Annotated in this window: 34 protein-coding genes and 1 pseudogene; 27 read left to right on the top strand and 8 right to left on the bottom strand. The window is 67.0% G+C overall.

The window, feature by feature from the left end; translation table 11 throughout:
- The 15 genes from DIE02_RS03765 to DIE02_RS03700 all read left to right on the top strand — a co-directional run.
- A partial coding sequence (locus DIE02_RS03765) for a 4Fe-4S dicluster domain-containing protein (RefSeq protein ID WP_141667388.1) occupies positions 1-107 on the top strand: 107 nt, incomplete at its 5' end.
- Between the two features lie 47 nt (positions 108-154).
- On the top strand, positions 155-1,348 hold the full coding sequence (bktB, locus tag DIE02_RS03760; protein ID WP_044848466.1) for a beta-ketothiolase BktB: 1,194 nt from the start codon (positions 155-157) through the stop codon (positions 1,346-1,348).
- A gap of 38 nt (positions 1,349-1,386) precedes the next feature.
- Positions 1,387-2,241, top strand: a complete 855-nt coding sequence (locus DIE02_RS03755; protein ID WP_124485735.1) for a 3-hydroxybutyryl-CoA dehydrogenase — start codon at positions 1,387-1,389, stop codon at positions 2,239-2,241.
- Between the two features lie 549 nt (positions 2,242-2,790).
- Positions 2,791-4,080, top strand: a complete 1,290-nt coding sequence (locus DIE02_RS03750) for a glycine betaine/L-proline ABC transporter ATP-binding protein (protein WP_044848468.1) — start codon at positions 2,791-2,793, stop codon at positions 4,078-4,080.
- Positions 4,077-4,964, top strand: a complete 888-nt coding sequence (locus DIE02_RS03745; protein WP_124521614.1) for a proline/glycine betaine ABC transporter permease — start codon at positions 4,077-4,079, stop codon at positions 4,962-4,964. The genes DIE02_RS03750 and DIE02_RS03745 overlap by 4 nt, the downstream gene beginning before the upstream one ends.
- 153 nt (positions 4,965-5,117) lie before the next feature.
- Entirely contained in the window at positions 5,118-5,999 is an 882-nt protein-coding gene (locus DIE02_RS03740; RefSeq protein ID WP_124521615.1) for a glycine betaine ABC transporter substrate-binding protein, read from the top strand.
- A 137-nt stretch (positions 6,000-6,136) separates the two neighbouring features.
- Positions 6,137-7,462 (top strand): serine hydroxymethyltransferase, encoded by a 1,326-nt coding sequence (glyA, locus tag DIE02_RS03735; RefSeq protein ID WP_185702560.1) that lies wholly within the window; start codon positions 6,137-6,139, stop codon positions 7,460-7,462.
- Positions 7,463-7,624: 162 nt separating this feature from the next.
- A complete protein-coding gene (locus DIE02_RS03730; protein ID WP_124521617.1) occupies positions 7,625-8,512 on the top strand; it encodes a dihydrodipicolinate synthase family protein in 888 nt (295 codons plus the stop codon).
- Between the two features lie 6 nt (positions 8,513-8,518).
- Positions 8,519-9,850 (top strand): FAD-binding oxidoreductase, encoded by a 1,332-nt coding sequence (locus DIE02_RS03725; protein WP_124521618.1) that lies wholly within the window; start codon positions 8,519-8,521, stop codon positions 9,848-9,850.
- Between the two features lie 16 nt (positions 9,851-9,866).
- Positions 9,867-11,360, top strand: a complete 1,494-nt coding sequence (locus DIE02_RS03720) for an aldehyde dehydrogenase (RefSeq protein WP_124521620.1) — start codon at positions 9,867-9,869, stop codon at positions 11,358-11,360.
- Positions 11,361-11,853: 493 nt separating this feature from the next.
- Entirely contained in the window at positions 11,854-12,855 is a 1,002-nt protein-coding gene (locus DIE02_RS03715) for a LysR substrate-binding domain-containing protein (protein ID WP_044848475.1), read from the top strand.
- Between the two features lie 30 nt (positions 12,856-12,885).
- Complete coding sequence (locus DIE02_RS03710) at positions 12,886-13,815, top strand: LysR substrate-binding domain-containing protein (RefSeq protein WP_124521622.1); 930 nt, start codon at positions 12,886-12,888, stop codon at positions 13,813-13,815.
- A 179-nt stretch (positions 13,816-13,994) separates the two neighbouring features.
- Positions 13,995-15,251: an SRPBCC family protein gene (locus DIE02_RS03705; RefSeq protein ID WP_124521624.1), complete on the top strand. Its 1,257-nt coding sequence runs from the start codon at positions 13,995-13,997 to the stop codon at positions 15,249-15,251.
- A 414-nt stretch (positions 15,252-15,665) separates the two neighbouring features.
- Positions 15,666-15,800, top strand: coding sequence for a hypothetical protein (locus DIE02_RS35910; protein WP_260426335.1), 135 nt, complete (start codon positions 15,666-15,668; stop codon positions 15,798-15,800).
- A 277-nt stretch (positions 15,801-16,077) separates the two neighbouring features.
- Positions 16,078-19,599, top strand: a complete 3,522-nt coding sequence (locus DIE02_RS03700; RefSeq protein WP_124528807.1) for a pyruvate carboxylase — start codon at positions 16,078-16,080, stop codon at positions 19,597-19,599.
- A gap of 384 nt (positions 19,600-19,983) precedes the next feature.
- Here DIE02_RS03700 and DIE02_RS36315 read toward each other — a convergent pair.
- Positions 19,984-20,133 (bottom strand): annotated as a pseudogene (locus DIE02_RS36315) (phenazine biosynthesis protein PhzC/PhzF); the annotation flags it as partial.
- Here DIE02_RS36315 and DIE02_RS35905 point away from each other — a divergent pair.
- On the top strand, positions 20,128-21,165 hold the full coding sequence (locus DIE02_RS35905) for a CoA pyrophosphatase (RefSeq protein WP_311766765.1): 1,038 nt from the start codon (positions 20,128-20,130) through the stop codon (positions 21,163-21,165). The pseudogene DIE02_RS36315 and the gene DIE02_RS35905 sit on opposite strands and share 6 nt — an antisense overlap.
- 57 nt (positions 21,166-21,222) lie before the next feature.
- On the opposite strand, the gene DIE02_RS03685 is transcribed toward DIE02_RS35905, so the two are convergent.
- Positions 21,223-22,194 (bottom strand): AraC family transcriptional regulator, encoded by a 972-nt coding sequence (locus DIE02_RS03685; protein WP_124528806.1) that lies wholly within the window; start codon positions 22,192-22,194, stop codon positions 21,223-21,225.
- 94 nt (positions 22,195-22,288) lie between these two features.
- Here DIE02_RS03685 and DIE02_RS03680 point away from each other — a divergent pair, with 94 nt between their 5' ends.
- Both DIE02_RS03680 and DIE02_RS03675 read left to right on the top strand, forming a co-directional pair.
- Positions 22,289-23,122, top strand: a complete 834-nt coding sequence (locus DIE02_RS03680) for an oxidoreductase (protein WP_124528805.1) — start codon at positions 22,289-22,291, stop codon at positions 23,120-23,122.
- A gap of 330 nt (positions 23,123-23,452) precedes the next feature.
- Complete coding sequence (locus DIE02_RS03675; RefSeq protein WP_044848485.1) at positions 23,453-24,289, top strand: alpha/beta fold hydrolase; 837 nt, start codon at positions 23,453-23,455, stop codon at positions 24,287-24,289.
- A gap of 335 nt (positions 24,290-24,624) precedes the next feature.
- Here DIE02_RS03675 and DIE02_RS03670 read toward each other — a convergent pair whose 3' ends face one another.
- Together DIE02_RS03670 and DIE02_RS03665 are read right to left on the bottom strand one after the other, a co-directional pair.
- Entirely contained in the window at positions 24,625-26,031 is a 1,407-nt protein-coding gene (locus tag DIE02_RS03670) for a 3-deoxy-D-arabino-heptulosonate 7-phosphate synthase (protein WP_124528804.1), read from the bottom strand.
- 134 nt (positions 26,032-26,165) lie between these two features.
- A complete protein-coding gene (locus DIE02_RS03665; protein ID WP_124521634.1) occupies positions 26,166-26,927 on the bottom strand; it encodes a 2-keto-4-pentenoate hydratase in 762 nt (253 codons plus the stop codon).
- A gap of 265 nt (positions 26,928-27,192) precedes the next feature.
- On the opposite strand from DIE02_RS03665, the gene DIE02_RS03660 reads away from it, so the two are divergent.
- From DIE02_RS03660 to DIE02_RS03640, 5 genes are all read left to right on the top strand, one after another.
- Positions 27,193-27,672 carry a universal stress protein gene (locus DIE02_RS03660; protein ID WP_124528803.1) on the top strand — a complete coding sequence of 160 codons (480 nt, stop codon included), beginning with the start codon at positions 27,193-27,195 and terminating at the stop codon, positions 27,670-27,672.
- A 12-nt stretch (positions 27,673-27,684) separates the two neighbouring features.
- The gene (locus DIE02_RS03655) at positions 27,685-27,876 is read left to right on the top strand and encodes a DUF2964 family protein (protein WP_044848124.1); all 192 of its coding nucleotides are present in this window, start codon (positions 27,685-27,687) and stop codon (positions 27,874-27,876) included.
- A gap of 149 nt (positions 27,877-28,025) precedes the next feature.
- Positions 28,026-29,762, top strand: coding sequence for a site-specific integrase (locus DIE02_RS03650; protein WP_124528802.1), 1,737 nt, complete (start codon positions 28,026-28,028; stop codon positions 29,760-29,762).
- 107 nt (positions 29,763-29,869) lie between these two features.
- The gene (locus DIE02_RS03645; RefSeq protein ID WP_044848126.1) at positions 29,870-30,193 is read left to right on the top strand and encodes a TfoX/Sxy family protein; all 324 of its coding nucleotides are present in this window, start codon (positions 29,870-29,872) and stop codon (positions 30,191-30,193) included.
- Between the two features lie 59 nt (positions 30,194-30,252).
- Positions 30,253-31,173 (top strand): hypothetical protein, encoded by a 921-nt coding sequence (locus DIE02_RS03640; RefSeq protein WP_124521638.1) that lies wholly within the window; start codon positions 30,253-30,255, stop codon positions 31,171-31,173.
- A 30-nt stretch (positions 31,174-31,203) separates the two neighbouring features.
- Here DIE02_RS03640 and DIE02_RS03635 read toward each other — a convergent pair whose 3' ends face one another.
- Together DIE02_RS03635 and DIE02_RS03630 are read right to left on the bottom strand one after the other, a co-directional pair.
- Complete coding sequence (locus tag DIE02_RS03635; RefSeq protein WP_124521804.1) at positions 31,204-32,355, bottom strand: branched-chain amino acid ABC transporter substrate-binding protein; 1,152 nt, start codon at positions 32,353-32,355, stop codon at positions 31,204-31,206.
- Between the two features lie 36 nt (positions 32,356-32,391).
- Entirely contained in the window at positions 32,392-33,621 is a 1,230-nt protein-coding gene (locus DIE02_RS03630) for an FAD-binding oxidoreductase (RefSeq protein ID WP_124528800.1), read from the bottom strand.
- A gap of 231 nt (positions 33,622-33,852) precedes the next feature.
- Between DIE02_RS03630 and DIE02_RS03625 the strand changes: the two genes are divergently transcribed.
- Both DIE02_RS03625 and DIE02_RS03620 read left to right on the top strand, forming a co-directional pair.
- A complete protein-coding gene (locus tag DIE02_RS03625) occupies positions 33,853-35,265 on the top strand; it encodes a PLP-dependent aminotransferase family protein (RefSeq protein ID WP_044848130.1) in 1,413 nt (470 codons plus the stop codon).
- 748 nt (positions 35,266-36,013) lie between these two features.
- The gene (locus DIE02_RS03620; RefSeq protein WP_044848131.1) at positions 36,014-37,438 is read left to right on the top strand and encodes a PLP-dependent aminotransferase family protein; all 1,425 of its coding nucleotides are present in this window, start codon (positions 36,014-36,016) and stop codon (positions 37,436-37,438) included.
- 88 nt (positions 37,439-37,526) lie between these two features.
- On the opposite strand, the gene DIE02_RS03615 is transcribed toward DIE02_RS03620, so the two are convergent.
- On the bottom strand, positions 37,527-38,144 hold the full coding sequence (locus tag DIE02_RS03615; protein WP_124485750.1) for a LysE family translocator: 618 nt from the start codon (positions 38,142-38,144) through the stop codon (positions 37,527-37,529).
- Positions 38,145-38,211: 67 nt separating this feature from the next.
- Between DIE02_RS03615 and DIE02_RS03610 the strand changes: the two genes are divergently transcribed.
- The gene (locus tag DIE02_RS03610) at positions 38,212-39,135 is read left to right on the top strand and encodes a LysR family transcriptional regulator (protein WP_124528798.1); all 924 of its coding nucleotides are present in this window, start codon (positions 38,212-38,214) and stop codon (positions 39,133-39,135) included.
- Positions 39,136-39,269: 134 nt separating this feature from the next.
- On the opposite strand, the gene acnB is transcribed toward DIE02_RS03610, so the two are convergent.
- Entirely contained in the window at positions 39,270-41,855 is a 2,586-nt protein-coding gene (acnB, locus tag DIE02_RS03605; RefSeq protein WP_124521645.1) for a bifunctional aconitate hydratase 2/2-methylisocitrate dehydratase, read from the bottom strand.
- Positions 41,856-42,338: 483 nt separating this feature from the next.
- Between acnB and DIE02_RS03600 the strand changes: the two genes are divergently transcribed.
- The gene (locus DIE02_RS03600) at positions 42,339-42,719 is read left to right on the top strand and encodes a nucleotide pyrophosphohydrolase (RefSeq protein WP_044848135.1); all 381 of its coding nucleotides are present in this window, start codon (positions 42,339-42,341) and stop codon (positions 42,717-42,719) included.
- Positions 42,720-42,912 lie beyond the last annotated feature (193 nt).

Here is a 42,912-nt window from a genome sequence, read left to right as displayed (position 1 = left end):
CGCAGAACTGCGTGCACTGCAAGACCTGCGACATCAAGGACCCGACGCAGAACATCGTGTGGGTCACGCCGGAAGGCGGCGGCGGGCCGAATTACCCGAACATGTAACGCAACGCATCCCCGCGCCGCGGGCGCGAACGAACCGGAGTGAGACGATGAGCAATGCAGCGAAGGAAGTCGTGGTGGTGAGCGGTGTCCGTACCGCGATCGGCGATTTCGGCGGAAGCCTGAAGGATTTCTCGCCGACCGATCTCGGCGCGAAGGTCGTGAGCGAAGTGCTGTCGCGCGCGAACGTGCCGGGCGATGCGGTCGGGCATGTCGTGTTCGGCCACGTCGTGAATACCGAACCGAAGGACATGTATCTCGCGCGCGTCGCGGCGATCAACGGCGGCGTCGCGCAGCACACGCCGGCGCTCACCGTGAACCGCCTGTGCGGCTCCGGCCTGCAGGCGATCGTGTCGGCCGCGCAGACGATCATGCTCGGCGACGCCGACGTCGCGATCGGCGGCGGCTCGGAGAACATGAGCCGCGCGCCGTACACGGTGCCGGCCGCGCGCTTCGGCCAGCGCATGGGCGACGCAAAGCTCGTCGACATGATGCTCGGCGCGCTGCACGACCCGTTCCAGACGATCCACATGGGCGTGACCGCAGAGAACGTCGCCAAAAAGTACGGCATTTCGCGTGATGCGCAGGATGCGCTCGCGCTCGAATCGCATCGTCGCGCGGCGCGCGCGATCGCCGAAGGCCGCTTCAAGGACCAGATCCTGCCGATCTCGATCCGCACGAAGAAGGGTGAGGTCGCGTTCGACACCGACGAGCACGTGCGTCACGACGCCGGCCCGGACGACTTCACGAAGCTGAAGCCGGTGTTCGTGAAGGAGGACGGCACGGTGACCGCCGGCAACGCGTCGGGGATCAACGATGCGGCCGCCGCGGTGCTGATGATGAGCGCGGATGCCGCGCGCGCGCAGGGCGTGAAGCCGCTCGCGCGTCTCGTCGCGTACGCGCATGCGGGCGTCGATCCGGCGTACATGGGCATCGGCCCGGTGCCGGCCACGCAGAAGGCGCTCGAGCGCGCGGGCCTGAAGATCACCGATCTCGACGTGATCGAGGCGAACGAGGCGTTCGCCGCGCAGGCGTGCGCGGTCACGCAGGAGCTTGGTCTCGATCCGGCCAAGGTCAACCCGAACGGCTCGGGCATTTCGCTCGGTCACCCGATCGGCGCGACCGGCGCATTGATCACGGTCAAGGCGCTGTACGAGCTGAAGCGCATCGGCGGGCGTTACGCGCTCGTGACGATGTGTATCGGCGGCGGCCAGGGGATTGCGGCGATCTTCGAGAACATCTGATAATCGACCGCTCAGCACCCGAATACACAGGAATCGTCATGGCAATCGAAACCGTCGGCGTCGTGGGCGCCGGAACCATGGGCAACGGCATTGCGCAAACCGCGGCCGTTGCAGGACTCAACGTCGTGATGATCGACGTCAGCGACGCGGCGCTCGACAAGGGCGTCGCCGCCCTGAAGGGCAGCCTCGAGCGGCTCGTGTCGAAGGACAAGCTCGACGCCGGCGCACGCGACGCCGCGCTCGCGCGCATCACGACGTCGACCGACTACGCGAAGCTCGCCGCGGTCGACATCGTGATCGAAGCCGCGACCGAGAACGTCGAGCTGAAGAGCCGCATCCTGAAGCAGATCGAGTCGGTCGCGCGGCCTGACGCGATCATCGCGACCAACACGTCGTCGATCTCGATCACGTCGCTCGCGGCGCTGCTCGCCGATCCGTCGCGCTTCGTCGGCATGCACTTCTTCAACCCGGTGCCGCTGATGCCGCTCGTCGAGATCATCCGCGGGCTGCAGACGAGCGACGCGACCGCGTCGGCGGTGCGCGCGCTGACCGAGCGTTTCGACAAGTCGCCGATCGGCGTGCGCAACGCGCCGGGCTTCGTCGTGAACCGGATCCTCGTGCCGATGATCAACGAAGCGTTCTTCGTGCTGGCCGAAGGCATCGCGTCGGCCGAGGAGATCGACGCGGGGATGAAGCTCGGCGCGAACCATCCGATCGGGCCGCTCGCGCTGGCCGACCTCGTCGGGCTCGACGTGTGTCTCGCGGTGATGGACGTGTTCCTGAAGGACTTCGGCGACACGAAGTACCGTGCGTGCCCGCTGCTGCGCGAGATGGTGTCGGCAGGGCGGCTGGGGCGCAAGACGGGGCGTGGGGTGTACGACTACAGCAAGTAAGCGGCGCATCAGTGCCTCTTCGCGCGGCCGCCTTCGGGCGGCCGCGTGCTTTGCGCGGTGCGCTTACGCGTCGAGCGCCGCGAGGTCCCGCGGCAAGGGACGCTTGAACATCGCGAGCATCTGCCGGGCCGCCCTGCCGAGAGCCGGCCCGACGGCCATGTGCGCCGTCGAATGCGCGTCTTCCTGGTAGTTTCCCTTAAGTCCCCTCGTCGGGATTTTCCCCTAGCGCACCCCTGCGCACGCCACGCACGCCGCCTCGGCGCAATTCTCGTCCAATCCCGCACAGCCGCACCGGCACTGGTTTTCACGTCATTCGCACGGTTTCGGGGCAGTCATGCCTTTTTGCCCGCATTCGATGCATTACCAAAGGTATGGAAAAGCGCACAGAAAATGTATCTGGAGCGACGAAATTGGATTGATACGCTGCAGTCACTGAATCAGCGCCGTCAACCACGCGAGCGCGGCATCGAGCCCTGGCAGCAAGCCGGCAATCGATGGCGACACGTGCGGAGTTCGCGGTTTCCGTTACCAGTTAGTCGGGATGACAGAATGGCCCCAAATCTGACGTTTGCACCGGGCGACGTACTTCCCCCCGGAGCAATCTCCACCGACGGTGCGCCGTCGATCGCCCGGTCGAGCATCGCGACCGGAACCGACATCCTGACCGTCAAGCACCTGTCGAAGATCTTCGGTCCGAAGCCCGAGCGTGCGATCGAGCTGATGAAGCGCGGCGTCGGGCGCAACGAGATCTTCGCCGAAACCGGCAACATGGTGGCGGTCGACGACGTGAGCCTGAGCGTGCGGGCCGGCGAGATCTTCGTGATCATGGGGCTGTCGGGCTCGGGTAAATCGACGCTGGTACGTCTGCTCAACCGGCTGATCGAGCCGACGTCCGGGCAGGTGGTGCTCGAAGGCCGCGACATCGCGCCGATGTCGACGCCGGAATTGCGCGACGTTCGACGCCGGAAGATGGCGATGGTGTTCCAGTCGTTCGCGCTGCTGCCGAACCGGACCGTGCTCGACAACATCGCGTACGGGCTCGAGGTCGCGGGAATCAAGAAGGCGCAGCGCTACGAGGTCGCGCGTGCCGCGCTGGAGCGCGTCGGGCTCGGGTCGTACGAGAAGCTGCTGCCGAGCGAGTTGTCCGGCGGCATGCAGCAGCGCGTGGGCCTTGCCCGCGCACTCGCGGTGAACCCGTCGGTCCTGCTGATGGACGAGGCATTCTCCGCGCTCGATCCGCTGATCCGCTTCGAAATGCAGAACGAGCTGCTGCGCCTGCAGAAGGAAGAGCAGCGCACGATCGTGTTCATCTCCCACGATATCGAGGAGGCGGTGAAGATCGGCGGCCGCATCGGCATCATGAAGGACGGCTGCCTGATCCAGGTCGGCACGCCGGCCGAACTGATCCAGACACCGGCGGACGCCTACGTGCAGGACTTCTTCCGCAACGTCGACGTGTCGCGCTTCCTGAAGGCGTCGAGCCTGCTGACGAAGATCGAGCGCGGGCTGATTCAGTGCGACGCGGGCACGTCGTCCGACCGCTACCTGAACCGGTTGATCGACAGCGGCGCGGAATGCGGCTACGTGTGCGACGAGGCCGGCCATTACCTCGGCTGCGTGACGGCCGCCACACTGCACCGGTCCGGTGTCCGGCCGATTCGCGAGGCATTCCTGCCCGACTTCCATGCGGTGTCGATCGATACGGATCTGCATCGGCTCGCGTCGATCGCGCTGACCCGGCAGCACGACGTGCCGGTGACGGACGCGGCGGGACAACTGGCGGGCGTCGTGTCCTGCCGGACGATACTCAAGCAGATGATGCAACGGAGGGCAGCATGAACGCGTCGGTGATCGGGAAGTTCGCGGAAGACTTCGTCAACTTTCTGTTTCTGCATTTCCGCGGCGGTTTCGACACGTTTTCGGCGGGGCTCGGCGCGGTCGTGAAGCTGCTCGAAGACGGTCTCGCCGCCGTGCCGTTCATCGCGATGGTCGTGATCATGGTGGGGCTCGCGCTGTGGCGCCGCGGCATCGTGTTCTCGATCTTCGTCGGCCTCGCGCTGCTCGTCATCCATTACATGGGCTTGTGGGCACAGACGGTATCGACGCTCGCGCTCGTTACCGCGGCGACCTTCTTCAGCCTCGTGATCGGCGTCCCGCTGGGGATCTGGGGCGCGCGCAACAACCGGATCGGCATGATCCTGCGCTCGCTGCTCGACTTCATGCAGACGATGCCCGCGTTCGTGTACCTGATCCCGGCCGTGATCCTGTTCGGGCTCGGACGCGTGCCGGCGGTGATCGCGACGATCGTGTTCGCGATGCCGCCCGTCGTGCGGCTGACGACGCTCGGCATCCGGCAGGTCCGCGAGGAACTGATCGAAGCCGGCCGCTCGTTCGGCAGCACCGACTGGCAGCTGCTGTGGAAGATCCAGTTGCCGAACGCGCTGCCGTCGATCATGGCCGGCGTGAACCAGACGATCATGATGGCGCTGTCGATGGTGGTGGTTGCGTCGATGATCGGCGCGGGCGGCCTCGGCGAATACGTGCTGAGCGGCATTCAGCGTCTCGACATCGGGATCGGTTTCGAAGGCGGGCTGGGCGTCGTGCTGCTCGCGATCGTGCTCGATCGCCTGACGGAGAGCTTCGGCGTGAAGGCGAAGAAGAAGGCGAAGAAGCCGATCGTGCGCGCCGGCAAGGCCGGCCCGCGTGGCGCGGCACGCACCTGACGAACAGGGCGGTCGAAGGCATTTGAAGGACGATGAAGCGTCGCGGCCACGGTGCCGCGGCGGAACCGGTGTAGCAGTGCGTGGAGACCGGAAACGCCGATCGAAGGCGTTCCTCACCCTTGAAAGACTCGCGTGATTAAAAAGGAGTACTAGATGAATACCCATACGTTCAAGTCGCTTCTGGCGAAACTTGCGGTATCGACGGTGGTGGCCTGCAGTGCAGGTGTGGGCGCGGCATCGGCGGCCGAGCCGGTCAAGATCGCGGTGACCAACTGGGCGGACGTGCTCGCGGTGGCGAACGTCGCGAAGTACGTGCTCGAGACGCAACTGAAGCAACCGGTGCAGTTCGTCCAGGCCGACATCGGCATCCAGTACCAGGGTGTCGCGCGTGGCGATCTCGACATCATGGTCGGGGGCTGGCTGCCGGTCACGCACGGGACCTACTACGCGAAGTACAAGAACGACCTGGACGACGTCGGCATCATCTACACCGGCGGCAAGAACGGCTGGGCGGTGCCAACCTACATTCCGGAATCGGAGCTGTCGTCGATCGCCGACCTGAGCAAGCCGGAAGTCAAGAGCAAGCTGAACGGCACGATCCAGGGCATCGAGCCGGGCGGCGGCCTGATGCAGGCATCCGAGAAGACCATCAAGGCGTACAACCTGGACGGCTACAACCTTCAGGCGTCGAGCGAGGCCGGCATGCTGGCGAGCGTGTCGCGTGCGTACCAGTCGAAGCAGTGGATCGTCGCAACGGTCTGGAGCCCGCACTGGCTGTTCCAGAAGTGGCAGATGCGTTACCTGAAGGATCCGAAGGGCACGCTGGGCGGCGAAGAGCAGATTCATGCGTTCGCGTCGAAGAAGTTCGCGGGCAAGTTCCCGCGCGCCGACGTGTTCTTCAAGCACCTGAAGCTGACGCTGGCCGATGTCGAGGCGATCGAGTTCGAGGGGAACAGCACGAACGACTACGCGAGCGCCGCGAAGAAGTTCGTCGATGCACACCCAGAGAAGCTCAAGGCCTGGCTGCAGCAGTAAAGCCGCGCCCCGGTGGCGCAGACGATGCGATCGGCGTCGTCCGCGCGAACCGGCGGGGCGTATCGCCCGAAGCCGATGGGCAGAGCCGCAACGATGGCGCCGGCCTCGCGATGTGCGGTACGCGCAGTCCATGCAGCATGTCACGAATCGCGTCGCGGAGTCAGCAAGTGAACGAGAACGCCCGCTTTTTTTCCGAAACGCTTCAGAGCCGGGATCCGGTGATCGCGTCGGAGATCGCGCTGGAGCTGCGTCGCCAGCAAACCCAGATCGAACTGATCGCATCTGAAAACATCGCGTCGGCGGCGGTGCTGGAAGCACAGGGCACCGTGCTGACGAACAAGTACGCGGAAGGCTATCCGTCGCGGCGGTACTACGGCGGTTGCGACCATGTCGACCGGATCGAGGCGCTCGCAATCGATCGCGCGTGCGCGCTGTTCGACGCGAGCCACGCCAACGTCCAGCCGCATTCGGGCGCGCAGGCCAACGGCGCGGTGATGCTCGCGCTCGTCAAGCCGGGCGACACGGTGATGGGCATGTCGCTCGATGCGGGCGGCCACCTCACGCACGGCGCGCGGCCCGCGCTGTCGGGGAAGTGGTTCAACGCGGTGCAGTACGGCGTGAACCGCGACACGCTGCGCATCGACTACGACGACGTGCGCCGGCTCGCCGAGCGGCATCGCCCGAAGCTGATCGTCGCCGGTTACTCCGCGTATCCGCGGGCGCTCGACTTCGCCGCGTTTCGCGAGATCGCCGACAGCGTCGATGCGAAGCTGATGGTCGACATGGCGCACATCGCGGGCATCGTCGCGGCCGGCCGGCATCAGAACCCGGTGCCGTTCGCCGACGTGGTGACGTCCACCACGCACAAGACGCTGCGCGGCCCGCGCGGCGGCTTCATCCTGACGAACCACGCCGAGGTCGCGAAGCAGATCGATTCGGCGGTGTTTCCGGGGTTGCAGGGCGGGCCGCTGATGCATGTCGTCGCCGGCAAGGCAGTGGCCTTTGCGGAAGCGCTTCGGCCGGAATTCACCCGCTATATCGAGCAGATGTTGCGCAACGCGCAGGCGCTCGCGCGCGTGCTGACGGCCGGCGGCCTGACGCTCGTCACGGGCGGTACCGACAACCACCTGCTGCTGGTCGACCTGCGCGCCCGGCGCATCACCGGCGCGCAGGCCGAGAAGGCGCTGGAGCGCGCGGGCATCACCTGCAACAAGAACGGGGTTCCGTTCGATACGGAAAACCCGACCGTCACGTCCGGCATCCGGCTCGGTACGCCGGCCGGCACCACGCGCGGCTTCGGAACCGCGCAGTTCGAGCAGATCGGCGAAATGATCCTGGCAGTGATGGCTGCGCTCGAGCGCGATCCGAACGGCGACGAAGCGGTCGAGCGGTCGGTACGGACCCGCGTGCGCGACCTGTGCAGCCAGTTTCCCGTCTATGCGCACGCGGAGGCGTTCGCCTGATCCGGGAACCGGTCTGAACCTCGAACATCGTTCGGATCACGTAGTGAATCGATCGGCGTGGCTGCGCGTGTGCAGCGACGTACCGACGACGTTGTGTCGAATTGCCGGTTTCCTGCCTGACGGGCGGGAACCTGGTGCAACCACTTGATTGAGGAATCGAAAATGAGCTTCGAGGGCGTACACACTCCGCTGGTCACCCCGTTCGACGCGGACGGCGAAATCAACCACGAACTGCTCGGCCGGCATGCGGCCGATCTTGCGGGCCGGGTATCCGGCCTGGGCATCGGCGGGACGACGGGCGAATACTACGCATTGAGCTTCGACGAGCGCGTGCGCACGTTCGACACGGTCGCCGCCGCGGCCGGCGGCAAGACGTTCCTGACCGCGGGCATCAACGCGACCACGACGAAGGAGGTGCTGCGCCTCGGCCGTGAAGCGAAGCGCGCGGGGCTGAACGCGTTGCTCGTGGCGGCGCCGTACTATGCGCAGCCGACCCAGCAGGAACTGCTCGCGCACCTGCTCGCGGTCGACGACGCGCTCGACATGCCGATCATGCTGTACAACTTCCCGGCCCGCACCGGCACCGAAATCGGCGACGACATTCTCGAGACGCTGCTCGAGCGCAAGAACTTCGTCGCGATGAAGGAAAGCACCGGCGACATCGCGCATCTGCATCATCTGTCGACGCATTTCAGCGGCCGGCTCGTGCTGAGCTGCGGGATGGACGATCAGGCGCTCGAGTTCTTCGCGTGGGGCGCGCGCAGCTGGGTCGGCGGCGCATCGAACTTCCTGCCGGAAGCGCACACCGACCTGTTCGACGCATGCGTGAAGCGCGGCGATTTCGCGACCGGTCGCAAGCTGATGGCCCGACTGCTGCCGGTACTCGAACTGCTCGAGCGCAGCGGCAAGTTCATTCAGTACGTGCGCTACGGCTGCGAGCTGGCCGGGCTGCCGGTCGGCGTCGCGCGCGCGCCGCTCGGCGCGTTGTCGGGCGACGAGCGCGACGCGTTCGCGAAGCTCGTCAAGCCGCTGCTGCGCGACGGCCGGTAATCCGTCATGGGCTCGACTCTGGAATTCGCGCGGTTTCCGGCGCCGGACGGGATGAACGGATGGTGGGAGAGTCTTCCGCCCGCACCGGACGCCAATACCGTCAAGTCGGACAGCCGGTTCGACTGGGTCGTCGTCGGCGGCGGCATCACCGGGCTTTGTGCCGCGCGCCGGCTGGCGGAGCTGGCACCCGGCGCGTCCATCGCGCTCGTGGAGGCCGACCGGATCGGCCGCACCACGTCCGGGCGCAATTCCGGATTCTTCGTCGACCTGCCGCACGACATCAGCAGCGAAAGCTACTCGCGCAGCATCGACGAGGATCGTGCGGACGTGCGGTTTCAGCGGCACGGCATCGACTATGTGCGCGAGATCGTGCGGCGTTTCGGCATCGACTGCGACTGGCGCGACGACGGCAAATTCCACGCGTCGGTCAACCGGAAGGGCGCGGCCGCGCTCGCGCATTTCGCCGACGGGCTGTCGCGCATCGGCGAAGCATTCGAATGGCTCGATCAGCCGGCGATCCAGGCCGTGACCGGCACCGGGTTCTACACGGGCGCGCTGTTCACGCCGGGCTGCAGCACCGTGCAGCCGGCGGCGCTGATGCGCGGGCTGGCGGCGACGCAACCGGCGAACGTGACGGTGTTCGAGCTCAGCCCGGTGAAGCGGATCGAACCGCGCGGCGACACGCGCGTACTGCATTTCGCCGGCGGCACGATCGTCGCGAAGCAGGTGATCCTGTGCACCAACGCATACGCGGCGACCTTCGGCATGCATTCGAACGGTTTGCTGCCGGTCTATACGTTCGCGTCGCTCACGCGCCCGATGAACCCCGACGAAGTGGCGAGACTCGGCGGCACGCGCTCGTGGGCGCTGATTCCGGCCGATCCGATGGGCACGACGGTGCGGCGCCTGGTCACCGATCGCATTTGCGTGCGCAACCATTTCGCGTTCCGGCCGGACGTGAAGCTGTCGCAGGCCGATCTCGCGAAGTCGCGGCATTTGCATCAGCGCTCGTTCGAGCGCCGCTTCCCGATGCTCGGCGGCGTCGAGCTCGAATATACGTGGGGCGGGCCGCTGTGCCTGTCCTCGAACAACGGTGCGCTGTTCGGCAGGCGCGACGACGGCCTCTACGAGGCGATCGGCTGCAACGGCCTCGGGCTGAGCCGCGGGTCGGCCTCCGGCAAGCTGATCGCCGAATACGCGCTCGGCGAATCGAACAGCCTCGTGCAGCAGTTGCTGAAGCAGCCGCATCCGCGTCCGCTGCCGGTTCGGCCGCTCGTCGACCTGGCCGTGTCGGCGACGATCTGGGCCAAGGAATTCTCGGCTGGTGCCGAGCTTTGATTTTTGAGGAAACGACATGACGACCCATCAGGATTGGAAACAGAAGGCGAACGCGTTGTCGCTCGACGGTCGCGCGTTCATCGCGGGCGAGCGCAGCGCGGCAGCGTCGGGCGAGACGTTCGCGACGCTCAACCCGGCGTCCGGCAAGGTGCTTGCCGAAGTGGCGCGCTGTAGCGACCGCGACGTCGATCGCGCGGTCGCGGCCGCGCGCGAAGCGTTCGAGTCGGGCGTCTGGTCGAAGGCCGCACCCGCGCATCGCAAGGCGGTGCTGCTGCGCGTCGCGCAGCTGATCGACGAGCACGCGGAGGAACTCGCGCTGCTCGAGGCGCTGGAAGCCGGCAAGCCGATCGGCGAATGCCTGGGGCTCGACATTCCCGAGTCGGCCGCGTGCATCCGCTGGCATGCGGAAGTGACGGACAAGCGCTACGACGTGTTGTCGCCTTCGGGCGCCGGCGTCGTCAGCATGGTCACGCGCGAGCCGATCGGCGTCGTCGGCGCGGTGCTGCCGTGGAATTTCCCGGCGCTGATGCTCGCGTGGAAGATCGGCCCCGCGCTGTCGGTCGGCAACAGCGTGGTCGTGAAGCCGGCCGAACAGACGTCGCTGTCGACGCTGCGGATCGCCGATCTCGCGCTCGAGGCCGGCGTGCCCCCGGGCGTGTTCAGCGTCGTCACCGGGTTCGGTGCCGAGGCCGGCGAGGCGATCGGCCGCCATCCGGACATCGATCTCGTCGCGTTCACCGGTTCGACGGCCACCGGCAAGCGGTTCCTGCACTACTCGGCCGACACGAACCTGAAGCGCGTCGTGCTCGAATGCGGCGGCAAGAATCCGCAGGTCGTCCTGCCGGATGTCGCGAACCTCGATGCGGTGGCGGAGCAAGCGGTCGCGGCCGCGTTCTGGAACATGGGCGAGAACTGCAGCGCCGGTTCGCGGATTCTCGTTCCGGCGAGCCGCAAGGCGGAACTGCTGGAGAAGGTCCAGGCCGTGCTCGCCGGGTGGAAGATCGGCGATCCGCTCGACCCGGACGTGAAGCTCGGCGCGCTGATCGAGCAGAAGCATTACGAGAAGGTGCTCGGCCACATCGAGCAGGCGAAGGCGGAAGGCGCGCGCGTGGTGTGCGGCGGGCGCGCGATCCTCGCGGAGACGGGCGGCTGGTTCGTCGAGCCGACGATCTTCGATCAGGTGACGCCGGAGATGCGCATCGCGCGCGACGAGGTGTTCGGGCCGGTCGTGTGCTTCATCGAATACGACGACGTCGACGACGCGGTGCGGATCGCGAACGATACGTGCTACGGGCTGGCCGCGTCGCTGTGGACCGACAACGTGAACAGCGCGCACAAGGTCGCCGCGCGGATTCGTGCGGGGACGGTCACGGTGAACTGCTTCGGCGAAGGCGACCTATCGACGCCGTTCGGCGGCTTCAAGCAGTCGGGGTTCGGCGGCCGCGACAAGTCCGTGTACGCACACGATCAATATTGCGAGTTGAAGACCACCTGGTTGAAGCTCGACTAAGTGGGGCGCGCCGCGCACGCTGCACCCCGGGGCCGCGGGGCCCAGGCTGCAGGTTGCGGCGAAACCGTTTCGGCGGCTTGTCGAGCCGCCGATCGGCTGCGATGTTGTCCTGCACCATGTCGCGCGAGTATGGCCAGCGGCCGCTCGGCCGGCGAGAATGGCGCACGCGGCGCGCGACAGAACGAACGACGCTACGCCGCGTCGGCATCGCGTATGGTGCGCTGCGCCCCCGCGCCGCGCAGTGGCCTGGCGCGGGGGCGGATGGGCGGCACCACCGCGCGCCTTGCCGTCTCCATCATCGCGCCGATAATGGCGACGCAGTGCACAATCGAGCGAGAATGGCGTCATCGCGACGCCGCCCGGCCGACTCGCAAGCCGTAATATTCAGATAATCGAAAGGCTTGCGATGAGCCTGCTCGCAGGCAGCCGATGGGGACTGCCGTCGACGAATGCGCCGACGCTGCGTCCGACCTCCGTTTTGAGAGTGAAAGCCATGTTGAAGAAGCAATTGTTTGCAGACCGACTCCTCGCGCAGATGCCGTCGCTTCGCGCGCTGCGGTGTTTCGTGACGGCGGCGCGCTACGAGAGCTTCACCCAGGCGGCCGAGGTGCTGTGCGTGACGCAGGCCGCGATCAGCCGGCAGATCAAGGAACTCGAGGATTCGCTCGACGTCGCGCTGTTCGAGCGCACCGGCCGGCATATCGCGCTGACGGATGCGGGGCGCGTCCTCTACAACGCGTCGTACCTGTCGATCATGAACATCGCCGAGGCGGCGGAGGCGGTGCGCCGCACCGACAGGCACGCGCTGATGATCTGCGTGTCGCATACGTTCTCGGCGCTCTGGCTGTCGTCGCGGCTGCCCGCGTTTCGCGAGCGGTTTCCGGATATCCGGCTGAACGTGATCGTCACCGAACACTTCATGGAACTCGACGGGCTCATCGAGCCCGATGTGATCATCACGAAGAACCCGCCGCGCGAGCCCGAGTTCGAAGCCGAGCCGCTGTTTCACGACATCGTGTATCCGGTTTGCAGCCCGTCCTTTCACGAACGCCATTTTCGCGGCCGGTCGCTGAAGCCGCTGGACCTGCTGTCGTGCCCGACCCTGAACCTGTCGATGCTCGGCCGCGCGCAGGTGTGCGAGCACGTCGACTGGCGCGTGTGGCGCAACTGGTTCCAGCAAGGCGACGGTACCGACACGCTGACCGAGAACAAGTATCTGGAAAGCAACGACTACCGGTTGCTCGTCGCGCAGGCCGAGGCCGGCGAGGGGACGCTGCTGGGCTGGCATCACCTCGTGCACCGGCAGATCGAGCAAGGCACCCTGGTGCGTCCGGTACAGGACGTGCTGGTGTTCCGCGATCGCCATCACTATCTGATCACGCACCGGAATGCGCAGCCGCGCGAGGAATACCGGCTGTTCCGGAAGTGGCTGGGCGACGAGGTCGGCGTGATGATGCGCGGCTGGCTAGATGCCGGGGTCGAGATCGGTCAATAGCACGCTGCCCCCGCACCACGCGTTCGTCAGATGAAACCTGCGTCCGCAACCCCCAAAGGCTATCGCCGTCTGATCCCGTCCGTGACGGCGCTCGTCGAGTTCGAGGCGGTCGCCCGCCTCGGCAGCTTCACGCTGGCCGCGCACGAACTCGGCGTCACGCAGGCCGCGGTGAGCCGGCAGATCAAGTTCCTCGAGGACCTGCTCGGCACGCGCCTGTTCCATCGGCTGCATCGCTCGATCGAACTGACCGACGAGGGTGCGGCGCTGTACCGGGTGATGGCCGAGTCGATGCAGAAGATCGCCGGCGTGTTCGACCGTCTGACGAGCGGCCCGATCCGGCAGGAACTCGTCCTCGCGGCGACCTCCGCGTTCTCGCATTTCCGGCTGCTGCCGCGGCTCGCCGCGCTGAAGGCCGCGCAGCCCGAGTTGCAGTTGCGTCTCGCGACGCTGATGTTCACCGCCGATCTGCGCCACAACGAAATCGACATCGCGGTGCGCTATGGGAACGGTCGCTGGGCCGACGGCACCGCGATCCGCCTGTTCGACGAAGAAGTCTTTCCCGTCTGCTCGCCGGCCTGGCTGCGGCAGCACGGCGCGCCGGAATCGCTGGCGGAACTCGCCGCCGTCGCGCTGGTGGAGTCCGATTCGACGTCCGAGGGCTGGATGGGGTGGGAGGCGTGGTTCCATGCCGCCGGCTTCCGGCCCGACCGGTTGAATTACGCGCTGCGCTGCAGCTTATATACCGATGCGATCGATGCCGCCCGCTATGGTCATGGTGTCGCGCTCGGCTGGGGGCGGCTCGTCCACGACCTGCTCGACGCCGGGGAACTGGTGCGGTTGCCGGTGGCGTCCTTGCAGATGACGGACGCCTACTACATCGTGGTGCCGCACGGGAAGACGATCACGCCGGCGATCGACGGCCTCGTCGAATGGCTGCGCGCGGACGTCAGGCAGGACTGACGCAGGCACGCCGGCAGACTTTCGCGGCGATTTTCGCTCTGTCCGCTTCGCATGATCCCAGGTAATACCAGAACGAAAATAAAGCGCGTTGACGCTCTTTTTCATCGATCCAATACTGAAATCGACGCGGAACATTCGAAGCCGCGCGATTTCACGAACCTCGGGATTGGAGAAAGACGATGTCCGAAGTGCAAGTCAAGACGCACGGTGACCTGATCCGCAGTCGCCAACCGGGCCACGGGATGCCCGGCGAACTGTTCGGCCGTCAGGACGTCTTCGAAACGGATGTCGAGATCTTCTTCCGGAAGCACTGGATCCTGGTTGGCGTGACGGCCGACGTTCCGGAGGCCGGCGACGTGTCGACCGTCGACATCGGCAAGTCGTCGATCTTCATCGTGCGCGACGACGACGAGAACGTCCGAACCTACCGGAACGTGTGCCGTCACCGTGGCGCGCGCCTGAAGGAGGCGGGGAAGTCGACCGTTGGAATGCTCGTGTGTCCTTATCATCAATGGACGTACGACCTCGATGGCACGCTGCGCCACGCGACGCACATGGGCAAGGATTTCGACACGACCTGCCGCAGCCTGATTCCGGTGAAGACGCGCATCATCGGCACGCACATCTTCGTGTGCCTCGACGACGATGCACCCGAGGACATCGCGAAGCTCGAGGACACGATGGCGCCGCGCTTCGCGCCGTACGACCTGCGGCATACAAAGATCGCGTTCGAGCAGGAGATCGTCGAGCACGGCAACTGGAAGCTGGTGATCGAGAACAACCGCGAGTGCTATCACTGCGCGGGCACCCATCCCGAGCTGACCGCGTCGTTCCTGCCCGAGGATTTTGGCTTCTGCCCGGAAAACCTCACGGACGAACAGCTTCGGGCGTTCGAGGAATACCAGGCGCGCAAGGCCAGCTGCCAGGCGAACTGGGCGCGCGAAGGCTTCCTCGGCTCGGCCGTCGAATGGCTCGATGAGGATGCCGTCACGCAGTTCAGGACGCAGCAGCTCGTGATCGCCGGCGCGGGCGAATCGCAGACGATCAGCACGAAGGTGGCGAGCACGAAGCTGTTCGGCGACCTGCAACGGCGCGATCTCGGCGATACGCATCTGTGGACGCACAATTCGTGGACCCACGTGATGAGCGACCACGCGGTGATTTCGTACATCATCCCGCTCGCACCGGACAAGACGCTCGTGCGCACGAAATGGCTCGTCCATGCCGACGCGGTCGAGGGCGTCGATTACACGCTGTCGGATCTGACCGAGGTATGGGTCGCGACGAATACGCAGGACAAGCACCTCGTCGAGATCACGCACGCGGGCACCCAGGATCCTGCGTATGCGCCGGGCGTGTTCTCGCCGTTCACCGAGGCTTACGTCGACCGGTTCTCGCGCTGGTACGGCGCGCGGTTGAGCGCGCACGGGATCTGATGGAGGTGAGACGCGTCGGGAGGGCGATTTCGGATCCTTTCTCAGCGGTGTGCGATGCCGGCCCGATTGACGTTGACTTCTCCTGGCCCATCGGTCCGCTCGGCTGACCGGTCCCGCCTCGCGGGATTTCAGAATTGAAACTTCGATTCCATATCTGAGCCGGTACGAAGCCGGCCTACGCGCCCGAGCCCCATCCATCAACGCCGTCCGTGTGATATTCGATGTGGCCTGCTTCTTGCCTTTACGAGACGACATGCTCGATGTGCTCTCGTCCGACCGTTCTCTCCTGACGAAACGAACCGCACAGTTCGAGGCGACCCGCTTTTCAATCGTAAGGTGAATGCAATGACTGACTACGGCAAACGAAACACGGTTTCCGGGAACGATGCGCGTCGCGTTGCGCGCGAACGCGCGTTGGAAGCAGATCGATCCGCGCCGACGCGCGAATCGTCCGGTGAACGCCGCCGCGATACGAACTGGGCGTGGGCAAAGGGAACGGCCGGCTACGACTGGATGGATCACGCACCGCTGTTCGATCACCGCGATTGATCCTGTCGCGAGCGCGGTTCGTGCCACGGGCTCGCCGTGCTTCGACCGACGACCGGACCGGCCGGCGAGCGGTCCCTTATTTCCGTTTGGTCGGCTGGATGCTATTCGTCGTCGCGATGTCGATAGCGACCATCCGGCGATCTGGCGAACATGTCGACTGGCGAAAGCCGCGACGATGCAACCGCGAATGACCGACGCGACGATCCGAACGCCGCCCAATGAAGCAGGCGGGCGGAGCACGGCGCGGCGGCGAACTCAATTCAACCATTCACTATCCATGGCCGCCGTGACGCCTACCCCCATCCAGTCCATCCTGATCGCGAACCGCTCGGAAATCTCGATCCGCGTGATGCGTGCCGCCGCCGAACTGAATATGCGTACGGTGGCGGTGTATTCGAAGGAAGACCGCCTCGCGCTGCATCGCTTCAAGGCGGACGAGAGCTACCTGATCGGCGAAGGCAAGAAGCCGCTCGCCGCGTATCTCGACATCGACGACATTCTGCGCGTCGCGCGGCAGGCTAAGGTCGACGCGATCCATCCCGGCTACGGCTTCCTATCGGAGAACCCCGATTTCGCGCAGGCCGTGATCGACGCCGGCATTCGCTGGATCGGCCCGTCGCCGGAAGTGATGCGCACGCTCGGCAACAAGGTGGCCGCGCGCAACGCGGCGATCGCCGCCGGAGTGCCCGTGATGCCCGCGACCGCGCCGCTGCCGGACGATCTCGACGCATGCCGCGCGCTGGCCGCGCAAGTCGGCTATCCGCTGATGCTGAAGGCGAGCTGGGGCGGCGGCGGACGCGGGATGCGCGTGCTGGAAAGCGATCAGGATCTCGAAACACTGCTGCCTGTCGCGCGCCGGGAGGCGCTGGCCGCGTTCGGCAACGACGAGGTATACGTCGAGAAGCTCGTGCGCAATGCGCGGCACGTCGAGGTGCAGGTGCTCGGCGACCTGCACGGCACGGTCGTGCATTTGTACGAGCGCGACTGCACGGTGCAGCGGCGCAACCAGAAGGTGGTTGAGCGGGCGCCGGCGCCGTATCTCGACGACGCGGGCCGGCAGGCGCTGTGCGAATCGGCGCTGCGCCTGATGCGCGCGGTTGGTTATACGCATGCAGGCACCGTCGAATTCCTGATGGACGCCGACACCGGCCAGTTCTACTTCATCGAGGTGAACCCGCGCATCCAGGTCGAGCATACGGTGACCGAGATGATCACCGGCATCGACATCGTGAAGGCGCAGATCCGCATCACCGAAGGCGGCCGGATCGGCCTCGCCGAGGACGCGACGGACGGCGACGGCACGCTCGTCGCGCGCGCGGCCGGCGTGCCGGAGCAGCAGGCGATTCCGCTGAATGGCAACGCGTTGCAATGCCGGATCACGACCGAGGACCCGGAGAACGACTTCCTGCCCGACTACGGGCGGCTCACGGCCTATCGCAGCGCGGCGGGCTTCGGCGTGCGCCTCGACGCCGGCACCGCCTACGGTGGCGCGGTGATCACGCCGTACTACGACTCGCTGCTGGTCAAGGTGACGACCTGGGCGCCGACGGCCGCCGAATCGATCCACCGGATGGATCGCGCGCTGCGCGAGTTCCGGATTCGCGGCGTCACGTCGAACCTGCAGTTCCTCGAGAACGTGATCAATCACCCGGCCTTCATCGCGGGCGACGTGACGACGCGCTTCATCGACAGGACGCCGGAGCTGCTCGCATTCGCGAAGCGCGGCGATCGCGCGACGAAGCTGCTGCGCTATCTCGGCGAGCTGAACGTGAACGGCAACGCCGAGATGAGCGGCCGCACGCTGCCGGCATTGCCGCTGCCGAAACCCGTGCTGCCGAAGGTCGATACGGCGGTGGCGATTCCGGCCGGCACGCGCGATCGACTGCGCGAGCTCGGCCCCGAGAAGTTCGCGCGCTGGATGCTCGATCAGAAGCAGGTGCTGCTGACCGACACGACGATGCGCGATGCGCACCAGTCGCTGTTCGCGACGCGCATGCGCACGGCCGACATGCTGCCGATCGCGCCGTTCTACGCACGCGAGCTGTCGCAGCTGTTCTCGCTCGAATGCTGGGGCGGCGCGACCTTCGACGTCGCGCTGCGCTTCCTGAAGGAAGACCCGTGGGAGCGGCTCGCGCTGCTGCGCGAGCGCGTGCCGAACATCCTGTTCCAGATGCTGCTGCGCGGCTCGAACGCGGTCGGCTACACGAACTACGCGGACAACGTCGTGCGCTTCTTCGTGCAGCAGGCCGCGAGCGCGGGCGTCGACGTGTTCCGCGTGTTCGACTCTCTGAACTGGGTGCGCAACATGCGCGTGGCGATCGATGCGGTTGGCGAGAGCGGGATGCTCTGCGAAGGCGCGATCTGCTACACCGGTGACCTGTTCGACAAGTCGCGCTCGAAATACGACCTCAAGTATTACGTCGGCATCGCGCGCGAACTGCAGCGGGCCGGCGTGCACGTGCTCGGCATCAAGGACATGGCCGGCATCTGCCGCCCGCAGGCTGTCGCGACGCTCGTGAAGGCGCTCAAGGAGGAAACCGGGCTGCCCGTGCATTTCCATACGCACGACACGAGCGGGATCGCCGCGGCTTCGGTGCTCGCGGCGGTCGGTGCGGGCTGCGACGCGGTGGACGGCGCGCTCGACGCGATGAGCGGGCTCACGTCGCAGCCGAACCTGTCGAGTATCGCGGCGGCGCTGGCCGGAAGCGAACGCGATTCCGGGCTGGATCAGGACCGCCTGCACGAAGCGTCGATGTACTGGGAAGGCGTGCGCCGTTATTACGCGCCGTTCGAATCGGAGATTCGCGCGGGCACGGCCGACGTCTACCGTCACGAGATGCCCGGCGGCCAGTACACGAACCTGCGCGAGCAGGCGCGCTCGCTCGGCATCGATCATCGCTGGACCGAGGTGTCGCGCGCGTATGCGGACGTCAATCGCCTGTTCGGCGACATCGTGAAGGTCACGCCGACGTCGAAGGTGGTCGGCGACATGGCGCTGATGATGGTCGCGAACGACCTCGGCGTGGACGACGTGCGCAATCCGGACAAGGACATCGCGTTCCCCGAGTCGGTCGTGTCGCTGTTCAAGGGCGAGCTGGGTTTCCCGCCCGACGGCTTCCCGGCGGACCTGTCGCGCAAGGTGCTCAAGAGCGAACCGCCGGCGCCGTATCGTCCCGGCGACCAGCTTCCCCCGGTCGACCTCGACGCGGCACGCAGGCAGGCCGAGACCGCGTGCGAGCGCCCGCTCGACGACCGGCAGCTCGCGTCCTACCTGATGTATCCGAAGCAGACGGTCGACTATTACGCGCACGTGCGTGCCTACAGCGACACGTCGGTCGTGCCGACGCCGGCGTTCCTGTACGGGCTGCAGCCGCAGGAAGAAGTGGCGATCGACATCGAGCCGGGCAAGACGCTGCTCGTGTCGCTGCAGGGTCAGCACGCCGACGCGCAGGATGGCATCGTGAAGGTGCTGTTCGAGCTGAACGGCCAGTCGCGTTCCGCGCTGGTCGAGCAGAAGAGCATCGTGCAGGCGGGCAAGGAGCGTCATGGCCTGCAGCGTGCCGATCCGGCCAATCCGCTGCATGTCGCCGCGCCGATGCCGGGCTCGGTGGTCACGGTCGCCGTGCAGCCGGGGCAGCGTGTGTCGGCCGGCACGACGCTGATCGCGCTCGAGGCGATGAAGATGGAAACGCACATCGCGGCGGAGCGCGACTGCGAGATCGCGGCCGTGCATGTGAAGCCGGGCGAGCGAGTCGCGGCGAAGGATCTGCTGATCGAGCTGAAAGACCCGGCGCAATGACGGTTGCCGCGCCCGGTCGTATTCGCGAAGCCGATCGGGTGCAGCCGCGAGGATCGCGAACCGCGCGAGCGGTTCGGCCAGATGCGCGAGCATGTGATGGAAGCGCTGCGGCTCGTCCCTTACGCGCGCTCGACGAGCGGCTATACGGCTGCCGTGCCGAAGCACGCGTTGCAGGCGGCGCGCGACGTGTGCGCGATATCGGCGGCCGGGTCGTTGATGTCGGCGATCGGCTCGGGCGGGCGACGCGGGCGGCATGGCAAGCGCGGCGACGCCTGGCGTGCGTCGATGCACCGGCCGTCGATCGCTCCCGCGCCGGCCCGCAGCACGCACGACGCATGGTTGGCGGCGTGTCGCGGGCGTGGCCGGCGTCGCAGGTCGTTGCGTCTAGACGTTGATGACGCCGCGCCCGAGCTTGACCACGCGACCGCCGACGCTGATTTCACCGTTCGAGCTGACCGACAACCGCAGCAGGCAAGGCCGGCCGACGGCTTCACCCTGTTCGACCTGAAACGCGGCGGGCAGCGCGTGATGGGCCGGGTCATCTCGATCTCGTGTGAGATGGGCGTGCTGGTGGGGGCGCGCGAGCATCGCCCGGATGTCGGGATGCTTCGGCACGATCCTGCATTCTGCCGGACCGAGCGCATCGATCGATGCGCGGTCGCTCGGCATTTCAATTTTCGTGCATCATCAGAGTTCTCCGCTTCGGCCCGGCCACGCGAATTTTCGCAACGATCGCGCCAATTTTTTCGCCGGAGCAGACGGCCGCCTGCGAATCCGGAACCGTCCGGTTCAAACACAACGACGCCGTGCCCATGCAACACAGGTCGGGTTCAGTGTCGCTCAACGCTTGCAGCATCCTGCATGCAGGAGGAAGACATGGCATCCGACGGAAGCCACCTGAAAACCGGGGGTGGACTCGCGAACGCATCGGCGGGCACCGCTTCGCCGCAAACCATGCTGGACGCGCTCGCACGCGGCGTGGAACACCTGCTGATCCCGGCCGACACGCCGTGGCCCACGGCGCAGCTCTACCTCGCGGACAACGACCGACCGTGGAAATTCTCCGCTGTCCTGGTCGCGATCGTCGCGCGGCGCGATCCGACGATCCTGCTGACCAAGCGATCGTCGGGGCTCAGCGAATACTCGTCGCACGTGAGTTTTCCCGGCGGACGTCCGGCGGAATCGGACACCAGCATCGGCGCGACCGCGCTGCGCGAGGCGTTCGAGGAAATCGGCCTCGCGCCCGATGCGGTGCGGATGATCGGAAGCCTGCCGATTCATAAAACGAGAAAGCGCAATCACGCCATTTTTTCCGTGATCGGCTTCGTGTCGGAAACAGCCGCATGGGAAGCCGCACCCGCTGAAGTCGAGGCGATCTTCGAGTTTCCGTTTTCGACGCTGCTGAATCCCGATCTGCCGCGGCAATACGGCGACGGCGAACGCGCCGGCGCCTGGTACTGGGCGGATCAGACGCAGGACATCTGGGGCGTGACCGCGTTCATCCTGAAATCGCTGGCGGGTCTGGTGCGCGATGCCGCGGGCGGAGAGTGTGCACGTCCCGACTAGTTTCACGCACGGGGCCTCGGGCCCGCCGAGTCACGCGTGCCGCTCGCGGCGCGTCGCTCAGTGTGACGACACGAACACCGCATCCTCGAACGCCGCCGGAATCGCGAACTGCGCACGCATGCGCTTCGTCTCCTGCGCGGGCGTGAGCCCGAACAGCCGCTTGAATTCCCGGCTGAACTGCGACGGGCTCGCATAACCGACCGCATGGCCGGCCGCCTCTGCGGTCAGGTCCTGGCGCACCATCAGCAAGCGCGCCTGATGCAACCGCGTCGACTTCAGGTACTGCATCGGCGACACCTGCGTGATCGCCTTGAAGTGGCTATGGAAGCTCGGCACGCTCATGCCGGCTTCCGCGGCCAGTTGCGCGACGTCGAGCGATTGCGCGTAGTCGGCATGAATCAGGCGCAGCGAACGGCCGATCCGGCCGAACTGTCCGCGCATCGCCAGCGCGTTGCGCATGGCGCTGCCCTGCGCGCCGGTGAGCACGCGGAAATACAGTTCGCGCAGCAACCCGCGGCCGAGTATCGCCGCTTCGAGCGGCCGGTGCAGCGCTTCGACGAAACGCAGCACGGTCGCCTGCATCGCGTCGTCCATCGGCGTCGACATCATGCTTCTCGGCGCCTGCACGGGTTCGGCGATCCCTTCGCGGTCGATCTGCGCGGCCAGTTCGGCGGCCATCGGGAAATCGAGGTGCAGATACAGCGCGAGCAGCGGGTGCGCCGCCGTTGCGTCGGTTTCCATGCTGAACGGGACGGGCACCGAGACGGCCAGGTAGTGGGCCTCGTCGTACAGGTAGCGTTCGCCGCCGAAATAGCCGCGCTTGCTGCCCTGGCAGACGATCACGATGCCCGGGTCGTACAGCACCGGCGTGCGCGACAGCGCGCGGTTCGAGCGCAGGATGCGCACGCTCGGCAGTGCGGTCAGGTTGTAGCCTTCGTCCGGCGCCAATGCATGCAGCAACGCGATCAGGTGTTGGCGGCTGCGCGCGGGCAGCTGCGGCGATCGGGGCGAAGAGGGCGCGGTGCTCATAGTTTTGTGCAAGAAAATCAGCGGAACCGGGCTTAGGTTACGTGGATCGTCAGACTAGTATGCATGCTTCGATCGACATTCGGGAGAAGCTCACATGGCATCCGGCACTATCATGCTCATCACCGGCGTCAGCAGCGGCTTCGGCCGCGCGCTCGCACAAGCGGCGCTGGCCGCGGGTCATACGGTGGTCGGCACCGTGAGAAGCGAAGCGGCGAAGCGGGCGTTCGAAGCGCTGTCCCCGCATGCGGCCATCGGGCGCGTGCTCGACGTGACCGACTTCGAGCGCATCGACGGCGTCGTCGCGGAGATCGAGTCGAGCGTCGGGCCCGTCGACGTGCTGGTGAACAACGCCGGTTACGGGCACGAGGGCATCATGGAGGAGTCGCCGCTGTCGGAGATGCGCCGACAGTTCGACGTGAACGTATTCGGCGCCGTCGCGATGATGAAGGCCGTCGTGCCGTTCATGCGCGCACGCCGGCGCGGCCGCATCCTGAACATCACGTCGATGGGCGGCCACATCACGATGCCCGGCATTGCCTATTACTGCGGCAGCAAGTTCGCGCTGGAAGGGATTTCCGACACGCTCGGCAAGGAGCTCGAGCCGTTCGGCATCGCGGTGACCGCCGTGGCGCCGGGCTCGTTCCGCACCGACTGGGCCGGCCGCTCGATGACGCGCACGCCGCGCTCGATCGCCGATTACGACGCGCTCTTCGAGCCGATCCGTCACGCGCGCGAGGAGAACAGCGGCCGTCAGTTGGGCGATCCCGCGAAGGCCGCGCGTGCCATGCTCGCGGTCATCAAGGCGGACCATCCGCCGGCCCATCTGTTGCTCGGCAGCGATGCGCTTCGGCTCGTGCGCGCCAAATGGTCGGCGCTGGAAGACGACATGCGCACGTGGGAGGCGGTGACCGTGTCGACGGACGGTTGAGGCACGAGGGTCGGGGCGTGCGAAATCGCACGGTTAGTTGCGTTGAATGGTCAAGTCTCGGGATGCGAGCACACCGCTTCGAGGTTGTGCCCGTCCGGACCGGTGACGAACGCGGCATGGTCGTTCGCGCCACACATCGTCGTTGCCCGCGGAGAACCGATACACGGCGGTATGCAATTGGCTTCATGACACGGTCGCGGTTTTCCGCTACAACACTCAGGTGCCGCATCGACCGGCGCGGTGTGCCGCCGCGCCGCAGTTCGACACCGACATCCGCCCGGGTGGCCGGCCGGCACGTGACGTTCACCTACCCCAAAGGAGCCTGAAGCCATGCCTTACATCACCACGAAGGACAGCGTCGACATCTTCTACAAGGACTGGGGCCCGAAGGATGCGCAGCCGATCATGTTCCACCACGGCTGGCCGCTGTCTTCCGACGACTGGGATGCCCAGCTGCTGTTCTTCGTTCAGAAGGGCTATCGCGTGGTCGCGCACGATCGTCGCGGCCACGGCCGGTCGGCGCAGGTTTCCGACGGCCACGACATGGATCACTACGCGGCGGACGCGTTCGCGGTGGCCGAAGCGCTCGACCTGCGCAACGCGGTCCATATCGGCCACTCGACCGGCGGCGGCGAAGTCGCGCGCTACGTGGCCCGCCACGGCGAGCCGGCAGGCCGCGTCGCGAAGGCGGTGCTGGTCAGCGCGGTGCCGCCGCTGATGCTGAAGACCGACGCGAACCCGGAAGGCCTGCCGCTCGAGGTCTTCGACGGCTTCCGCAAGGCGCTTGCCGACAATCGCGCGCAGTTCTTCCTCGACGTGCCGTCGGGCCCGTTCTACGGCTTCAACCGGCCGGGCGCGACGGTGCATCCGGGCGTGATCCAGAACTGGTGGCGCCAGGGCATGATCGGCAGCGCGAAGGCGCACTACGAAGGCATCAAGGCGTTCTCGGAAACGGACCAGACCGAAGACCTGCGGTCGATCTCGGTGCCGACGCTCGTGTTGCACGGCGAAGACGACCAGATCGTGCCGATTGCCGATTCGGCGCTGAAGTCGGTCAAGCTGCTGAAGAACGGCACGCTGAAGACGTATCCGGGGTATTCGCACGGGATGCTGACGGTCAACGCCGATGTGCTGAACGCCGACCTGCTGGCCTTCGTCCAGTCGTAACGCTGGCGGCGCAAGCCCGTTCTCGCGGGCTGCGCCGCGCTGGCCGGTGATGCCGGCCAGCCTCCTTCCGCTTCGCCGGCGGGCTTGACCGGCTGCGCGGAACGATGCTGCCGGCACGACACCGCGAAGTCGCCACGGCGCCGCGCAGCCTCCGGCTCGCTACCGTCGATTCCCCCCTCGATGCACCGCACGGTTGCGGCCGCCGCCCGCCGGGGCAATCCGCATCCGGGCATCACCGGCTCATGCGCGGTACTCAACAACTGAGCAAATGACGCGTGACGATTCAACGCGGAAGTCGCGCCATTCGTTCCATTCGTTCCATTCGCGCTCGCACGTCACCCCTCGTTCGCAGCGCTGTCGCCCAGGTCGCCTTCGATCGCGGCCATCAGATCGTCGACGCTCACCATCAGCGCCCGAACCTGCCGCAGCGATTCGTACTGGTGCAGCACCGTGCGCCATGACGGCAGTTCCAGCAGCGCTTGCCAGACGGCGCCGAGGCCGTGCGGATCGGCATCCGTGCATTGCGCGAGCGTGCTCGCGTATTCGAGGCTCGCCGGCGCCGACAGCAACTGCATCCGGCTTGCTGCGCCCAGCAGGCGCGGCGCCGGGTCTGCCGACGCATCGCAGCAGTACAGCACTTCGCGCTGCAAGGCCGCGTCGTCGATCGTCAGCGCGCGCAGCGACGCGCCGTGCAGGCTTACCGAGCCTTCGCGCGTGTCGAACGCATAGACGGTGTCCGGATCGGCTTGCGCGAGCAGGCTCAGGCCGCGCAGCAGGCGCGGCAGATCGGTCGTCGCGGCATCCGCGGACGCTTTCGCTTCGACGAGAAACACGACGTGCCACGCGGCCGACGGATCGTCGCCGCGCGCGCGAGCGAGCAGCACCGCATCCCACTCGGTTTTCGCGCGGTCGTGCTTGGCCGGTATCGAAGCCGGCACGCGCATCGACGTGACCACGCGATACGTGCGCTGCGCATCGCTCGCATCGAGCTGCGCGGCCAGGGCGTCGAGCGCCTGCGCGGCCAGCGCTTCGACGGCCGCGCCCCGCTGTTGCGACGTGACACCTTGCGCGACGGCGAGCGCGCTGCCTTCGAGCGGACCCTGACGGCTCCACAGCGTGCGGTACTGCCGGACGTCAGGATCCGGCGCCAGCGCATCGAGACGCCGCAGCCGCGCGAGTGCGGCGCTGTCCTTCAGTCTGGCGACGTCCTGTTCGAACGCGGCGTCGGTCGCCATCTCCGGCCGCGCGAGCAGCTGCCGCAGCGCGGCGTCGAGATCGTCCCACGACGCGCCGGCCGCAGCCGCATGCAGCCGCGCGAGCGGCGCGCGTTGCCATGCCTGCGCATGCCGTTCGAGCCGGGCCGGATGCGCGATCGTGTTGACGGCCGAGCGCAGCGCGCGCCGGTCCTGCTCGGCATGCGCGGCGAGCGATGCGTATTCGCGCACGGCCGCCGCGCGATGCCGAAGCACCGCGGCCTGGAAGGCGGGGTCGCCGGATTGCGGGTCCATCGCGTCGCCGATCATCCGCGCGAGCGCATCGATGAAGCGGCGTTGCAATGCGGGGTCGGGCGTGCGGCCGTCGGCCTGCATCCGGCGCGCTTCCTCGATCGCGACGGCGATGACGACGGCCGGGTTCGCGGCGTCGGCCAGCGACGGCGCGCGCACGAGCGGCGGCAACCGGTAGCGGCGATCGACGGTGCGCAGGACTTCGTCCAGCAGGGCGGGCAACGGTGTCGGCGGCATGGCGAATGACGGAAAGGCACGCGGTTCAAGCGTGACGGGCGTTGTGCAACGGTATCACGCAGCGTCGGCAGGCGGGGCGGGCGCGGCGTTCGTCGCGAGCCGCACCCGCCGCTGAACGTCAGGCCGTCAGCCCGTCAAGCCGTCAGCGTCACCGACAGGCTGCCGAGTTCGCCGAAGCGCACCGTCAGCGCATCGCCGAGCGGCACGTCGATCGCACCCGCATACGAACCGGTCGTCACGATCTGGCCGGCCTGCGCGCCGTCGCCGCGCGATGCGAGGAAATTGACCAGCCATACCAGCGGCTTGAGCGGATCGCCGTCCGGATGACGGCCGTCGATCGTGCGATTCAGCGCACCCTCGAACGACAGCGCGAGCGTCTCGAGCGGCACGTTCAATCCGTCGGGCACGACGGGACCGACGCACAATCCCTGGTTGAACTGCCCGTCGGCGAGCAGTTCGAACTTCGATGCGCGCGCGGGCTCCGCATAGCGGCAACCCAGCACCTCGAGCACGATGCGCACTTCGCGGATCGCGCCGCGCACGTCGTGCTCGTCGTACGGCTGCGCGCGGGCGGGCAGGTCGCGATCGAGCACGAATGCGATCTCCGGCTCGATCCGCACGATCGGGCCGCCGACGACGCGGTACGGCGCATCGGCCGCGCGGATCGTCGACGCGAAGATCGGCGCGACGATCACGCGGTCGGGCGGCGGCAGCGCGCATTTCCATCCGCCGATGGATTCGCCGAGCAGGTCGGCGACGCGATGCTGGATCGCGAGTGCGGTATCGACGTTCTCGGGGCGCAAGGCGTCGGGCAGCAGCGGGCCGGGCACGCCGGCATGGCGGGCGGCGACGAGATGCTGGGCGGCGCCGTCCACGCGTTCGGTAGTCGTTGTCATGTCGGTTGAGCGAGTTGAAAGTGAGCCGGCAAAAAAGGGCCGGACGAAGGTCGTAACGTCGATGATAGCGCCTTCGGCGGCATGGCCGCTCGGCAGCCCGGTTCGGCCACCGGGACGGCGCCCCGGCTGCTCCGCGTGGCGCTTTGCCGCACGACCCGCTGTCGGGGAATCTTGATCGCCGTCAACCTTCGAACCGGCCGTCCGCCGATGATGGGCACATGGCCGCGCGCGACCGCGCCCGGCAACTCACCCCAGCGAGGTTCGCATGTACAAGAAGATCATGGTGGCCGTCGACGGCAGCGCTTCGTCGAAACAGGCGCTTGCCGAGGCAGTGAAGGTGGCACTGGCGGGCGACACGCACGTCAGCGCCGTCTATGTGGTCGACAAATCGGTGCTGTTCACGTACGCGGGCCGTTTCGACCCGCACGCGCTCATCGAGGAAATCCGCGACGACGGGCGCAAGGTGCTGCGTGAAGCCGAACAGATCATCGCGCTGGCCGGCGCGAAGGGCGAGGGCGAGCTCGTCGAAACCGAGAGCATCGGCGAGGACGTCGCGGAACGCCTGCAGCGTTACGTGACGGAGCGTGGGATCGATCTCGCGGTGGTCGGCACGCACGGGCGGCGCGGCATCCGGCGCGTGCTGCTCGGGAGCGTCGCCGAGCGCTTCGTGCGCGGCTCGAAGTGCCCGGTGCTGCTGATTCGCGGCGACGATGCCGGCGAGCCGGCGTCCGCCGCGGCAGCCTGACGCGAGCGCGCGATGATACGTCGCCAGTACCGGATCGTCGTCGCGGCGATCGCCGTGTTCGTGTCGCTCGCGGGGATGATGGCCGTCGTGACCGGGCTGCTGTTCGACGCGACGATCGCGCTGCGCGGCGGCGCGATCGCGTTGATCGTCGGCGTGGCCTGCTTTGTCGTGATGCTCAACCCGGGGCCGAAGGGCGAGGGGTGACGCGCGGCCGGCGTCGGTTCTGCCCATGCGGCGCATGCCTGTGACAGGCTGACCGTTCCCGCGCGAAGCCGCAAACCCCGGCATCGCGCGCGTGTCTCGCAGCGCTCGAGGCGTTTTCGAGCGTCGGCAGTTCTGTCAAACTGGCGCCCATGACACCGCGCCTCGCCTCACCGCCTTCCTCCGATTCCGCGCCTGCGCCCGCGGGCTTTCCCGATGCCGACGAACTGGCCGCGCTGCGTGCGTGGTATGCGGGCATGACCGTGCGCCAGGCCGTCGAGCGCTATCTGCCCGATCGTCTCGGCGACGGGCGGTCGGCGCGCGGCGTGATCGGCGGCATTCGTCGCGGCCTCGTGCGCGTCGCGCGGCAGGCCGGGCGACCCGACCTCGCGGAGCAGCTCGGTCATGCCGAGAGTGCGCGCATCCGGATGGCGAAGGCCGCGACCGATGCGATCGGCGTGCTGCGCCATGCGCGCGCGCCGGTGCCGCAGATCAGCGACGACGTCGGCTTGTGGCTGCCGGCGCGCGCCGTCGTCGCGCTGCGTGCGCACGGGATCGCGACGCTGGCCGACCTGACCGTGCGGATTCCGCGGCGGCGTCAGTGGTGGCGCGCGATCGCGGGGCTCGGCATGGCGAGCGCACGGCATATCGAGGCGTTCTTTTCCGCGCATCCCGACCTGACCGAGCGGGCGCGCGCGCTGATCGCGGCCACGCCGCGCAGCGGCATCGTGCCGTGGGAGCAGCTGAAGCTGCCGCACGAAGTCGACGGATCGAACGGCACGTTCCGCGCCCCGCGCGCAACCAGCACGCTCGACGCGGACAACGATTACGCGGCCGTGCACGCATGGCTGTCGCTGCACGAATCGGCCGCGACGCGCCGCGCGTACCGGAAGGAAGCCGAGCGGCTGATCCTGTGGGCGATCGTCGAGCGCGGGCGCGCGCTGTCGTCGCTGACCACCGAGGATGCGGTCGCGTATCGTGCGTTCCTGCGCAACCCGGCGCCGCACGAGCGCTGGGTCGGGCCGGTGCGGCCGCGCGGCGCGCCGGACTGGCGGCCGTTTTCGGGCGGGCTGTCCGCGCGCTCGGCCGCGTACACGCTGTCGGTGCTCGGCGCGCTGTTCCGCTGGCTGATCGAGCAGCGCTACCTGCTCGCGAATCCGTTCGCGGGCGTCAAGGTGCGCGACACGCGCGGCGCGAATGCGCTCGACACGTCGCATGCGTTCACCGAAGGCGAGTGGCTGCTCGTGCGCACGATCGCGGACGGGCTCGAGTTCCGCAAGGACAAACCCTCCGGCGCGCCGCGGTCCGGCTGGACGCCGGCCGCCGCGCAACGGCTGCGCTTCATCCTCGATTTCGGCTATGCGACCGGGCTGCGTGCGAGCGAGCTGGTCGGCGCGACGCTCGGCGACATCGAAACGGACGCGCACGGCGATGCATGGCTGAAGGTGATCGGCAAAGGCAGCAAGGCAGCGCGTGTCGCGCTGCCGCCGCTCGCGCGCACGGCGCTCGACCGGCATCTGGTCGCGCGGCGGCTGCCGGTGACGCCGGCGCGCTGGCGGCCGGATACGCCGCTGATTCCGAGCCTCGCTGAAGACGGCGCGGCCGGCATCACGAGCGTGCGGCTGTGGAAGGTGATGCAGCGGTTCTTCGCGCAGACGGCCGCGCTGGTCGATGACGACAATCCTGCGCTCGCGCAGAAGCTGCGGCAGGCCAGCCCGCACTGGATGCGCCATACGCACGCGACGCATGCGCTCGCGCGCGGCGCGGAGCTGACGACGGTGCGCGACAACCTGCGGCATGCGTCGATCTCGACGACGTCGATCTATCTGCATGGGGACGACGTGAAGCGGGCGCGGCAGATGTCGAGTGCGTTTTCGGCTGACAAATGAGCTGGGGAGCAGGGGGAGCACGGTGCACGAGCGATTGCGCGACGATTGAACGGAACGACACCGCATCGGTGACGGTCAGAACGGTTATTCGATCACGGAGCGCATGAATGGCATCGAGTCAGGGAACCGTCGATTTCATCGTCGAGCAGATGGCTGCGGCGGGCGCCGTGTCGGCCCGCAAGATGTTCGGCGAATACGGCATCTACTGCGACGGCAAGATGGTCGCGCTGGTGTGCGACGACCGGTTGTTCGTCAAGCCGACGCCCGACGGGCGTGCGTTTCTCGGTGCGTGCGAGGAAGGTCCGCCGTATCCGTCGGCGAAGCCGCATCTCGTCATCGGAGGAGAGCGCTGGGACGACCGCGAATGGCTGTCGACGCTGATCCGGATCACGGCCGCGCAACTGCCGGTGCCGGTGAAGCGGAGCCGATAGCGGTCGGCGTATTCTGTGAACCATGCGCGCTTCCCCCGCGCCCCCGCTGGAGCACAAGAATGGAGACATCCACATACCCGCAAGCCCCGCGCTACGCCCGCCGCGCCTGGCACGCGCTCGTCGCGGCGCTATGCGTCGGCTGGAGCGCGCTGTCGTTCGGCGCGGATGGCGCCGAAGGCGCGGCGGCCCTGCTCGACCGTTACCACAGCCTCGGCGAGCAACTGAAGAACAACCCGTTCCACCGCCCGCTGTACCTCGAATCGTCCGAGGCATCGTCATCGCTGAAGGGCGATATCTACGCGGTCGTCGACTATCCGTTCGCCGTCGTCAACGGCAAGCTGAACGATCCCGCGCAGGGCCCCGCGAACTGGTGCGCGGTGCTGATCCTGCACCTGAACACGAAGTACTGTCACGCGTCGACCGGCGGCAACGGTCCGGTGCTCGACGTGAACCTCGGCCGCAAGATCGAGCAGAAGCTGTCGGACACCTACCGCGTGCAGTTCCGCTACCGCGTGGCCGCCGCGACGCCCGACTACTTCCAGGTCGACCTGACCGCCGACAGCGGCCCGATGGGCACGAAGGATTACCGGATCGCGCTGGAGGCCGTGCCGGTCGGCGCGTCGCGCACGTTCCTGCACCTCACGTATTCGTACGGCTTCGGCACGGTCGGCCGCATGGCGATGAAGACCTACCTCGCGACGGTCGGCAGCGACAAGGTCGGGTTCACGGCCGCGAGCGGCGCATCGGCTGCGCAGCCGCAATACATCGGCGGCGTGCGCGGCTTGCTGGAGCGCAACACGATGCGCTACTACCTCGCGATCGACACCTATCTCGCGACGCTCGACAAGCCGCTCGACCAGCGCCTCGCGCGCTGGTTCGACGCGACCGAGCAGTATCCGCAGCAACTGCACGAAGTCGAGCGCGGCGCGTATCTGCAGATGAAGGCGCAGGAGGTGCAGCGGCAGCAGACGGCGCGATGACGCCGCCTGCCGCGCGCTGCTCGGCGTCGATCAGTTCGACGCGCCGCCGACCGTGCGAATGCTGTGCCACTGCCCCTGTTCGACGCGGAACAGCGTGTAGGGCGGCTTGATCAGGTCGCCGCGCTCGTCGAACGAGATCTTCCCGGTCACGCCCGTGACCGACACGCCCGGCAGGCTCGCGACGATCTTGCTGCGGTCGACCGAGTCGGCCTTGCGGATCGCCGCGATCATCGCGAGCGTCGCGTCGTACGCAAACGGCGCATACAGCTCGACGTCCTGGTTGAAGCGCGCCTTGTAGCGCTGCGCGAACGCGATCGCCGACGGCAGCTTGTCGAGCGCCGGCCCCGGTTCGAGATCCTGCGTACCTTCGCCCGCATTGCCGGCGATCTTCAGGAACGCATTGCTTTTCAGCGCGCCGGCGCCGAACAGCTGCGCGCGGATGCCGAGCGAGCGCATCTGCTTGACGAGCATCGCGCCCTGTTCGTCGAGGCCGCCGAAGAACAGCAGGTCGATGTTGTTGCTCTTCATCGTGGTCAGGATGCCGCGGAAATCGACCGCCTTGTCGTTCGTGTATTCGCGGCCGACGATGGTGCCGTGCGCGTCCTTCACGCCTTTCTCGAATGCGTCCGCGAGCCCCTGGCCGAATGCGGTGCGGTCATCGATGATGCCGATCCGCTTGGCCTTCAGCTGCTCGACCGCGAAGCGTCCGGCGACCACGCCGCCGACGCCGTCGTGCCCCATCGTGCGGAACACGTTCTTGAAGCCCTGCATCGTCAGTTGCGGGTTGGTCGAGCCGGGCGTGATCATCGCGACGTTCGCCTGCCGGTAGACGGCCGACGCGGGGATGCTGCAGCCCGAGTTGTAGTGGCCGACCACGCCGACCACGCCGTCGTCGACGAGCTTCTGCCCGACCTGGATCGCGATGCGCGGATCGGCCTGGTCGTCCTGCACGTCGAGCACGAAGCGCACGGGCTTGCCGCCGATGGTCGGGTGTTTCGCGTTCTCCTCGTCGAGCGCGAGCTGCGCGCCGTATTGCAGGTCCTTGCCGACGCGCGCGACCGGGCCCGTCAGCGGGCCGGCGAAGCCGATCTTGACGGTTTCCGGGTCCGCGGCCTGCGCGGACGCGGTGACCGTGCCGATCGAGCAGACGGCCAGCCATGCCAGCCAGTTACGACGATTCATGATGCCTCCTTGCAGTGGTGGAAGTGGCGGCGCGCGTCAGAATCGCGCGGCCCGGTAGGGGGTGAGATCCAGCGGCGGCGCGCGTTGCGCGACGAGATCGGCGACGATCCGCCCGGTGATGCCGGCGAGCGTGACGCCGAGATGCTGGTGGCCGAACGCGTGGATCACGCGCTCGCTGCGCCGCGCGCGGCCGATCACGGGCACGCCGTCCGGCAGCGTGGGCCGAAAGCCGAGCCAGCTGCGCGTCGGCGCGCCGAGCGATGGCAATGCCTCGCGCGCGGAGCGGGTGAGCAGCGCGACCAGCGAGCGGTTCATGCCGGCGTCGAAGCCGCCGAGTTCGACGGTGCCGGCCGCGCGCAATCCTTCGTCGAGCGGCGTCATGTAGAACCCGCGCTCGGCCCAGCCGACCGGCCGCGTAACGATCTGCTCGTGCGCGGCGAACTGCACGTGGTAGCCGCGCTCGGTGTCGAGCGGTACGGCGTCGCCGCACGCGGCGGCGAATGCGCGCGAGCGGGCGCCGGCGGCAATCACCACATGATCGAAGCGGCGCACGGTGCCGCCCGCATGCAGGCTCACGCCGTCGCCGACGGGCTCGATCCGTTCGACCTGCGCGCGTTCGAGCGTCGCGCCGCCGGTTGCCAGGTGCGCGAACAGTTCGTCGAGGAACCCGCTGGGATCGGAGAAATGCCAGCTCCCGTGGAACAGCACGCCGCGCGTGAAGATCGGCGCGAGCGCGGGCTCGAGCCGGCGGATCGCGTCCGCGTCGAGCGTGTCGAACGGCACGCCGAGCCGGCGCCGCAGCGCGAGCGACGGCTGCGCGGCGTCGAACGACGCCTGCCGTGCGTACAGATACAGGCATTCGCGCGGCCGCACGAATGCCGCGAGCCGCGACGGCGCGAGCAACGGCGCATAGCCGTCGGCGGCGCGCGTCAGCAGCGCGGCTAGCGCGCTCGCGCTGCGCGCGTGATGCGCGGGCGTCGACGCGACCAGGAACCGTGCGAGCCACGGCGCGCCGCGCAGCAGGTAAGGCCAGCGGATGCGCAGCGGGCTGTCGGCGCCGAACAGGAAGTGCGGCATGTCGCGGAACACGGACGGGCCGTTGACGGGCACGCAGCCATACGGCGCGAACGTCGCGGCGTTGCCGAACGACGCGCCATGGCCGACGCCGGCCGGATCGAACAGCGTGACGCGGTGCCCGTCGCGCTGCAGCCAGGCCGCCGCGCCGAGTCCGATGAAACCTGCACCCACGATGGCGATGTTCGCCATGTCACCTCTCCTCCGGCACGCGTGATTCACACAAAGATGGGATAAAGAATCACACAGTAATTTTTTGTGTGCAATCAAAAAGCGATTGTATGGCGCTAGCGTTTACCCGATTTCAAGTCACTGTTTTGACTGACCTTTCGGCTGACGTTTGACCGGAAGGGGATGTCATATACAATCGCTGGGCAGGCTTGAACGGCAGACAAACGCTTTTTGTGTGGATACAGGCGACGAATGGCAGCAGACAAATTTTCCGGTGAGCGCGACGGCGACGCGCCGGCGCAGGCGAAGCGGCCGACCTATGTCGAGGTATCGAGCTCGATCGAGGCGGAAATCCGCAACGGCATGTACCCGCCGGGTAGCCGCCTGCCGCCGCAGCGCCAGCTCGCGACGGAGCTCGGCATCAACGTGTCGACCGTGTCGCGCGCGTACAAGGAGCTGCAGCTGCGCGGCCTCGTGATCGGCAGCAAGCGGCGCGGGTCGCTCGTCACCGGCGGCGCGATGCCGAGCATCGAGCCGGCCCGCGCGTCGCTCGCGGCGGGCAACGGGGTGATCGACCTGACGGTGAACCGGCCGGCGACCGGCGAGTTTCTGGCGTGCCTCGCGCAGACGTTCGGCACGCTGCCGGCCGATCCGCGGTTCGCCTCGCTGCAGGAATACCAGCCGCCGCAGGGCCCCGACTGGGCGCGCGCCGCGGGCGCGCAGTGGCTGGCCGCGCCGGGCTTCACGCCGTCGCGCGACCAGGTGGTCGTCACGAGCGGCGCGCAGCACGGGCTTTATGCGGTGCTGAACAGCCTGATCGGCACCGACGGCGTGATCGTCGCCGACCGGCTCACGTATTACGGCCTGAAGGCGCTCGCGCCGGTGTTCCAGTTCGAGATCGTCAGCGCGCCGGCCGACGACGACGGCCTGCTGCCCGACGAGATCGAGCGGATCTGCCAGCGCATGCCCGTCAAGGCGATCTTTGTCGTGCCGAACCTGCAGAACCCGACCGTGACGACGATGAGCCTCGCGCGCCGCATGGCGCTCGTCGACGTCGCGCGTCGCCATCACGTGACGATCATCGAGGACGACGTGTACGGGCCGCTCGTGCGCGACCGGCTGCCGGCGATCGCGGGCTTGTGTCCCGAGCTCACGTTCCATATCGGCGCGACGTCGAAGATCCTCGCGCCCGGGCTGCGCCTCGGCTACCTGAGCTGCCCGCGCGACAGCGTCGCGCTGTGCGCGGAAGCGGTGCGCACCACCGCGTGGATGCCCGCGCCGACGTCGATGCTGATCGCGACGGTGTGGATCGAGAACGGCACCGCCGAGCGGATCATGAGCGCGCAGCTGGCGGAGATCCGTGCGCGCGTCGATCTGGCGCGGGAACTGCTGCCGGCCGGTCACCTGAAGTCGGATCCCGCATGCATGTTCGTGTGGCTGCGGCTGCCGCCGCCGTGGCGGGCCGACGACTTCGCCGCGAACGCGAAGGCGCGCGGCGTGATCGTGATGCCGTCGTCGACGTTCGCGGTCGATCGCGCGGAAATCGAGCACGGCGTGCGCATCAATCTCGCGTGTCCGGCGACCCGCGACGAACTCGTGAACGGGCTGCGCATTCTGGCCGGCACGCTGAAGGACCGGCCGCGCGCGCTGTTCGGGTCGATCTGACGCGCGCCGTTCGCGCCGAGCCAACCCGCAACGACTTCGACGATCCGCCGCGGCAGCGGCGCTGTGCCGTCACGCAGCGCGCGATATCGCGTGCAGCGGCTGGCGGCTGACGGTTCGCTGCCTGTATCGGGCCAGCCGATGGTGATCCTCACGCCGGGCGTCGGCGAACGGCCCGCATGCCTTGTTCTCACCGGAGCGCGACCGCACCTCGTCCGGGCCCGATTCCTCGACCATGGAGACACGCGCTCACGCGCGTGCCAATCGCCGCGGCGTTCTGGCGTGATTTTCACGACGGGACGATCGCGGGTCGGCGCGCCCCATCCCTGCCGGGCCCGGACTGCATCGCAGGATGCCGCGGACGCAACCGCGAACTGCGCGATCGCACGGTACCGCTCTCGAATCCCCAGCCACCGCATCAATTTCCCAGCCTCTGCGCCCAATTCATAAGACGTACAGTTCGCTAGAAATCGCCAATTCGCGCCGAACTGTACTCTTGTGTGCGTATCCGATGTGTGTACTCCGCACCAACTGTTCTGCTTTTAAGATTCGATCATCAAGTGCACAGTGCCGCAAGCCCAGACGTCACGGGCCGCCCGGCGCATCTTCAAAAGCGAGCCACGGCGATGGAAAAGGCAAAACCGGAGGGAGCAGTCAGGCATCACGACATCCCGGTCGGCGGGCAGAACACGCGCGCATCGGACGCGCACGGAGGGGCGGCGCGCATGCGCGCGCCGGCGGGGAGCATGCGATGAAGCTCTACGAAAAACTCGCGGACGACATCGAACGCCTGATCCGCCAGGGCGTGTACCGGCACGGCGACCGGATTCCGTCGGTGCGGCAGGCGAGCCAGCAGCACCGGATCAGCATCACGACCGTGCTGCACGCGTACCTGCTGCTCGAAAGCCGCGGGCTGCTGGAAAGCCGCCCGCAGTCGGGCTACTTCGTGAACCTGCGGCGCGACGACAACCATGCGCCGGTGCGCGAACTGCGCCCGTCGAAGCCGATCGCGATCTCGTCGTCGGTGGACATGAGCCGGCTCGTGCTGTCAACGCTGCGCTCGATCGGTACCGACGACGCGGTGCCGCTCGGCTCGCCGTACCCCGACCCGAGCCTGTTTCCGTTCGAGAAGCTGAACCGCTATGCGTATGCGGCCGGCCGCGACAAGTCGCTGTGGGGCGTGACCGACGGGCTGCCGCCGGGCCATCCGCGCCTGATCCGGCAGATCGCACGGCGCTACCTGGAAAACGGGATGTCGGTCGATCCGAACGAGATCATCGTGACGGTCGGCGCGACGGAGGCGATCAACCTGTGTCTGCAGGCAGTCGCGAAACCGGGCGACACGATCGCGGTGGAGTCGCCGACGTTCTACGCGATGCTGCACGCGATCGAGCGGATGGGGATGAAGGCGATCGAGGTGGCGACGCATCCGGAATACGGAATCGACATCGCGGCGCTGGCGGCGATCGCGAAGTCTCAGCCGATCGCCGCGTGCATGGTGATGCCGAACTTCCAGAATCCGCTCGGCTTCCAGATGCCCGACGAGCGCAAGCGCGAACTGGTGGAGTTCGCAACTAAAATCGACATGCCGATCATCGAGAACGGTGTGTATAACGAACTGTATTTCGGCGAGTCGCATCCGAGCACGCTGAAGTCCTACGACCGCAGCGGAATCGTGCTGCACTGCGCGTCGTTCTCGAAGAGCCTGACGGCCGCGTACCGGATCGGCTGGGCGTTGCCGGGCCGGTATCGCGATCAGGTCGAGAAGCTGAAGTTCCTGAACACGCTGGCGACGCCGTCGCTGCCGCAGCTGGCGATCGCCGAGTTTCTCGAACGCGACGGCTACGAGCATCACCTGCGGCGCCTGCGCAAGGCGTATGCGCAGCAGGCGAACCTGATGCGCGCGATGGTGTCGCGGTTCTTCCCGGAAGGCACGCGCATCTCGAGCCCGGCGGGCGGCTACGTGCTGTGGGTCGAGTTGCCGGCGCAGGTCGATGCGATGCGGCTGTACCAGCTCGCGCTGGAGCAGGGAATCACGATCGGTCCGGGTTACATGTTCTCGATCACCGACAACTACCGGAACTTCATCCGGCTGAACTACAGCAGCCCGTGGTCGCCGGAGATCGAGCAGGCGGTGATCGCGGTCGGCAAGCTCGCGGCGTCGTGCATGCGGTGAGTCGAACGCCGGTGCGCGTCGTATGCGCCGGCCCGCTCGATGCCGATATCCGGGCTGAACCGCGCGCCCGGGTGTCGGCGTGCGGCGATCAGCGACTGCCGCGCGCAATGGCCAGCATCACGCCGAAGCCGACGAGCAACACGCCAAACGTGCGATCGATCCAGTGACGCAAAGACAGCAAGCGATCGCGGACGGCGTCGGCGGAAAAACAGAGCGCCACGAGACTGAACCAGCCCGCGTGCGCCAGCGCGATGAACAGGCCGTAGCCGATCTGCACCGGTAATGGCGTGTCGGGGCGGACCGCCTGCATGAACAGGCTGACGATGAACACGGTGGTTTTCGGATTCAGCGCGTTCGTCAGAAAGCCGGTGCGCAGCGCCGCCAGATCCGACAGGGGCGCGGCCTGCGTCGCGGGGCGGCCGTCCACGGGTTTGGCCGCGAGCATCTTCACGCCGAGGTAGATCAGGTAGAGCGCGCCGACGAGCTTCACGGCATTGAAGAGCCACAGCGACTGGCGGATCAGGAGGCCGACGCCGAGCAGCGTGTAGCTCACGTGAACCGTCACACCCAAGCCGATTCCCCACGCGGTGAGCAGGCCCGAGCGGCGCGACAGCATCAGGCTGTTGCGCGTGACCATCGCGAAATCCGGCCCCGGGCTGATGACGGCCAGCAGCGTGATGGTGACTACGACTATCCATTCCGTCATTGCATCGTCCTTTTGAAATTCATCGTGATGAGCGAATATTAGGGATCACGATTCGCGAGGAAAAGCGATGATTTCTGACCAGGATGGTGAGTTTGACTCACATGAAATTAGAGCCAATCTGCCGTCGTTGATGGCCCTGCGCTGCTTCGAGGCGGCGGCGCGCCATGAGCATTTCAGCCGCGCCGCCGATGAACTGCATCTGACGCACGGCGCCGTCAGTCGCGCGGTGCGTCTGCTCGAAGACGATCTCGGTGTGGCGTTGTTCGAGCGGCGCAGTCGTCGGGTCTTCCTGACCGACGCGGGCCGCAAGCTGGCGCAGGCCGTCCATGACGGCCTGCATCTGATGAAACAGGCCGCGCATGAATTGCGGACCGAGGCGGCCCGCGCGCAGCGTTGGGTGCTGTCGTGCGAACCGACGCTGCTGATGCGCTGGCTGATTCCGCGCTGGCCGGATTTCCAGGCGGCTTACGCGGGCGTCGATATCCATCTCGCCGCGGCGGGCGGCCCGTTCTCGTTCGACAACGGCATCGACATGGCGATCCGCCGCAATGACTTTGCGTGGGCCGCCGGCTATCACGCGGAGCGACTGTTCGCGGAGAAGGTCGGTCCGGTGTGCCGGCCCGACAAGGTCGATGCGTGGTTTTCAGGCAGTCGGCATGACCGCGCGTTGAAGCGGGGCGCGCCGCGACTGCATACCCGGACGCGGCCGGACGCATGGAAGGAATGGGCGACGGCCGCGGATCAGCCGGCGGGAAGCGGACGCGGGCAGGCGTTCGACCATTTCTATTTCAGCCTTCAGGCGGCCGTCGCGGGGTTGGGTGTCGCGGTCGGGCCGTGGCATCTCGTTCGCGACGACCTCGAAAGCGGCGTGCTGGTCGCGCCGATGGGTTTCGTTGAGGACGGCTCGCACTATTGCCTGCTGACGCCGGAGCCCGTGAAGGACGGAAGCGCGCAGTCGGATCTGCTCGGCTGGCTGAAGGCGATGGCCTGACGTGTGAGCCGGACCGTTTTATAGCGCCGGCGACATTCAAAAATCCAAAAAAAAATGGCGCCGCGGCCATTCAGCCCGCGGCGCCATTGCGTGTCGCCACGACGGGCATCACCCGCCGTAGCGCGACAGCATGCTTAGATCTGCACGGTGTCGGCGACTTCCTTGAAGTCTTCGATCTGGTCGAAGTTCATGTACTGGTAGATCTTGTCGCCGTTTGCCGTGAGCACGCCCATGTCGGCCATGTACTCTTCCTTGGTCGGGATCTTGCCCAGACGCGAGCAGATCGCCGCCAGCTCCGCCGAGCCGAGGTACACGTTCGTGTTCTTGCCCAGGCGGTTCGGGAAGTTGCGGGTCGACGTCGACATCACCGTCGCGCCTTCGCGCACCTGTGCCTGGTTACCCATGCACAGCGAGCAGCCCGGCATTTCGGTGCGTGCGCCGGCCGTGCCGAACACGCCGTAGTGACCTTCTTCCGTCAGTTGCTTCTGGTCCATCTTGGTCGGCGGCGCGACCCACAGCTTGACCGGAATGTCGCGCTTGCCTTCCAGCAGCTTCGACGCGGCACGGAAGTGACCGATGTTGGTCATGCACGAGCCGATGAACACTTCGTCGATCTTGGCGCCGGCCACGTCGGACAGCGTCTTCACGTCGTCCGGGTCGTTCGGGCATGCGACGATCGGCTCGTGGATGTCGGCGAGGTCGATCTCGATGACGGCCGCGTATTCGGCGTCGGCATCCGGCGCGAGCAGTTGCGGGTCGGCCAGCCATTGCTCCATCGCCGCGATACGGCGCTGCAGGCTGCGCGGATCCTGGTAGCCCTGCGCAATCATCCACTTCAGCAGCGTGATGTTGCTGTTCAGGTATTCGATGATCGGTTCCTTGTTCAGGCGCACCGTGCAACCGGCGGCCGAACGCTCTGCCGACGCATCCGACAGCTCGAACGCCTGCTCGACCTTCAGGTCGGGGAGGCCTTCGATTTCGAGGATGCGGCCCGAGAAGATATTCTTCTTGCCTTGCTTGGCGACCGTCAGCATGCCCTGCTTGATCGCGTACAGCGGAATCGCGTTGACGAGGTCACGCAGCGTGACGCCCGGCTGCATCTTGCCCTTGAAGCGGACCAGCACCGATTCCGGCATGTCGAGCGGCATCGTGCCGGTGGCGGCCGCGAACGCGACCAGGCCCGAGCCTGCCGGGAAGCTGATGCCGATCGGGAAGCGCGTGTGCGAGTCGCCGCCGGTGCCGACGGTGTCGGGCAGCAGCATGCGGTTCAGCCACGAGTGGATCACGCCGTCGCCCGGACGCAGCGCGATGCCGCCACGGGTGCTGATGAAGTTCGGCAGCGTCTGGTGCGTCTTCACGTCGACGGGCTTCGGATAAGCGGCGGTGTGGCAGAACGACTGCATCACGAGGTCGGCCGAGAAGCCGAGGCACGCCAGATCCTTCAGTTCGTCGCGGGTCATCGGGCCCGTGGTGTCCTGCGAGCCGACCGAGGTCATCTTCGGTTCGCAGTACGTGCCCGGGCGTACGCCCTGGCCTTCCGGCAAACCGCATGCACGGCCGACCATCTTCTGCGCGAGCGAGAAACCCTTGCCGCTGTCGGCCGGCTGGTGCGGCAGGCGGAACAGCGTCGACGGTGCGAGGCCGAGCGCTTCACGCGCCTTCGCGGTCAGGCCGCGGCCGATGATCAGCGGAATGCGGCCGCCGGCGCGCACTTCGTCGAACAGCACGTCGGACTTGACCTGGAATTCGGCGATCACGTTGCCGTCCTTCAGCGCCTTGCCTTCGTACGGGCGCAGTTCGACCACGTCGCCCATGTTCATCTGCGACACGTCGAGTTCGATCGGCAGCGCGCCGGCGTCTTCCATCGTGTTGTAGAAGATCGGGGCGATCTTGCCGCCGAGGCACACGCCGCCGAAGCGCTTGTTCGGGACGAACGGGATGTCTTCGCCGGTGAACCACAGCACCGAGTTGGTGGCGGACTTGCGCGAGGAGCCGGTGCCGACCACGTCGCCGACGTAGGCGACCAGGTGACCCTTTTCCTTCAGCGATTCGATGAACTTGACCGGGCCGCGCTTGCCGTCTTCTTCCGGCGTGATGCCGGGGCGCGCGTTCTTCAGCATCGCCAGCGCGTGCATCGGGATGTCCGGGCGGGTGGTGGCGTCCGGGGCCGGCGACAGGTCGTCGGTGTTGGTTTCGCCCGTGACCTTGAATACCGTGATGGTCAGGCTTTCCGGCACTTCCGGACGGCTCGTGAACCATTCGGCGTCGGCCCAGCTCTGCAGCACGGCCTTCGCGTGCGCGTTGCCCTGGTCGGCGAGTTCCTTCACGTCATGGAACTGGTCGAACATCAGCAGGGTTTTCTTCAGCGCGTCGGCAGCGACGGCCGCGACCGCTTCGTCGGACAGCAGCTCGATCAGCGGCTGGATGTTGTAGCCGCCGAGCATCGTGCCGAGCAGCTCGGTCGCGCGCTCGCGCGAGATCAGCGGGCAGGCCGTCTCGCCCTTCGCGACGGCGGCCAGGAAGCCGGCCTTCACGCGCGCGGCTTCGTCGACGCCGGCGGGCACGCGGTGGGTGATCAGGTCGAGCAGCGTCTGCTCTTCGCCTGCGGGCGGGTGCGCCAGCAGTTCCACCAGTTCGGCGGTTTGCTGGGCCGTCAGCGGCAGGGGGGGAATACCGAGCGCGGCGCGGGCGGCCACGTGAGCACGAAAGTTTTCAAGCATGGGGGGACCTGCTGAGATTGCGTTTCAGGGGAAGGGCTTTCCAGGCACGCCGAGGCTGCTGTTCCGGACACTGCTTCACTGCTTGGACGGGATTCTAGTCGCAATATGGTCAGGCGTCAAATGTCTTATGTCTTATATAAGAGTTGCGGCGCGTGGCGGGTGAGCCGTCTTGCCGGGTATCCGGCGGGGCGCATCGAAGCTGGATGCGAAGCGGGCGGAAAATCGCGAACTGCGTGGGCCGGAGCGGGACGGTTCGACGCAGGGGCGCGATCGTGGATTCGGGCCGTCGCTCCGATACCCTGACGGCGGGACGGCATTTCGCTTGCCCTTGGTGCGACGCTTGCCGGGGCAGCTTCCAGCTCCTATATCATTCGTGTCAGTCCGTGCGCGGTAGCTGTACTTGCAGGCTGGAGGGCGGATTCCTCATGCCCGCATGCCGCCGAAGGCATCGATAAATTGTGGATATGCAGCAGGAGTCGCTACGTGGAAAAGTCTGAGTTGCGGAATGATCTGGTGGAGTTGCGCGAACTCGTCCGCCAGTTTGTCGACGAGCGCGACTGGGACAAATTCCACACGCCGAAGAACCTGGCGACAGCGCTCAGCATCGAAGCGAGTGAATTGCTGGAGCCGTTTCAATGGCTCGTTTCGGGCGACAAGAGCGAACTTGGCGAAGCCAACCTGACGGCCGTTCGTCACGAGATGGCCGACGTATTGGTGTATCTGGTTCGCCTCGCGGACAAGATGGATGTCGATCTTTTTCAGGCGGTGCTTGAGAAGATGGAGCTCAACCGGGCAAAGTATCCGGCTGACAGAGTGAGGGGCGACTCGCGAAAATACTCTGAATATAAAAATCAGGAGAAATGAGGCTGGATGCAGGTCACGGCAAGTCGCGTGGCTTGATGATCCATTTGCCTGTTTCGTGGGCGGGGTTCATGACAACTTCGTTGCGGCCGGAGATGTAGTCGACCCCGATTTGGGGTCCGGATGCGGCCTTTTCGTACGCGCATCGCGTTCGACATGACGCAGTTGTTTGGCGCGCGCAAGGGCGCGCCGACGA

The sequence above is a fragment of the Burkholderia sp. Bp8991 genome (assembly GCF_003853795.1).
Classification (GTDB): Bacteria; Pseudomonadota; Gammaproteobacteria; order Burkholderiales; family Burkholderiaceae; genus Burkholderia.
This window is presented reverse-complemented; position numbering and strand designations above follow the sequence as displayed.

Bases quoted from the DNA above. Each gene is read 5' to 3' on its own strand.
- bktB (WP_044848466.1), top strand. From the start codon at position 155: ATGAGCAATGCAGCGAAGGAAGTCGTGGTGGTGAGCGGTGTCCGTACC.
- DIE02_RS03755 (WP_124485735.1), top strand. From the start codon at position 1,387: ATGGCAATCGAAACCGTCGGCGTCGTGGGCGCCGGAACCATGGGCAAC.
- DIE02_RS03750 (WP_044848468.1), top strand. From the start codon at position 2,791: ATGGCCCCAAATCTGACGTTTGCACCGGGCGACGTACTTCCCCCCGGA.
- DIE02_RS03745 (WP_124521614.1), top strand. From the start codon at position 4,077: ATGAACGCGTCGGTGATCGGGAAGTTCGCGGAAGACTTCGTCAACTTT.
- DIE02_RS03740 (WP_124521615.1), top strand. From the start codon at position 5,118: ATGAATACCCATACGTTCAAGTCGCTTCTGGCGAAACTTGCGGTATCG.
- glyA (WP_185702560.1), top strand. From the start codon at position 6,137: ATGTCACGAATCGCGTCGCGGAGTCAGCAAGTGAACGAGAACGCCCGC.
- DIE02_RS03730 (WP_124521617.1), top strand. From the start codon at position 7,625: ATGAGCTTCGAGGGCGTACACACTCCGCTGGTCACCCCGTTCGACGCG.
- DIE02_RS03725 (WP_124521618.1), top strand. From the start codon at position 8,519: ATGGGCTCGACTCTGGAATTCGCGCGGTTTCCGGCGCCGGACGGGATG.
- DIE02_RS03720 (WP_124521620.1), top strand. From the start codon at position 9,867: ATGACGACCCATCAGGATTGGAAACAGAAGGCGAACGCGTTGTCGCTC.
- DIE02_RS03715 (WP_044848475.1), top strand. From the start codon at position 11,854: ATGTTGAAGAAGCAATTGTTTGCAGACCGACTCCTCGCGCAGATGCCG.
- DIE02_RS03710 (WP_124521622.1), top strand. From the start codon at position 12,886: ATGAAACCTGCGTCCGCAACCCCCAAAGGCTATCGCCGTCTGATCCCG.
- DIE02_RS03705 (WP_124521624.1), top strand. From the start codon at position 13,995: ATGTCCGAAGTGCAAGTCAAGACGCACGGTGACCTGATCCGCAGTCGC.
- DIE02_RS03700 (WP_124528807.1), top strand. From the start codon at position 16,078: ATGGCCGCCGTGACGCCTACCCCCATCCAGTCCATCCTGATCGCGAAC.
- DIE02_RS35905 (WP_311766765.1), top strand. From the start codon at position 20,128: ATGGGCCGGGTCATCTCGATCTCGTGTGAGATGGGCGTGCTGGTGGGG.
- DIE02_RS03685 (WP_124528806.1), bottom strand. From the start codon at position 22,194: ATGAGCACCGCGCCCTCTTCGCCCCGATCGCCGCAGCTGCCCGCGCGC.
- DIE02_RS03680 (WP_124528805.1), top strand. From the start codon at position 22,289: ATGGCATCCGGCACTATCATGCTCATCACCGGCGTCAGCAGCGGCTTC.
- DIE02_RS03675 (WP_044848485.1), top strand. From the start codon at position 23,453: ATGCCTTACATCACCACGAAGGACAGCGTCGACATCTTCTACAAGGAC.
- DIE02_RS03670 (WP_124528804.1), bottom strand. From the start codon at position 26,031: ATGCCGCCGACACCGTTGCCCGCCCTGCTGGACGAAGTCCTGCGCACC.
- DIE02_RS03665 (WP_124521634.1), bottom strand. From the start codon at position 26,927: ATGACAACGACTACCGAACGCGTGGACGGCGCCGCCCAGCATCTCGTC.
- DIE02_RS03660 (WP_124528803.1), top strand. From the start codon at position 27,193: ATGTACAAGAAGATCATGGTGGCCGTCGACGGCAGCGCTTCGTCGAAA.
- DIE02_RS03655 (WP_044848124.1), top strand. From the start codon at position 27,685: ATGATACGTCGCCAGTACCGGATCGTCGTCGCGGCGATCGCCGTGTTC.
- DIE02_RS03650 (WP_124528802.1), top strand. From the start codon at position 28,026: ATGACACCGCGCCTCGCCTCACCGCCTTCCTCCGATTCCGCGCCTGCG.
- DIE02_RS03645 (WP_044848126.1), top strand. From the start codon at position 29,870: ATGGCATCGAGTCAGGGAACCGTCGATTTCATCGTCGAGCAGATGGCT.
- DIE02_RS03640 (WP_124521638.1), top strand. From the start codon at position 30,253: ATGGAGACATCCACATACCCGCAAGCCCCGCGCTACGCCCGCCGCGCC.
- DIE02_RS03635 (WP_124521804.1), bottom strand. From the start codon at position 32,355: ATGAATCGTCGTAACTGGCTGGCATGGCTGGCCGTCTGCTCGATCGGC.
- DIE02_RS03630 (WP_124528800.1), bottom strand. From the start codon at position 33,621: ATGGCGAACATCGCCATCGTGGGTGCAGGTTTCATCGGACTCGGCGCG.
- DIE02_RS03625 (WP_044848130.1), top strand. From the start codon at position 33,853: ATGGCAGCAGACAAATTTTCCGGTGAGCGCGACGGCGACGCGCCGGCG.
- DIE02_RS03620 (WP_044848131.1), top strand. From the start codon at position 36,014: ATGAAGCTCTACGAAAAACTCGCGGACGACATCGAACGCCTGATCCGC.
- DIE02_RS03615 (WP_124485750.1), bottom strand. From the start codon at position 38,144: ATGACGGAATGGATAGTCGTAGTCACCATCACGCTGCTGGCCGTCATC.
- DIE02_RS03610 (WP_124528798.1), top strand. From the start codon at position 38,212: ATGATTTCTGACCAGGATGGTGAGTTTGACTCACATGAAATTAGAGCC.
- acnB (WP_124521645.1), bottom strand. From the start codon at position 41,855: ATGCTTGAAAACTTTCGTGCTCACGTGGCCGCCCGCGCCGCGCTCGGT.